Below are 57,671 nucleotides of genomic sequence, written 5' to 3' on the forward strand. Positions count from 1 at the left end.
ATATCAGCATCGGCCAAAAGGACACGTAAAGCCTGATCTACATCCAAACGTGCAAAGGCATCAAGCGCATCATGAATCATCACGCGGACTTGGTTGCCAATATGACGTGTTTCCATATAACCACGCGGTGACCCCCCCTCTTCACACAAGCTTTGTGCAATACGGGCAATTTTTGCCGCTTCATCACCAATCCGTTCTAAATCGGTGTTGGCTTTCGACATCGCAATCACCATGCGTAGATCAATCGCAGCAGGATGACGACGCGCCAAAATTAGGGTAAGCGCTTCATCAATTTCAGTTTCCATACGGTTCACCGTATTGTCTTGAAATTGAACATCAATCGCCATTGTTGCATCCGTATCCAATAAGGCATGAATGGCATTTGCAACCTGTTGCTCCACCAAACCACCCATGGTCATAAATTTGGTATGCACATCCTGCAACTCTTCATTGAATTGCGAAGAAATGTGATGATTTAAAACAGGATTATTAGGCAAAGCGAGTCTCCACTACAACGTGAATCGGCAGATTTTAGTGCCATATTAAAGCATATTGATTGTGAAACTTTTATGACCATGGATTATTTCTTTAGTAGGATCGATGGCTGATTTTTCTGATCGACCAACCATGCATTCATTTCCACTAAATCAGCTTCCGTTAATTTCCCAACGGAGGCTTTGAGTTGTAATACATGTATTAAATAATCGTACTTGGAATTTAAATAATCTTGACGGGCTGAAAAGGCATTACGCTGTGCCAGTAGCACATCAACCATAGTTTTCAGACCTTCCTGATACTGGGCTTGTGATGCTAAAGACACTTGCGCGGAAGAATCCATCGCGGCTTTACGTGCCTGTAATTTACTTTGATCCGTTTCGACTTGCATATAAGATTTTTTTACATCGGTTTGTGCTTTTCGAATTGCTGCATCCACCTGTGCTTGGCTTTTTTCAACATTGATCGCTGCTTGCTTAATGGATTTCTGTGTCCGTCCGCCATTAAACACATTCCAGTTCATTTCAATCCCCACCTGATCAAATTGACCATCTTGCGACATGATGGATTGTGGACTTTGCTTGTTATACCCATAGGTACCTACCGCTTCAATCTGAGGATATAAGGCAGCTTTTTCGACGCGTTTACCATCTTCCGCATAACGTTGTTGCATACGCGCTTGTAAAATACCTAGATTCTGCCCCTGAGCCAGTTCTTCCCACGCTTGCACATTGTTTGGAATCGGTTTTTCAAACTGAAAATCTTCACGTAACACCGCCAGATTTTCTCGATATGGCCCAATCAATTGCTGTAATTGTTCCTGCGCCAAAACCAATTGAACATTGGTCGCCATACGGTTGGCCCGCGCATTTTGATATTGAGCATTGGCTTCGCTGACGTCACTTTTTGCCACCAAGCCTTCTTTTAATTTAGCATTCATCATGCGCAGCTGTTCAGATAGCGCCTGTTCTTCTTGTAAGTTGGCAACCGTCAATGCTTGCTGACGTAGGACATTAAAATAAGCTTCAGAGACATTTAAAATATGATCTTGTTTTTGAATCCGCAGATTGATTTCACTTAAGTTAATTGAGGTCTTGACTTGCTTCAGCCCTTCCCATGCATCCCAACGAAAAATGGGCTGACGGGCAGTGAGCGCAATTTGTCTTGTTGTGGTGCTGTCTGGCATGATCAGCCCTGCTTGAGCGCCACTTTGGTTGGAATTTTGATTTTTTCGGGTCACATTTCCGGAGATTGTTACCGTCGGGAGTAAGTTCCCATTGGCAATCCCCAAATTCAATTTATCCGCTTCATATTGTAGTCTATTGGCTTGCCAATTGGGGTCTTCTTGTTTTGCACGTTCATAAGCTTGCACAAGATCTAGCGCACACGCCCATTGACTCGTGAAAAGCAAACAAAGACCCACCACAACTTTTTTGTTCATTTTTTTTGTAAATTCCTAATATTCAAATGCCCGAGATTGAATATTCAAGCCTAAAACTAAGCAGATACTAATCATATCCTTGCAAATTTCCGTATGATTTTTATTAATTTTTTATATCAAATGCGACAAAACCGGATAATTTCAGTCGTTTTCAGACACTACTCACAACGCTATAACAAAGAACTGTACAATAGTACACATATTGCACGTGTTTCATCTATAAAATAGTCGACATTCCATCGGACAATACCACTTATATAGCGCATCGAGTTCCTGTGTCAAAATTTTTTCAGCTGCCTGCAAAGTTTAGTGCAATGTTTTTATGTTTCAGTATGTTGAATGGATGCCAACAACAGCCTGAACCTCAACCTGCACCAGAGTTTCCCAACAATAAGACTGTTCAAAAAGAAGCAGTCGATTTGTCTTTGCTGTGCAAAAAACTTGAAAAAAACATGCTGGAAATAGACGATCAACGAACAACTTTCGCTTTAGAACAAATCAACCAAGATCTCAAAGTCTGCTTACCGCTATTAAAAGCGGACGAACAAAAAAAATTACTGCGTTTGTCCAATCAAATGTATCGCAACTTTTTACATGTTGAACGTACAGCTCAACAGCAAATGGCGTTCGAACAATTTGCCTTTGATATGGCTCAGCATCCCACCATTCAACAAAATCATTATGAGCAGCTCACTGCCCGAGATCAGTATTTACTGAAACATAAAGGCCAAGCTTATGTGGAGTTGTTCGATGCAGGTGAAGGACAATTACGCTATCGCCGCAGTCCTGAATATTTAGCCAAAATTTTTGCGCCTTATATGGAAGAATCCGAGCAAGTCTTTATTGAAAAACTGGCTGAACAAAATGCACAACCTGCCTTGCTGCAACAAAGTTTAGCCATTGAGCCACAAGAGATTGCGACACGTGCAATTTTTTGGGAAGACTATCTCAAACAATATCCAGATAGCCCCTACAAAAAAGATGCACAACAATTACTATATCAATATAGCCAGTTGTTATTTATTGGTTCGGCACATAGTCCAGTTTCCAATGACTTTTCAGACCGCCTCAGTATTCAAGCCAGTTCTTTAGAAGAAATTGAACGCTTGGCTCAATTAAAAAACTCCAAATTGGCAGATCAGGCGCGTTTATTTTTAAAATTATTAGATCAAAATACTGCTGCATCTAATCAGCGATCAGAAGCGCAGCTGTTGAATTTAATTGGTGTCCGCAATCCTGATCCGCATTATAAGAAAGACTGTTTTAGTGACGCCATCTGTGTAAATCAGTCCTCTACTTAGCCAATGCAAGTTCAATTGCACACGGGCCTAGCCAAAATTCTGCACTGCAAAATCGATGAAAAATAACACTGTTTTAAAACAGCCTTCATGCTAATATCCGCACAAAGCTTGACGGAGCGCAGGTAATTTCCTGCTGAGATCATCTAAATTTAGTTCGCTAAATTTAAGGATGAGTACCGTTGAACCTGATCAGGTTAATACCTGCGTAGGAATCAAGCCATCTAAAAACTTAAGCCCTTCTTATCTCTTGGTTTTACGCCTTTATTTTCAGGTGAATCCATCAGATAAACTGCCACGTTTTTGGTCGTGCTTGATTCGTTGATGTCATTCATAAGGATCATTGCAATGAACCAATTAACGAATCTCACCGCTTCAGATCGCGCTGCTCAACATGAACAAGATGCTAAAGATCTCACTCGTATTCTCCCCGCGTCAAAAAAAGTCTATATCCAAGGCTCACGTCCAGATATTCGTGTACCAATGCGTGAAATTAGCCTTACAGATACGCCTACAGGTCTGGGTGGAGAAAAAAATCTGCCGATCATGGTTTATGACACCTCTGGTGCTTATACAGACCCCAATATTCAAATTGACCTGAATCAAGGTCTACCTAATGTCCGTGAATCTTGGATCGAGTCACGTAATGATACGGAAATACTCGATACCTTGACTTCAAAATTTGGACAAGAGCGTCTTCGAGATATTCGTACTGCAGAGATTCGTTTTGCGCATATTTCAAAACCCCGTCGCGCTCGTCGTGGGCACAATGTCTCTCAAATGCACTATGCCAAACAAGGCATCATCACCCCTGAAATGGAATACATTGCGATTCGTGAAAATCAGCGTCAGCGTGAAGGTGTCGATATGCGCCAACATGCCGGTCAAAATTTTGGCGCACGTAATTTAACTGAAATCACCCCCGAATTTGTACGTCAAGAAGTGGCTGAAGGTCGTGCGATTATCCCTGCCAACATTAACCACCCTGAATGTGAACCGATGATTATTGGTCGTAACTTCTTGGTGAAAATCAATGCCAATATTGGTAACTCAGCACTTGGTTCAAGCATTGATGAAGAAGTGGCAAAAATGACGTGGGCAACTCGTTGGGGCGCTGACACCATTATGGATTTATCGACAGGTAAAAATATCCATGAAACCCGCGAATGGATTATTCGCAACTCCCCTGTACCGATTGGCACCGTGCCGATTTACCAAGCTTTAGAAAAAGTTGATGGTGTCGCAGAGGACTTAACCTGGGAAATTTTCAAAGACACACTGATTGAACAAGCCGAGCAAGGTGTCGATTACTTTACGATTCACGCAGGCGTGCTGCTTCGTTATGTTCCACTCACCGCCAAACGTTTAACTGGTATTGTGTCACGTGGCGGATCCATCATGGCGCAGTGGTGCTTAGCGCATCATGAAGAAAACTTTCTGTATACGCATTTTGATGAAATCTGCGAAATCATGAAAGCCTATGATGTGTCATTCAGTTTAGGTGATGGTTTACGTCCGGGGTGTATTCAAGATGCCAACGATGAAGCTCAATTTAGTGAATTACGCACCTTAGGTGAATTGACTCACCGTGCATGGGAACATGATGTACAAGTCATGATTGAAGGCCCAGGCCATGTCCCAATGCACATGATCAAAGAAAATATGGATCTACAACTCGAGGTTTGCAAAGAAGCACCCTTCTATACGCTTGGGCCGCTCACCACCGATATTGCCCCGGGCTATGACCACATTACCTCTGCGATTGGTGCGGCAATGATTGGTTGGTACGGCACCGCGATGCTGTGTTATGTGACCCCGAAAGAGCACCTTGGTCTACCAGATAAAAAAGACGTCAAAGATGGCATTATCACCTACAAAATTGCAGCCCATGCCGCAGACCTTGCCAAAGGTCATCCTGGTGCGCAGGCTCGTGATAATGCATTATCCAAAGCACGCTTTGAATTCCGCTGGGAAGACCAATTTAATCTGAGCTTAGACCCTGATACAGCACGCAGCATGCATGATGAAACTATGCCGAAAGAAGCACATAAATCGGCCCATTTTTGTTCCATGTGTGGACCTAAATTTTGCTCGATGAAAATCACACAAAATGTGAGAGATTATGCAAAAAATCAGCAAGATATGCAGCTTTCTTCAGAATCTAATCCTGAAATTGAGATAGGTTTACAAAGCATGAAAGCGGCCTATCATGAACATGGTCAAAAGTTGTACCACAAAGTGTAAAGCTTAAAAAAAATCTTTTGTATTCAACAAAATCTCGGTTAGGATGAAATGGAAGATTTCATCCTAATTAGCGCTTATGAATATTATTAAACAGGCCACATATAACAAAAAAGATTACAGCATTGAAGGGCGTGAACATCTTTATAAAGGCTTTATTCAAGTTGAAAAAGTTCAGCTTCGACACCGCTTATTCCATCAAGACAGCATGATTCCAACCATTCAGCGTGAATTGATTCATCGTCCTGAAGCAGCAGGTGTGCTGATTTATAGTCATCAACAACAAAAATTTGCCTTAATTGAACAATTCCGCATTGGGGCGATTGATGATGAAACTTCGCCATGGCAACTAGAGATTATTGCCGGCGTGCTCGATGGTGATGAATCTGCTGAAAGCTGCATCCGCCGTGAAAGTTTGGAAGAATCAGGCTGTGAATTAGATGCACTACAGCATTTATTTAGTTTTTATCCCTCTGCGGGTGCCTGCGCGGAATTATTCCACCTTTATAGTGCTGAAGCAGAACTGCCTGAACATGGAGGAGTCTTTGGCATGCCTGATGAAGGAGAGAATATTCAATTGCATATCTTAAACTATGCTGATATTCCTGAATTATTAACCAATGGTCGGCTAAAAAACGCACCTGTCATTATGGCCTTGCAATGGTTACAACAACAAATACATACTACAAGGAATGTCTAAGGGGAAGGACATGACTTTAAGGGATACACCACAATACGACTGGACACTGATCCAGATCTCGGACACACATTTAATGGATCAGGAAGATCTTGAATTTGTCCGCATGAATCCAGAGCAAAGTTTTCACGATGTGATTCAACAAATTCAGTTGAACCATCATCACATCGATACGCTTGTCCATACTGGCGATCTTGCACAAGTGCCGGTAGAGCGTACCTATGCGCGTTATCTCGAATATATGCAACAGCAGCCGTTTCCGTTTTATCAGATTCCGGGGAACCATGACGAAGCGTCTTGCTTCCCATTTCATCAACAGGAAGATCGTGCTCACTGCATCGCATTAGGCAATTGGTGTCTGATTTTACTGAACAGTGCGGTTAAAGGAAAAGTGGATGGTTGGGTATCACAACAGCAGTTGGAACAATTAGATCAGTTACTCACAGCACACCCACAGCAACATATCATTGTGGCATGCCACCACCACCCTTTTGCCATGCAATCGCATTGGATAGATCAGCATAAACTAAAGAACGCTGAACATCTCATAGATGTGCTTTCACGCCATGACAATGTCAAAATTGTACTATGCGGACACGTACATCAAGACTCGTCTAATCAATGGCGTAATATTCAGTTTTTATCGACGCCTTCGACCAGTGTTCAGTTCAAACCACATAGTGAAAATTTTGCCTTAGATGAGGCTTTACCAGGGTATCGTGCACTCTATCTGAATGATAATGGTGAATTTAAAACTGAAGTTGTTCGGGTCAAATTAAAGCAACCTCAAATTAATGTTGAAATTTCAGGTTATTAACTTTTCAATTTGATTTTTTTGCTTTACTTTATGGCTTCTAAAGGAAAAGTGATAGTTAGAATCCAAACATCAAAGACTATCAATAAGCAGAAAAAGTCTATATGATGACGACCCCCACAGAAGGAAACTCTGTGTTGGGTGGATAAAAAACTTGCATATCACCATATTTTTTGCGTATAGATATATGCATATGATGAGGAATGCCCTACATGGCGAATGACAACCAAAATCAAGTCTTAGACGAACAAACTGATGTAGTAGACGAAAAGTCTACCAAACGCGTGCGCAAATCAAAGCCAAAGGCGACTGAAGGTGGTTCTACTGCAAGCTTATTTGGTATTGAACCTTATCAGCCTAAAAAGAATGAAGAATACATGTCTGAAGGGCAACTTGAGCATTTCCATCACATCTTATTGGCGTGGAAAGCTGAGTTAATGTCTGAAGTAGACCGTACTTTGAATACCATGCAAGACGAAAATACTGCGCTTCCAGATGTGAACGACCGTGCAACGCAAGAAGAAGAATTTGCGATTGAACTTCGTACACGTGACCGTGAACGTAAACTGATCCGTAAAATTGAACAGTCAATTGAAGCGATCAAAAATGATGACTACGGCTTCTGTGAAACGTGTGGTATCGAAATTGGTTTACGTCGCTTAGAAGCGCGTCCAACAGCGACTTTATGTATCGACTGCAAAACACTTGCAGAGATCAAAGAGAAGCAAAATAACGGTTAATTCTGTGTTGAGTAATTCCTCTCTAGCCCTCCCTTTAGATAAGGGAGGGAAAGCTGCAGAGCATTACGTGGGTCGGTTTGCGCCATCGCCAACCGGCCCTTTGCATTTTGGCTCTTTAATTACAGCAGTCGCAAGCTACTGCGATGCCCGTGCCCATCAGGGGCAATGGGTGGTTCGTATCGAAGATACCGACATTCCACGTATATTTCCCGGCAGCGAAGAACATATCTTACGTTGTATTGATGCATTTCAATTCGAACCAGATGCCGAGATCATTTTCCAAAAAGACCGCTTAGAAATCTATGAGGAAGTCATTGCACATTTGTATTCCCAAGACTTGATCTATGCTTGTCAATGCACCCGAAAAATGCTTGGTTCGAATCATATCTATCAAGGCACATGTCGCAATCTCGGCCTTCCCCTTCAGGATCAGGCCATTCGAATCAAAGTCGATGCACAGAACATTTGTTTTACCGACCGCTTACAAGGGACGCATTGCTCCAATCTGCAACAGGATTTGGGTGACTTTGTCTTAAAACGCCGTGATGGCATTATCAATTATCAACTTGCTGTCGTGGTGGATGACTACCTACAAGGGATGACCCATGTCGTACGTGGAGCTGATCTTTTGGACAATACCGAACGTCAAATTTGGCTCGGACAGGTTTTGGGTTATCCACGCCTTGAATACATGCACTTGCCATTGGCAATGAATAATCAGGGACAAAAACTGTCAAAACAGAATATGGCTCAAGCTCTTGATTTAAAAAAAGCAGCATCTTTATTGCAACAAGCATTGCAGGCCCTACACCAACCGCCAGTCGACTTAGACACGCCGCGTATTATGCTGCAACAGGCGATTGCGCAGTGGGATATTCAACATATTCCCCATGGCACAGCATTGCCTCAAATCTATCAATAAACCCAAATATTGATCTAAGCCAATCACTCGATTTTCAATTGAATTATGCTTTAATAAAGTGATCAATCGACCATTGGAGAGCCTAATGTTTTTTATTTTTGGAGTTGGTCCGAAAACCAAAGTCATTGAAAAGAGCCAATTTACTTGCCCTGTCTGCCGAAGCAGAACTCAGTATGAGTTAAAACAGCAACGTAATTATTTTTCTTTATTTTTTATTCCATTGATTCCCCTTTCTAAAGCCAAGGCGAGCTTGGTCAAATGTCTCCATTGTGGAACGGAGATGCCAGCCAGTGTCCTCCACCATGCATCTCCCGATCCGCAACGAGATACCAATTTAGAAGCTTGATTCTTCTTTACTTGGGTTTACTTCTTTGGTCGTCGCATCGATCTTTAAGATCAGACTCACCATAACCGCACAGATAATCAAAGAAGACCCCCCATAACTAATAAACGGTAAGGTCAAACCTTTGGTAGGAAGCATGCCCATGTTCATGCCGGCATTCACCAAAATTTGCAGCAAGAAGATAATACTAATGCCATAAGCCAAGTAGCCTGCACGTAAGTATTGATGACGTAAAGCACGATGACCAATGCGAATACAGCAGACCAACATCACAAATGACAGCGTCAATACGGTCAAAATCCCAAAGAAGCCAAATTCTTCGCCCAAAACCGCCAACATGAAGTCGGTATGTGCCTCAGGTAAATACGACATTTTTTGAATACTATGACCCAAGCCGACACCAAACCATTCACCGCGACCAAAAGCCATTAATGCATTCGACAACTGATAGCCTGCGCCTAATGGATCATTCCATGGATTTGAGAAGGACATCAAACGTTCTAAACGATAAGGTTCAAATAAAATCAAGAACACAAAGGCCATGATGATCGCACCAAAGGCAATTGCGAACTGAATCAACGGTGCACCTGCGAGGAAGAATACCCCTAGCATAGTTAAGGCAATCACCACCGTCGCCCCTAAATCAGGCTCTGCCATGACTAAACCGACAGTTGCAGCCATAATCACTGCCAATCGTACCAAGCCCTTGATGTTATTGCGAACTTCTTCAGCACGTCGTACCACATAGTCCGCGGTAAATATCGCCATCATGACTTTGGCGACTTCCGAAGCCTGTAAGGTGAAACCAGCAATACGAATCCAACGTTTAGAACCATTGACCTCTGTCCCGACAGCCAATACAGCAGCCAGTAAGATAATCGTGATAATCCATAAAAAGAAGGTGTTGTTAAACCAAACATTCAACGGCACTTTATAGGCGATATAGGCGGCGGCGGCGGCAGCGGCAATCGAAATACCGTGTCGTGAAATGTAATGAAAGGCATTTTCATGCATGCGTTCTGCATAAGGCATCGATGCAGATGCCACCATGATCGAACCAATACACAACAATGCCAAAACACAGAACACCAGAACATTGCGCACGTTGACCTCGGCAGGTAACCGAGGAATCCAACGCTCTACAACTTCATTTATTCTATTTATGGTCGCCTGAGCTAACCCAGCCATACAACTTTCCTTATCATTCTTTTAAACGAGTGCATTCACACAATCAACAAATTGGTGTCCACGCTCACTGTAGCCTTTAAACATATCAAAACTTGCGCACGCTGGAGACAATAACACCACATCATTGGCTACCGCATTTTGTTGGCACAGCTCAACCGCTTGTTTCAAACTTTCAGCATGAATCAGCGTGGTTGTCCCTTCAACCGCTTTTTCAATAATTGGACGATCTTCACCAATCAATACCGCAACTTTGGCATATTTTGAAAGTGAATCACGCAGCGCAGTAAAGTCCTGCCCTTTGCCTTGACCACCTAAAATAATCGCAACTTTACCGCCTTTGGCTTCAATCGCAGCACCTAGACCATCAATCGCAGCTAAAGTCGCACCAATATTGGTGCCTTTAGAGTCATTATAATAACGAACACCATGCACTTCTTTGACAAATTCACAGCGGTGCTCTAAACCTTTAAATGTTTTCAAAGTTTCCAACATGCCTTCTAGGGGCAAACCAATCGCTTCACCCAAAGCTAAACATGCCAAGGCGTTTGCCACATTATGTGTCCCTTGGATATACATGTCTGCACTTTTCAGTAACCGCTCACGACCACGTGCCAACCAAATTGTGCCATCAGTATCACGTAAAATACCGAACTGATTCATATCTGGTGCATTTAGGCCAAAGCTTTGCATTGGAGTAATATCTGGAACCAATGGACGTGTTAATGAGTCATCACGGTTATACACCACTTTTTTCACCGCTTGGAAAATACGATGCTTCGCAGTGTGATAGCCCATCATATCGCCATGACGGTCCAAATGGTCTTCGCTCATGTTCAACACAACAGCAACCTCTGCTGCCAAGTTCGACGTGGTTTCTAATTGAAAACTTGAAAGCTCTAAAACATAAAGCTCAGGATCATCTTTGGTGAGATCCAAAGCCGGTCGACCCAGGTTGCCACCCACTGCCACTTTTTTGCCTGCATCTGCTGCCATAAGACCAAATAAAGTCGTTACGGTACTTTTCGCATTCGAACCTGTAATCGCGACAATTGGCTTATCCGTCGCACGACGTAAAATTTGAATTTCTGAAACCACAGGAATGTTGGCTGCAATGGCCGCCTGAATTTGCGGTAATTTTGGATCTAGCCCCGGGCTGATAATAATTTCTTCTGCTTGGAGTAATAAATCTTGATCCAACTGACCAAAACTGGTTTGTACATCACTTGGAATTTGATCATGACCCGGTGGGACTGCTCGTGAATCGGTGACTGCAACGCGGTAGCCATGGCTATGTAAGAAATTCACTGCGGAAACACCAGAAATCCCTAATCCGGCAACAACCTTCAATCCACCACGCTGTATTAACATTTTCGCCCCATTTTTTGGTCGGTTTTTAAATCTGACAAAATGTTAGCACTTTGCTGTTTTGAATGCTTTTTATGTTTTCACTTTCTCGCAGTTTTTTTGTGTCCGCTCGTAAAAAACCGCCCATCTCGGGCGGTTTCTTCACGCAACGGGCGGTGAGCTTATTTCCACTTCACCGCTTGTACTTCAGCTTTTTTTGCAGATGAATTATCCGAAGCTGAACATCCACAACCGCCTGCACAGCCTGCTGCCATTTTTGGCTTTAACCATTTGGCTAGACTGTTCCAACCACGGTTTGCACAGTGCTCAGATAAAGTTGTGAAGACTGAGTTCGATGTTTTTGGAAATACCTTCTTAAACACCACGACAGCACTCCAAATCACCAATACCGCAATAATTATTGATTCAAGCATGTCTCTCTCCTTTGTTCAGCTTTTGCCATTCACAATTCAGAATCCAAAATAGCGTGTTGCAAATTGATACGTGATGAATGCCATTAAATAAGCCAAACCAAATAAATAGATGGTCATGAAACTCACCGTTTTCAAGGAGCCAGTTTCACGTTTAACTGTCGCCAGTGTCGCCAAGCAATGTGGCGCATAAATAAACCACACCAATAATGATAAACCGGTTGCCAATGACCAACCCAATGACCCATCACTACTAATTAAATTTGCCAGGCCTTGAGACATGGCATCGTCATCTGTTGCAGACAAGGCATACACCGTACCCAATGCCGCCACAACGACTTCACGTGCCGCCATCGCTGGAATTAAGGCAATACAGATCTGCCAGTTAAAACCTAATGGTGCAAAAATCGGTTGTAATACATGCCCAAGCATACCTGCCAATGAATAATCAATATCCGGCAAGGTTGCGCCTTCTGGCGGTTGCGGGAAAGTACACAAGAACCATAACAAAATCGATAAAGCGAAAATGATGCCACCAACACGCTTCAAGAAGATCTTGGCACGGTCCAGTAAACCAATCCAAACACTCTTAATATCTGGGAAACGGTAGCTTGGAAGTTCCATCAATAAGGCATGCTGTGATTTATCTTTTTGGAAGAATTTCAGCACTGTTGCCACAATTAAGGCACTCACAATCCCTGCTGCATATAATGCAAATAACACCAAGCCTTGTAAGTTAAAGACGCCCCAGACCATTTGCTGTGGAATAAATGCTGAGATCAGCAAGGCATAAACCGGTAAACGTGCCGAACACGTCATCAACGGCGCAACTAAAATCGTGACCAGACGATCTCGGGGGTCTTGAATACTCCGGGTTGCCATAATGCCCGGTACAGCACAGGCAAAGCTCGACAGCAAAGGAATAAAAGCACGTCCACTCAAACCCGCTTTAAACATCAGCTTATCTAGCAAGAATGCTGCACGTGGTAAATAACCTGATTCTTCTAAAACCAAAATAAAGAAGAATAAAATTAAAATCTGCGGCAAGAACACCACTACACCGCCTGCACCAGCAATGATCCCATCAACGACCAAGCTGTTCAGTAGTGGATGTGAAATGTGTTCACCGACTAATTCACCGAACCAACCGAAGAAGGTTTCAATACCGTCCATAAACGGCGCAGCCCATGCAAACACCGCTTGGAAGATAATAAACATCATCACCGCTAAGGTAATTAAACCAAAGACTGGATGTAGAAAAATTTTATCAAGGAAGTCTGAGCGTTTATCTTCATGATCAACAAACATCACCACGTCTTTTAAAATTTGTTCAATTTTTTCGTGGTTAGTCCCAGAAAGATTGGTATCACTTAATGACGCATCTGGTTTTCTGAAACCTTCAGCATCCAAAGCACCCATTAAGTTTTCAATACCCGCATTACGTACAGCAACGGTTTCTACGACAGGCACACCCAAACGCTGAGACAGCTTTTGGGTATTGATTTGCATGCCACGACGACGTGCTTCATCCATCATGTTGAGGACAAGTAAAATTGGACGACCCAAATCGATCATTTCCATGACCAAACCGAGGTGCAATTTTAAGTTTGTCGCATCAACTACACATAAAAAGACATCTTGATGCCCTTCTTCTGCAATTTTACCTTGCACGACATCACGCGTAATGGCTTCATCAGGACTCGTCGCTTCTAAGCTATATGTCCCCGGCAAATCCAAAACTCGAACAGATTTACCCGATGGCAACGTAAATTGACCAACTTTACGCTCAACCGTTACCCCAGCATAGTTTGCAACTTTCTGACGTGTGCCCGTTAAATGATTGAATAATGAAGTTTTACCACAGTTTGGATTACCAACGAGGGCAATACGTAACGCATCACTCATGCTGATGCCCCTTCCATTGCTATTTCCACTTTTTCAGCTTCTACTTTTCGCAGTGCGAAACGAGTAAACCCAATTTGAATTAAAATCGGGTCACCACCAAAAATACCTTTGGTAATCACCTGTACTTTTGTTCCGGGAACAAAACCCAAAGTCTCTAAACGGCTAGCGACTAAATCAGCCGGAGCATTGTTGCCATTCTGGTTACGATGTACCTTATGAATGACTGCGCTTTGTTTCACTTTCAAATCAGATAATCGCACGCAACTAACCCTAAAAAATTTTGAACATTATACAAACAAATGAGAATAATTAACAAATCGGATTCGATTTCAATTCTCATTTAACAATCTAGCATCGACACGACTATTTTTTTAAATTACATTGCATTAAACCATTGTGATTTCTTGGTTTAATTTCGAAAATGAGCGGCACATGTTAAATAAAAAACCACGTATTCCTACCCCAGTCCAAATTCCAGAAACACTCAGTTTTTTACACGGATATCGTGATGATTTAATTGCTCAAACCGTCAGCCCACATACCCGAAATGCATATTTATCTGATTTAATTCAATGTAGTGAGTGTCATACGCATGTCATGACAGATTGGAGCAGTGACGACATTTCAGATGTCTTGCTCAGCCTGACTAAACAAGGAAAAAGTCCACGCTCGATCGCCCGCTCACTTTCTGCACTGCGTTCATTTTTCAAGTTCTTGCGCGAACAAAAAATACGCAATGACAATCCTGTGGCAATCCATAAAACACCCAAATTGGGTCGTGCCCTACCAAAGGACTTATCCGAAGCAGATGTCGAAGCCCTGATCAATGCCCCAGACCTCAGCACCGCTTTGGGTCTACGTGATCGTGCCATGCTCGAAGTGCTGTATGCCTGTGGTTTACGTGTCTCTGAGTTATTAAATTTAAGATTAGAACTGATCAATCTTAAACAAGGCTATTTACGAATTACCGGTAAAGGCAATAAAGAACGCTTAGTCCCTTTAGGACAAATGGCGGTGGAATGGATCGAGAAGTATTTAGCTGAAGCACGTCCCGTTTTATACAAAAGTGCAACCGATGCTTTATTTCTCACTCAACTTGGTGGAATGATGAGTCGCCAAAACTTTTGGTACGCGATTAAACGCTATGCGCTCATTGCAGGCATTCAAGCCGAATTATCACCACATACCTTACGCCACGCCTTTGCCACGCATTTGCTCAACCACGGTGCCGACTTACGTGTCGTGCAGATGCTGCTCGGCCACAGTGACTTATCCACCACACAAATTTATACCCATGTTGCGCAGGTTCGTATGCAAAAATTACATTCAGATTATCATCCGAGAGCTTAACGGCAGGAAATATCAGACCAAGAAGTTCTATTGTGCCCGATATTTTTTGCTATGCTTACTCACCTGTTTGATAAAGCTAAAAGAAAAGGGTTGTTTATGTTATTTACCCGTTCAAAAATTTTTCTCGCATCGACACTTGTTGCCAGTATGGCGTTAGTGGCTTGTTCTAATTCAAATAATGACGAAAAGAAAGATGCGACATTAACGGCAAGTACGCCTGCAACTGGTGAAGCTTCGAATTTATCTGAACGTAATGCTCAGCAGCGTTTAATTGATACTTTGCAATCCAATCTGCAAAAAGCCAATATCAATGCCAAAGTCACTGGGGTGAAAGCGACTGAAGTTCCTAATTTGTTTTGGGTAAGCTTTGAAGGCATGCCTGCGGTCTATGCTACAGCTGATGGTAAATACATTTTCCAAGGCGACGTGGTTCGTTTAGGTGAAAAACAACTCTTTAATGTAGGCGATACCCTACAAGCAGAGGCCAACAAAAAATTATTTGATCAATTAAAAACTGAAGACCTACTGATCTATAAAGCCAAAGGTAAAACCAAACACGTGGTTTATGTGTTTACCGATGTCAGCTGTCCTTATTGCCACAAATTACATGAACAAATGGATGATATTAATGCCCGTGGCATTGAAGTCCGTTATATCGCTTGGCCACGTGGTGAACAACACATGCCAATGATGGAAACTATCTGGTGTAGCAAAGACCGTCGTGCCGCATTTGATAAAGCCATTGCCGGTGAGCAAATCGAGCCTGCATCATGTCAAAACCCTGTGCGCAGCATGTATGAAATGGGTCTAAATATTGGTGTGAATGGTACGCCAGCGATCTATAACGCAGAAGGCAAACACATCGGTGCTTACATGTCGGCTTCCGAACTTGAAAGTGCGCTTAAATAACTAATTTTTATAGGCTAAATGAATGTTTTTTATGGGTAGGAATAAAGTGATTTCTACCCTAGAGTCCGAACGTTTTTTTAGCTATGATCTAAACTCACTTAAAGCAATGATGAAATAAATGGAGTGTGACGTGAAACCAGTTCGTCTGGCAATCCTCGGTCTTGGTACTGTGGGTGGTGGTGCCCTTAAACTACTAAAAGAAAATGCTGCTGAGATTAAACGTCGCACCGGTCGTGAAATTGAAATTACCCATGTGGGTACGCGTCGCCCTCGTCCTGATTTAGAACTGCCTGCTTCAGTGAAGCAAAGTGCTGATTTATTGGATATCGTCCGTCAACCCGATGTAGACGTTGTGGTTGAAGTTATGGGCGGCATTCACCCTGCGTATGAAGTGATTCGTGAAGCAATCGTTCATGGCAAACAAGTAGTCACGGCCAACAAAGCTTTATTAGCTGAACACGGGAATGAATTATTTAAATTGGCAGATGATCATCACGTTCAGATTGCTTATGAAGCAGCTGTCGCAGGTGGTATCCCAATTATTAAAGTCCTCCGTGAGGGTTTGGCAGCCAATAAAATTGACTGGCTTGCAGGTATCATTAACGGTACTGGTAACTTTATCCTGACTGAAATGCGTGAAAAAGGTCGTGCCTTTGCAGACGTTCTCAAAGAAGCGCAAGAACTCGGTTATGCCGAAGCAGATCCAACCTTCGACGTCGAAGGGATCGATGCGGCGCACAAGTTAACATTGCTGGCTTCTATTGCTTTTGGTATCCCACTCCAATTTGACAAAGTCTTCACTGAAGGCATCAGCAAAGTTACTGCGCAAGATGTCAAATATGCAGAAGACCTCGGTTTCCGTATTAAACATTTAGGTATTGCACGTCGTGCTGCAACGGGTATTGAACTTCGTGTGCATCCAACGCTGATCCCTGAAGACCAACTGATTGCCAATGTAAATGGCGTTAAAAATGCTGTGTTGGTTCAAGCCAATGCCGTTGGTCCAACGCTTTACTATGGCGCAGGCGCAGGTGCAGGCCCGACCGCATCAGCGGTGGTTGCTGATGTTGTCGATATTGTCCGTGACATCTCATATACCGAAGATGGTGCAGGTACAATTCCACAGCTTGCGTTTGAAGCCCTAACTGATTTACCAATTCTTCCACGTGAAGAAATGACCACTGGATACTACATCCGTATTAATGCCGAAGATCAAACTGGCGTTCTTGCTGATGTCACTACGATTTTAAGCCGTGCAGGAATTAGCATCGATGCGATCATGCAACAGCCGCGCTTAAAAGACCTTATTCCTATCGTGATTCTGACTGATCCAGTCAAAGAATCTAAAATGGATGAAGCACTTCAACAAATTCAAGCATTGCCTGTCATTCATGGCGAAATTGTACGAATTCGTTTAGAATCGCTTGATAATTAATCGGGTCGAGGGGAATATTTCAGTTCCTCTCGCCAAGCTCTACACACAATTGGAACATCATCATGTCTAATGCCAATCGTTATACTGGTTTAGTTGACCGCTATCGCGACCGTTTACCCGTATCTGCAACTACTCGCGCAATTTCTTTGGGCGAAGGTAATACGCCACTGATTAAGCTTGAGAATATTCCACGCATTATTGGCAAAAATGTTGAAATTTATGTGAAGTACGAGGGCTTAAACCCGACTGGTTCATTTAAAGACCGTGGTATGACCATGGCTGTAACAAAAGCAGTTGAAGAAGGCTCTAAAGCAATTATCTGTGCATCTACAGGTAATACATCTGCTGCAGCGGCTGCTTATGCTGCACGTGCAGGCATTAAAGCCTTTGTGCTCATCCCAGAAGGCAAAATTGCCATGGGTAAAATGGCACAAGCGATGATGTATGGCGCAGTAACAATGCAAATCCACGGTAACTTCGATGACGGTATGCGTCTTGTAAAAGAAGTTGCGGATCAAGCACCAGTTACGATTGTAAACTCAATCAACCCATACCGTCTGCAAGGTCAAAAAACCATTGCTTACGAAATCGTTGACGAATTAGGTCGTGCACCAGACTACCACTGCCTACCTGTAGGTAATGCGGGTAACATCACAGCACACTGGATGGGTTATACCGAAGCTGTGGCGAATCAGCCTAAAGAAGAATTTGTACAAGTGGTTTATGATCCTGAAACTGATCAATTCACAGGTCCAAAACCTGCGGGTCTACCAACAATGGTGGGTTACCAAGCTGCTGGCGCGGCACCATTCCTACGCGGTGCACCTGTAGAAAACCCTGAAACTGTAGCAACTGCGATCCGTATTGGTAACCCACAAAGCTGGAACCATGCTAAAGCAGTAGTCCGCGACTCAGAAGGCTGGTTCGATGAACTTCAAGATGCTGAAATCCTAGAAGCACAGCGTCTACTGTCTATGTACGAAGGTGTATTCGTAGAACCTGCTTCTGCAGCGTCTATCGGTGGTGCGATTCGTGACATTAAAGCAGGTAAAATTGCTGAAGGTTCTGTGATCGTATGTACTGTAACAGGTAACGGTTTAAAAGATCCTGACACTGCCATCAAGCAATGCCAAGACGCCGTGATGTTGTCGATTGATGCAACTATGGATCAAGTTCGCGATTCAATTCTGTCAAATATGTAATTCATATGCTGACTAAATAAAAAAGCCCTGCTCTTGCAGGGCTTTTTTATATCTTGCATTCACTTCAGCATTTAAACGTTGAGTAAATCCAAATACTGAAAGAATGAAAAATCTGAAATCTTATTAAATACGTTTTGGTAACTGGCTCGCCCAATTCATTAAACGTGTCGCATCATTGGTTCGTGCAACTGAAGAATCCGCACCCAATAACACCACTACCGCTGGACGGTTATTCAATGTGGTATGCATCACTACACAGCGCCCTGCTTCATTAATAAATCCAGTTTTTGAAATATTAATATTCCAACCACCATTACGCACTAAAGCATTAGTATTGTTTGATTTCAACACGCGGTAGCCCAAATTAAAGTCATAACTTGGTGTGGTTGAAAATTGGCGAATCAAACCATACTGCGAAGCGGTATTCACCAAAATCCCCAAGTCACGTGCCGAAGCAACATTGCCTGGGTGCAAGCCAGTCGATTCCATATAATGAGTCGAGTTCATCCCTAATGAGCGTGCTTTCGCATTCATCGCTGAAATAAATGCAGAACGACCACCTGGATAAGTACGTGCTAATGCCGAAGCCGCTGGGTTTTCAGATTTCATCAAAGCAAATAGCAAAGCTTCTGCGCGGTTCATACTGTCGCCAGCACGCAGCGTTGAACTTGAGCTTTTACAGCCTGAACATGAGAAATCAGACTGTTGTAAGGTAATCTTTTCAGACATGTTTAATCGGGTATCTGAAATCACTACTGCTGTCATGAGTTTGGTAATTGATGCAATCGGTAAAGCGGTATTGCTATTTTTGCTATATAGCACTTCACCAGTTTGACCATCCATAACCAGTGCTGCACGCGCATTTACAGAGGGCTGTCCTGCGTATTGATTGGTATCAATAATACGGACCGTTTTCGATGGTGCTGTCTGTACCACACCGCCTGTACTACGTACAGAAGTAGTCACTTTCGTTGACCCTTGAGGAGATGGCTCTTCAGCGCTATAAGACACGTCACCGTTGAGTAACTGGTTTGCATCTTCAGATGACCAGCTAATATTTGACTGCTGATTTGCAGCACTATTCATCACAATTTCAGCAGAACTGAAACTGCTCATACTGAATAAAATTGACATGCCCAAAACGTGCATGAAGGATTTATTTAATTTTTTCACCATTGCTCACTCAACTCAGGATACTAAACATTTGCGCAAGACCAGCAATATGCCGTACATTGGTCACAACTACGAACATTTTTTGCTCACACATTGTGTATGAAGTTTTTCATTTCATATAAGAATAGGATTGCTAATTTTGTCGTTTCATTGCAAGCTTATTTTGCTTTATGTAACAAAAAAAACAGGTTTTGATTTGAGGGAGAGTGTAGGTGATCACAGTTTTGGTGGTAGATGACCATGAATTAGTCCGTACTGGTATTTGCCGTATGCTCGAAGACCATGCAGATGTCCAAGTCATTGGACAAGCCGAATCGGGTGAAGATGCGATTACACTTGTTCGCCAACACCATCCAAATGTTGTTCTATTAGATGTCAATATGCCAGGGATCGGAGGTGTAGAAACCACACGTCGCCTACTTCAAACAGCGCCAGATACAAAAGTCCTTGCTGTCAGTGGTCTTGCTGAAGAACCCTACCCGTCTTTATTATTAAAAGCAGGTGCCAAAGGCTATATCACCAAAGGTGCACCAGTTACTGAAATGGTCCGTGCGATTAATAAAGTGATGCAAGGCGGCAAATATTTCAGTGCAGACATTGCAGAACAACTGGCCAGCTCATATTTGTCTGATACACAACAATCACCTTTTGACGCCCTGTCTGAGCGTGAAATGCAAGTTGCCATGATGGTGGTCAATTGTATTAGTGCACAAGAAATTTCTGATAAATTATTCGTTAGCGTTAAAACGGTGAATACCTACCGTTACCGCATTTTTGAAAAACTGAATATTGATAGTGATGTCAAACTAACTCACTTGGCGATTCGCTACGGGTTAATCAAACCTTAACACAACGTACATCCTGTTACTTATGACACAGCGTTCAATTCATAGTGAATTGAACCAGTATCATTTAGGCCTTTGGTACAGTGCTTATCGCTTTATCATCAGTGCCTGTCTGTTACTGGTCTTTTTACTGACCTACACTCAATTCACTTCAGATTATGAATACCCACGTTTATACCTATATGTATTGACGATTTATTTGCTGTTTACCAGCATTCAATTCATGTCGCTTGGACGCTTCAAAGTCCGTATTCCAAACCAGCTACTGCTGTTATTCATCGTAGATGTGATTTCGCTGAGCTTACTGACCTTAGCCATCGATGGACCCAATTTACATTTGAGTTTGCTGTTTGTGATTACGATTTTTGCAGCATCCCTGTTATTAGATGCCCAAAAAGCCTTGGTCATCACCCTCATCGCTGTGATCTGTGTGGTATATCAACTGTTTTTAGGTTCAATTCTTGAATTTACCTCACTTAAAAATTTAACCAACAGTGCGATTTTGGCTTTTTTATTTTGTGTAGTGTATGGCAGTGCGCAAATTGCCGTGAAACGTTTCCAGTTATTGGAAAATCTGAATTTTTCGCAATCCTTAGAGCTCCATCGGCTACAAAACATTAATCGCTATATTTTAGAGCAGATTGACACGGGCTATTTAGTATTGGATGAAAACTGTCATGTAGTGCTGAGTAATCCTGCTGCTTGCCATTTACTCGGCATGCCAAATTCTTATCATCATGACCAATATCCGCTATATACCACGCAGCCAGACTTATTTGAATTACTCAAATTTGAAGATTTAAAAAGCGGTGAAAAATTCCAATTTGAATCACAACAAAGCCAGTACCACATTCAGGTACTCGTACAAAAACTCGTTGTGCCGCATCAAATGCTGACCTTACTGATTTTACAAGATGCACAAAAACTCAATCAGCAAGTGCAACAACTAAAATTAGCCGCTTTAGGGCAACTTTCCGCCAGTATTGCCCACGAAATTCGCAATCCTTTAGCGGCAATTGTGCATGCCAATGATTTATATCCGCAAAGTGATACCGAACAACAGCACATGTTGAATCATATGATTTCACGTCAAGCGGTGCGGATTGACCGGATTATTCAAGACACCCTAAATATGGTGCGCAATAAGGAAACCCATCCGACTCGTCTGAATCTAGAAAAATTTTTACCGCTGTTCCTACAAGAAGATCTGGCAGACATTCAACAGAACATTCGACTCAATGTACAAGCCAAAACCTTTATCGATTTTGATGAGGCACAGTTCAGACAAATTTTAATCAACCTAATTCGTAATGCCATTCGCCATAACAATCCGGACATGTCGTATATCGAAGTGGTAGCGCGGACGGATCAGAAAAAAGTCCAGATCGATGTCCGAGATTTCGGTCATGGGGTTGCTTTACAAAACCGCGCACAGTTATTTCAACCATTTTTTAGTACCGAAATTACTGGAACTGGTTTAGGATTATATCTTGCTCATAGCTTCTGTGAAGCGAATCAAGCACAGCTTTCCTATGTAGAACAAAAACAGGGAGCTTGCTTTAGGATTGAGTGCTTACAAGCTGTTATTTAATTGTTTTTAGGGGAAAACTGTGGATTCACAACCACTGGTATTGTTAGTTGATGACGAAGAAGACTTATGTATGCTGATGCAAATGTCTTTATCAAGGATGGGGGTTAAAACGCATGTTACACATCGCCTCGACGAAGCTAAAAAAGCCTTGTCTACCTATAGCTACGATGCCTGCCTAACCGATCTCAACTTACCCGATGGTAATGGTCTACAGCTCTTAGATTGGATGAATGAACACTGTCCTGCCCTTCCAGTTGCTGTGCTAACAGCCTATGGCAACATGGACATTGCCATTGCCGCATTAAAGGCGGGAGCTTTCGACTTTGTCAGCAAACCGATCAATCCAAAACATCTTGAACAACTGCTACAGAAAGCCCTGAATAAGCCATTGGCCGAAGACATTACTTCGCAAGATGCTTTAGAACATAAAATGTTGATTGGTGAATCGCTTCCAATCCAGCAATTGCGTCGAACTCTAAAGAAAATTGCACGTTCACAAGCACCTGTTTTTATTACGGGTGAATCTGGTACGGGTAAAGAGGTCGTAGCCAATCTGGTTCACCGTTTAAGCAACCGTAATGAAGGGCCCTTTATTGCTATTAACTGTGGGGCAATTCCGACCGAGTTAATGGAAAGTGAACTTTTTGGCCATAAAAAAGGCAGCTTTAGTGGTGCCACCCAAGACAAACAAGGTTTGATTCAATCTGCACATGGCGGTAGCTTATTTCTGGACGAAATTGCCGAATTACCTTTAGCCATGCAAGTTAAACTGCTACGTGCGGTACAGGAAAAACGTATTCGTCCTGTAGGTTCAGACTGTGAAATTGATGTTGATTTCCGTGTGATCAGTGCCAGTCATCAGGACTTAGAAGCGCTCGTCCAACAAGGTCGATTCCGCCAAGATTTATTTTTCCGCATCCATGTGATGGATTTAGTGTTGCCTGCCTTACGTGAACGTGGCGACGATATCCTCTTATTGGCGCAACATTTTATTCAAAAAATTAGCCATGAATGGGAAATTGCCACTAAGCCTCTAACTGAACGTGCGAAGAGTTTCCTGCTCAGCCAATATTATCCGGGTAATGTGCGTGAACTCCGCAATATTATCGAACGTGCCATGACCCTCTGCGATGATGAGCAAATTGATCTTCAACATCTGCAAAGTGCGCCATTAAGACAACCGAGTGCTCAGTTCAATTCCGCTCCAACAACGAATGATTCTGCTCAGTTGGGTGCAAACAGCAACGAACAGAGTGTGGTCCCTCGCAAACTACCTGAAGAAGGCTTAGAGCTCTTTTTAGAAAATATCGAAAAAGAAGTGCTCATGAATGCGTTAAACATCACCCACTGGAACCGAACCCTTGCCGCAAAAAAATTAGGCATGTCATTCCGTTCATTGCGCTATCGTTTGAAAAAATTCGGCTTAGATACCGAAGACGAAGAGTAAAAGTTTTCCAGCGTATTGCTGTTTATTTTTGATTCAGCAATAACTCTGCAACATGATCGACATAGTGATCTTCACGTGCATCATGTTGCAGCGGATAGTTATAGTCTGGCTGCACTCCAATTCCTTCAATCATTTTGCCATTCGGTGTCAGATATTGCGACACAGTCATTTGTAAAGCCGCACCATTACTCAATGGAAATAGTTTTTGAACCACACCTTTACCATAACTTTTCTCACCCGCTACCCATGCACGTTTATGCTCTTTTAATGCTGCGGTAAAGACCTCTGCGGCAGAAGCAGAACGATTGTTGATTAAAATACCAACTTTCATATTTTGAAATTCAAAACTCGGTAAAGCCTGAAACTGTTGGTCACCCTCAGATCGACTTCGAGTCGACACAATAATGCCCTGATTCAAAAACAAATCGGCAGACTCCACTGCTGCGGACAATAACCCGCCGGGGTTATTTCTTAAATCAAACAATACGGCTTTGACACGTGAACCATGACTTTCAATTAAACGCTTAATTTCATTGGCTGTATCTTGTTGAAAAACTTTTACGTGTAAGACTAAAACCTGATTATTTAATAATTTAGATTCTATATCTGTTTCAACTTTAGTGTTTCTGACCAGATTGATCGGTTGACTTGCAGTTATCAATTGTAGATTCAGCGTCGAGCCGATACTGCCTGTGAGCAAGTGTCGCACTTGATCTTGATTGAGTTTTTTGAGTTCTTGATCATCAATTTTAAATACCGCCGCGCCATTTTTCAGACCTAGCTTTGCAGAATCTGCATCAGGCTTTAAATTGGTGATGACCCATTGCTGTAGACCTGCATCAAAGCGCAAATTGAAATCGACACTCGCAATATCCCCTTCGGTGTATTGCAAAAGCTGCTTATAGTCTTCAGGTGAAAGATATCGTGAATAGCGGTCTAAACCACTGACCATGCCTTTGATGGCTTGTTGGAATAATGCATCGTCATTTTTTTCAACGACATAATTTTCTTTGACAATGCCATAGATCTGAACAAATTGTTGGATCGATTCGACAGGTACTTCGGCATAACTTTGTTCATAGCTGCCATCAAATTCATCGAAAGCCGACTTTGCTTTGTCGGCTCCCCATGTCGAATGACTAGAACACAGCAGCAAGGCTGTAAGGCTTACAACTGACGTCCAGTGTGCTTTAGTCATTCATGCTTCCTTACATTTTAAGCTTCAAGAGTAATCAAGTTACGACCTTGCATTTCTGTTGGTACAGGAATGTGCATAAGCGTTAACATTGTCGGCGCTACGTCAGCCAAAACACCACCTTCTGCAATTGTTGCATTGGTCGGACCAACATAGATAAATGGCACAAGTTCAGTGGTATGTTGAGTATGCACCTGACCACTTTGGTAATCCTGCATTTGCTCTACGTTACCATGATCGGCAGTCACTAACATGTGACCTTTATTTGCCATCACAGCTTCATATACACGACCTAAGCACGTGTCTACGGCCTCAACTGCTTTGACTGCTGCATCAAACACACCAGTATGACCAACCATATCACCATTGGCATAGTTCACCACCAGTAAGTCGTACTCACCTGAATTAATTGCGGCAACCAACTCATCAGTGACTTCATAAGCACTCATTTCTGGTTTTAAATCATAAGTCGCAACGTTTGGTGATGGAATCAAAATACGTTTTTCACCCGGATATTCATCTTCACGACCACCACTGAAGAAGAAGGTCACGTGTGCATATTTTTCAGTTTCAGCAATACGAAGTTGTGTTTTACCCAAATTAGACAGGTATTCACCAATCGAGTTATGCAACGCTTCTGGCATATAAGCCACAGGTGCATCAATTGTTGCTTGGTAACGTGTCAACATGACAAATTTTGATAAAGCAGGAACCACTTTACGTTCAAAACCTGCAAAATCTTTTTCCACAAATGCTTTGGTAATTTCACGCGCACGGTCAGCACGGAAGTTCATAAAGACAACGCTATCACCATCTTGAATCGGTGCTAAATCACCAATACGCGTCGCTTTCACAAATTCATCTGATTCTTCAGCAGCGTAAGCCTGCTCTAGACCTTCAACAGCAGTCGCTGCAGTGCGCACTGCTTCACCTTCAGTTAATAGGCGATAGGCTTGCTCAACACGATCCCAACGGTTGTCACGATCCATCGCAAAGTAACGACCAATCATGGTAGCAATACGACCTTGACCCGGATACTGAGCAAACAGCGCATCTAATTTTTCAAGCGAAGGTTGTGCGCTTTTTGGTGGCGTATCACGACCATCAAGGAATGCATGAAGATACACTTTTGCACCGCGTTTTAATGCCAATTCAGCCATCGCCACAATGTGATCTTCATGTGAATGCACACCACCTTCAGACAACAAGCCCATGATATGTACAGCACGATCTGCAGCTTTGGCTTTTTCGACCGCATCGACTAATACGTCATGTTCAAAGAACGCACCGGTACGAATATCTTTGGTAATACGAGTAAAGTCTTGATACAGCACACGTCCTGCACCAAGGTTCATGTGGCCCACTTCAGAGTTACCCATTTGACCATCAGGTAAACCAACGTCTTCGCCAGAGCCTGAAATCAATCCATGCGGATGCTTTTCCTGCATTGCAGTCAAGTTTGGTCGTTTTGCTGCTAAAAAGGCATTGTCCTCGACCGCTTCGCGATGACCCACACCATCCATAATTACTAATACGTGTGGGATTTTGCCAGCAGTTGCATCCGTCATAATGAACACTCTTTCGTTTATAAATTAATCATACTATCTTACCGAATTTTCGGCGAAGACTCTATGTGACAACCATGGTTTATCTAGGTCATCAACATTGTTTTACTCAATCTTGCATGCACTTAACGTGCGCGGTGCAGCAGATAGCCACCCGCTACAAACATCAAAATAATCGGTATAAAGACGAACCATGCAGGCGATGGTGCATACACCAAACTTGCATAACCCAAGAAATCTTGTAAGTAGTAAAAGCCTAGTCCAGCAAATAAGGCAATCACCAAGCGAAAACCCATCGACTGTTGACGTAAAGGTCCAAAAATAAATGAACACGCAATCACCACCAAGGCAATTAAAGCAAAGGGCAAACCAAACTTTTGCCAAAACGCCAATTGGTAGGTCTTCGGGACTTGGCTATATTCATGCATATAGCTCATAAAGCTCACCAATTGACTGGGTGATAGGTCTTCAGGGTCAATGGTAACCATATGCACATATTTAGGTTGCAAGGCCAATGAAAGCGGCTGTTCAGCATTTTGCTTCGCTACAGCATCACCCGTCGCTAATAGATCCATTTGGGTTGAATTTTGTAGCGACCAAGAGCCATTTTTGACAAAATTCCCTTGCTCCGCATCCAAAGTGCCTCGCAAACGATATTTTTCATCAAAATCAATAACCTGAACATCTTTAATTTGACCTTGCGAATTGGCATAGTCAATATAAATAAAGCGCTGACCTTCACGCGACCAATAGCCTTTGACTTCACCCAACTCAGCCGCAGTGCGGTGACTTTTGACGCTTTTGGCTTGTTCATTGGTATAGGGAATGACCCATTCGCTTAATGCAAAGGATAAAACCACCAAAATGAGTGCCGAACGAATCACCCAGCCCACAATCCGCCAAAGGCTGATGCCGACCGAACGCATGACAATCAATTCACTGTTTGAAGCTAGAGTCCCTAAACCCAATACCGCGCCAATCAAGGCTGAAATCGGTAAAATTTCATATAAATAATTCGGTGAACTCCATAACACATACTGCAAAGCATTCCATGCGTTATAACCTTCTTTCAGCGAGCCCAATTCACCTAAATAAGTAAAAAGCACTTGTAAGCCAGCCAATACCGCGGTCGCACCAAGCATGGCTAAAGCAGTAGTTTTGGTCACATGTTTTGCAACTATACGACGTGCCAACATTTTAAGACCTCACTCGCTGAATTTGTTTCTTAATTTTGGGCGCTAATTTTTGTTTACGCGAGAACAATGCTGCTGCAATGCCGTAAATCACTAAGACCAGTGGATAAGCCCAGATACCCATTTCATCTTTACTGATCCGCGTTTTGATCGCCATTAAAGCCACGATTAAACTGGCAAAAATAAGTAAGGCGGGGAACAGTTTTAGGTAACGCCCTTGACGAGGACTGACCTCAGACAAAGCGGTGGCAAGCAATAACGCTACCAAAATAGCGAACGGCACAAAGATTCGCCAACCAAGTTCACTGGCAACCACAGGATCATGACGGTTATCCCATAACTTCGAGGTTGGTAAAGCTTCTACTTCAGTACTTTCAAATTTTGCTTCTTTATCATTTTCTAAACGTAAACGATAACTTTGGAATTCTGCTTGAGAATAACGCGGTTGCCCCGGATAAATTTCGTAACGGCGACCTTCAACTAGGTCAACCACATTGGCATTGTCATCGGGCACTTCAACACGCGTGGCTTCTTTCGCCAAAATAATGACATCAGGCTTACCCTCCTTTTCTGCACGCTGATAAAAGAAAATATCTTTTAAGTTTTTACGGTCTTCTGACAAGTCCCCTGCATAAATGGTATAGGGCCCAGAGGAAATAAACTCTTTTGGTCGAACCAAGTCAAAGCCTGTTCGTACCGCTTGCGAAGTCGTCAATGCTTCAAACTGACGGATGCCCCAAGGCGAAGCCCACAGCATCAAAAATGCTTGAACAGCCATAAAGACCACAGTCATCGGCACCAATAAACGTGACAATTGATTTCGACTGACACCACTACCATTGAGCACAGCCATTTCATGATCGACATACAGACGACCAAAGACCAACATCAGACCAATAAAGAAACCGAGCGGAAGAATTAAGGTTAAAAACTCAGGCAAACGGTAGCCAATGATGCTAAATAAAATACTTGCATCTAAACGACCCTGCGCCGCCACACCAAAGTACTTGATCAAACGACCACCCATCATGATCAAGGTCAATAAGGCAATCACAACCAGTGATGTCGACACCACTTGCTTGACCAGATAACGCCGAATAATCAAATTAATTCTTCCAAAAATAGGGCCAATAAAAACTAGCGTTAGTTTACCCGAATGTAGAAAATATAAAACCTATACCCTTGTTGCTCATTGAAACTCTATTCATATAAATGTTTCAATGGTTTAATGGTTTATAAATTTAAAAAGGCATAAATACCGCACATGAAACTTTCTATTAATACGTCATTCCAAGCGAATGCGTCCAGCCAATATTTGTTGATATTAGTAGATTCTGAGCACGTTACAAATGCAGCTACTTCATATCAAATCAATGATTTAGATAATTTAATTGAAGCAACTCAATTTAAAGCAGCACTCAATGAAAGCCTGCCTTTGGTGGCGAACATTGCCGCTTGTCGCAATAGCGCTCTTTTAGGCCTCGGCAAAGTTGCTGAATTACAAGTCAATAAATTTGCAAAAATTGCACAAACCATTATTAAAGCGTCACAAAAAAAATTCAAACAGATCAGTGTCGATATCTCTGCCCTACCACAAGAACAACATTATTTATTTGCACTTAGCCTGACGCAAGCGGCTTATGCATTTGATGAATACAAGTCTAAGAAAAATGAATTTGTTTTGGAGCAGATCCATTTAATCGCTGCTGAAAGTCCATTAACCACTGCACAGCTTGACTTAATTTCTGCAGTGCAATCAGGTCAAAGTTTTACTCGTGACCTAGGTAACCGTCCGGGCAATATCTGCTTCCCTGAATATTTAGCCGAACAAGCTCAAGCGCTTGCAGCTGAATTTCCGGATCAACTCAAAGTGACTGTACTCGATGAACAGCAAATGGCTGATCTCGGTATGGGTGCTTTCCTTGCTGTGAGCAAAGGTTCTGACCGTCCAGGCCGTATTATTACCATCGAATACCTTTCAAACCGTGAAGAAGCACCTGTGGTGCTTGTTGGTAAAGGCGTGACTTTTGATACTGGTGGTATCTCACTTAAACCGGGTGCTGGCATGGACGAAATGAAATTCGACATGTGCGGTTCTGCATCAGTTTTGGGTACAATCCGTGCGCTGTGTGAAGCGAAATTACCGATTCATGTTGTCGGCGCAATTGCTGCTGCAGAAAACATGCCGTCTGGTCATGCCACTCGCCCGGGTGACATCGTGACAACCATGAGCGGTCAAACCGTTGAAATTTTAAATACCGATGCCGAAGGTCGTTTGGTGCTGTGCGATACCTTGACCTATGTAAAACGATTTAACCCTGCACTGGTGATTGATATTGCAACCCTCACTGGTGCATGTGTCGTAGCACTGGGTTCAGTCCTCACCGGTATGTTCACTCCGGATGATGAACTTGCGGCTGAATTGACTGCTGCGGGTCAACACAGCTTTGACCGCGTATGGCGCATGCCAGTAATTGAAGATTATCAAGAACAACTTGATTCTCCATTTGCAGATATTGCCAACATTGGTGGTCCAAAAGCAGGGTCTGTGACCGCTGCATGTTTCCTTCAACGCTTTACGCGTGAATACCGTTGGGCGCATTTAGACATTGCGGGTACTGCATGGAACTCAGGTGCCAATAAAGGCGCAACAGGTCGTCCTGTACCATTATTAATGCAATTTTTAGCGAATCGTGCTCAAGCGAATGGCTAAAGTTAGCTTTTATTTATTTGAAAAAAGTCCTGAACGACAAGTCGAAAGCACTTGTCGTTTATGCCGTAAGATCCTGCGTCAGCCTGTACGTATTTGGCTACATTGTGCTGACCCAGACTTACAGCAACAACTTGATGAACGCCTGTGGAGTTTCGATCACACAGGTTTCATTCCCCATGGTATCGATCAAGCCGAGGCAACGGTCTGTATTTCTGCCCAATTGCCTGAGCAAGCCGACTGGATTGTGTTTAATTTTAACGATCAAGCACTTGAACAGTTCGCAAGTTTTAGTCACATTATCGAAATTATTGAAAATAACGAACCCGCTAAAATTATCGGGCGTGAAAAATATAAACAATATCGACGTTTGGGCGTTCAACCGCAGACCCATAAACTTTAACGTGATATTGGTTTTACCCTATTTGCAAGGAGGTGCACCATGGCATTGAATGTCGGTCCAGACTTTAAACAGCGCTGGTTAAAAGTACCTGAAGCTATTCGTCAGACCTTTATTGATGACCTTGGTCGCGTTTGCGATGTCCTCAATCCCAGTACAGACATTCAACAATGGCTGGTCAATGACCAACAGCAACAGCAAGTGTCTTTTGACAAAATTGAGTCTGCCTATGCAGATTTAAAAGCACAGTTGATAGAAGATGCTCGTATACGTAAACAACTGGCTTTAGAAAAAGCCTTAGAAGAAAAACGTGAAGCTGAACAAGCCTATGCAGAACAACTGAAACGTGACGAAGAGTTACGCTTTGCTGCACAAACGCAAGCGCTCACCATGATGCAGCATAATCTAGATCGCGAAGTACAACACTATGCCGCTCGCTATCATAAAAACCCTGAAACAGGTTTAGCGGGATTAAGCCAAAGCTTATCGGTCAGCGAAGGACAGATGTTGTCAGAACTTGAAAGTGTACGCGTGCGTTTGGAACTTGAGGCAGAAACGCAAATCGAGATGGCCGTCAGTGATTTCCGTGCAAAATTGAAAGCTGCTGCACAAGAAGAAATTGACTATATCTTAGAAAACTCCAATTTTTCGACAGAATCTACATCGTCCCAAGCATCTTAAGCTGTCGATCGAAATCTGGTCACTGTCATTAAACTGACATGTATTTGCAACATGATGTTCATATGGCTGAAGCATTGTCCCTCAAAACACAATGCTTCAGGCATCCTAAAAATATAATCATGCATCCAGATGGGAATTCAATATGGACATCATTCACCAGATTACCCAGAAAATATCCTCTCTATCTGCTGGAGAACAATGGGACATTCGTGCCAAAGATCTTTGGCTGAGTCATTCAGACTTTCACAGTATTTCGGTGTATCTCAGCCGAGAATCAGAAAAAGGGGGTTTTAGCATTCAGCAACCGCCCCACAGCTCGATTTTTCAAACCCTTGATGTGGTGACCGTTACAAAACACTAAGTTGTCATCGACTCCATAAAAAAAGCCCACAACTGTGGGCTTTTTTTATGTCTAAGTTTAGCTTAGACCAAATCTGCAACTGCAGAAACAGTATGTCCTAGGAAATAACCGATACCGAGTAGTAATCCAATCCAGATGAAACCACCTAGCACATTATAAAACATAAATGTACCGAGGCTCATGCGCGCAGACCCAGCGGCAAAAGGCGCAAAAGAACGTACAAAAGGTACAAAGCGTGCGACTAAAATCGTTTTACCGCCATGCTTCATAAAATATTTATTGGTTTTGACCATATATTCGGGCTTAAAGTAACGTGTGTGCTTATTAAAGTACTTAATGCCTAGCACGCTGCCCGTATAGTAATTGACGCAGTAGCCCAAGACCGATGCGACAAATAACATCAGCCCCATGGTGTGTAAATGCACCACTTCCGTCGTTGAACATAATGCGCCGATGGCAAGCAACAGGCTGTCTCCCGGCAGGAAGAACATAAATACTGAACCCGTTTCTGAAAATATCACCAGAAATAAAATGGCATAAATCCACACACCATAATTTTCCAATAACATGGGTAACCACTGTTCCAGATTCAGTAAGAAATCAATCATTATCACCTGTCTGATTATTCATCATATATGTCATTCCGCGACGCATTATCACCAAAAATAAAAAAACAGTCTAATTTTTCAATCAGACTGTTTGGTTTTCTTCGGTATCAACTTATTTCAAGAAGCCATTTTCAGCGAGAAAATCTAAGCTAATTTTAGATTGCGCTGTGGTCTCAGCGGCTTTATCTCCGAGCAATAAACGCTCAATATAACGTGCTAAAACATCCACTTCCAAGTTCACTTTAGCCCCAGCTTTCCACGTACCGATATTGGTTCGTTCAGCCGTGTGCGGAATTAAATTTAAGCTCAGCACATTGCCACGTAAATGGTTAATCGTCAGGCTAATACCATCCACGGTCACAGAGCCTTTTTCTGCTAAATAGCGTGCAATTTCTTTCGGTGCGGTCACTTCAAAATAAATTGAACGTGCATCTGAACGAACTTGAGTGATTTCACCCACTGCATCGACATGACCACTGACAATATGTCCACCAAAACGCGTGGTCGGCAACATGGCTTTTTCCACATTTACTGCCTGCCCTGCTTTCCAGTGTTCCAAAGTGGTCCGATTTAAACTTTCACGTGATACATCAGCTGCATACCAATTGCTACCAAAGTCAATCACGGTTAAGCAAATGCCATTGGTGGCAATAGAATCTCCCAAATGCACATCCGACATGTCTAAATCTGTCTGGATACGCAAGCGGACATCGCCACCCACGTTTTGAATGCTTTCAACTTTACCTAGACTTTCAATAATGCCTGTAAACATGTTCAATCCCTGAAAAATATGGGGCGATGATTTTTACCACAAATCAAGTTGCGTGCTCACGCCAGAGGTATCGACACCACCTAATTCTGCAAAATGGTGCAATTGACTCAACAACTGACGGATTGGTGGACCTGATTTGGCATGCGTATCCGTGATGACAATAAACTCTAGTACGCGTGCACGTTCAGACTGACGCTGCTTACTCACGCGGTAACGTGGTACATCTTGCGTCAATAAGCTTACTCTGCCACGTTTTAAATTGGCTTGTAACAAATCTGTGGCGCTGATATTACCATCGGTTGAATAGCTCGTCAGGATGTAACGTGCATTGATGGTTTCTAATAATTTTTCATAAGCTTCTTTCGCATGCTTCGAAGAATTATACGGACTTGGACGTTCTTTACGCCATGCACGGTCGATTCCGCTCTTAAAGCCTTTGGTGTCTGGTGTTGGTAAATCCACCTGATCCCATAACGTTAAGGCATTCAACACATGGTAGTTACTGCTATAAGCGTGCTGGTTATACGGTGGATCGAGATAAGCCACATCTACTTCAAAGCCACTCATTTGATTAGCCAAATGCTGTGCGTCGACACACCACATTTCAGCGGCGGGTTTTTTCGGATCACCAATTTCACAAAAACGACTTGGAGTCAGCCATAACAAAGAACCGATACGATCCAAGGCCGCTTGGGTTTTACCGCCCCAACCATGATGGAAGCTTTTAAATACACCGCTGGTATTACTGACAAAACTTGCTGAATACAATAACGGCGCTAATAAAGCACTCATTTCCACATCATCAATCGCGCCTTGAGCTTGCCAAGTTGCAATTTGCTGACGAATCGCATCGATACGCATACCGTTACGGCGTTTAAAGAATAAGCGGTCACGTGCAGGATCGTAGATTTCATCATTACGTGGACACAAGTTATGGGTCACCCAACCTTTCACTTCTGGCAAACGGTTCAGATAATCAATCGCTTTCTGATAGCCACCCAACTCTTTAAACGCTGGTGCTTCAACGCAAGAGAGAATCGCGCTGTTCAAGGCGTGGCTGTAGGGTTCCCAGTCATTGGCAATAACACGATAGCCGTTTTGACGTGCCAACCGTGACACTACACCCGAGCCTGCAAAAAAGTCAGCAAATATCGGCGCACGACCATCTTCGCGTTTTAAGGTTCCCGTTTGCTCAAGTGCTTCTAAAATCAGATGTAATAGACGGCGTTTGTTTCCCAAATAAGGAACCAACTGATGGAAAAGATATTCGTCTGTGGTACGAGCCGCATGACGACGTTTGTGATAAACCGTAGACTCTGAATTCATAGCGTCTCTTGAGAAGGGATTAACCTTAAGCGGATGTCATCACCCAATTGAGTGACATCTTTCAGCTTAAATCGAAGCTGCTCTGCCATGCGGTCAAATTCCGCATTAAACATCGCACGTGCTGACTGACCCAACAAGGTCGGTGCAACATAACTGATCATTTCATCGATCAAATGTTCTTGTAAGAAAGCGGTCGAAAGTGTCGCACCGGCTTCCACAAGTACATCATAAATTTGGAACTGTTGAACGCATGCTGCTAACAGATCGGCCAAAGGCTGAATTTCAAATTGTACCACGCCCAAGTCAGCAAGTTCCTGACGATATGGCCCCATGACCATCACGGTTTCAGGTTGCTGCAATATTTTTGCGCTTAATGGCAAGCGGCCTTGACGATCTAGCACGATACGTTTCGGCTGAACCACGTTACGCATGTCAACAGCGTCATCGAGCTGACGTACGTTGAGTAAGCAATCATCGGCTAATACTGTTTCAATCCCAGTAATCACAGCACCTGATATCGCACGCCAATGCTGTACATCTTGTCGCGCCATCGAACCGGTTATCCACTTAGACTCACCCGAGGCCATGGCAGTACGCCCATCCAGGCTTGATGCAACTTTGAGGCGGACATAAGGCATGCCCGTCGCCATGGCTTTTAAAAAGCCCAAGTTCAATTGATGCGCTTCTGCTTCACAAATACCCGTAATCACTTCAATACCAGCATCACGTAGGATTTGTACCCCCTTACCCGCAACCAATGGATTGGGATCGGGACAGGCCACAACGACTTGAGCAACACCTGCTTCTACCAAACCTTTGGCACAAGGTGGCGTACGTCCATAGTGCGCGCAAGGCTCTAAAGTCACATAAGCGGTTGCGCCACGTGCGGCCCCACCTGCATCACGCATTGCAAAGACTTCTGCATGCGGTTGACCCGCTTTGGGATGGAAGCCTTCACCAACCAATTGACCGTCTTTGACAATCACACAGCCCACATTGGGATTGGGACGAGTGCTGTATTGCCCCTGCTGTGCCAATGCAATTGCACGCCGCATCCACTGTTGATGCTGCTGCAAAGGCACTTGATCTAACTCAGACATGTAATCACTCATGATAAAAATGGAAGCAGATGTGCATTAGTGCTCACGCTGCTGCATTTGTTCAATTTGACGACGAAAAGCTTCTACATCTTGGAAGTCTTGATACACAGAAGCAAAACGTACATAAGCCACATGATCTAAAGCAAACAAAGACTGCATGACAATTTCACCAATGGTGCGTGATTTCACGTCACGTTCACCCAAACGGCGAATTTGCAATTGAATATCACTGAGTACCGTTTCAATTTGCTCTTGCGTTACTGGACGCTTTTGCAAGGCATGCATGAGCGAGCGGCGGAGCTTGGCTTCATCAAAAGGTTCACTCTTTGAATCAGACTTGATGACACGCGGCATCACCACTTCATAGCTTTCAAAAGTTGTAAAACGTTCACCGCAACTAATACATTCACGGCGGCGGCGTATCTGACAGCCTTCAGCAGCAAGACGTGAGTCAATCACTTTACTGTCTTCAGCGTTGCAAAATGGACAATGCATAGCGGTTAAATTGAACAAATCCGAATGGATTTAGAGTGTAGCAAAAATTTTGAAATTTGTAGAGCTTTACGCTAGATATGGAAAAAAAACAGCCCTTTCGGGCTGTTTTACACAATATATTGATTTACTGTGATCTTATTATTCTACACGTTCACCATGTTGACTTAAGTCTAGACCCATACGTTCGTCATCAGCTTCAACACGGATGCCAATCACTAGATCAATCACTTTCAAGATAATGAATGTCATCACTGCTGAGTAAGCGATGGTCGCTAGTACACCTTCGACTTGAACCCATAATTGATGCATTAAGTTACTCGGTGCATTGTCACCCATGATGAATTCGCTGGCAAAGAATGCTGTAAGGATCGCACCCACGATACCACCGACACCATGTAGACCAAACGCATCCAAAGAGTCATCCGCTTTCAACGCACGTTTCAGCGCAGTAATACCCCAGAAGCAAACCACACCACCGATCAGACCCATCGCTAAAGCACCACCAACTGTTACAAAACCAGCCGCAGGTGTAATCACCACAAGACCTGCTACCGCACCAGAAGCACCACCCAAGACAGACGCTTTACCACGAACCACTTTTTCAGTAATTAACCATGCCACTGCTGCTGCCGCTGCTGCAACTTGTGTTACCACCAATGCATAACCAGCGGAACCATTTGCACCCAGTGCAGAACCACCGTTGAAACCGAACCAACCTACCCATACAAGGCTTGCACCGATGACAGTTAGCGTTAGGTTATGTGGTGCCATAGATTCACGGCCAAGCCCCATACGTTTACCAAGCATGTACGCTGCAACGAGACCCGCAACACCTGAGTTGATGTGAACAACCGTACCACCCGCAAAATCAAGCGCACCGTCGTTACCTAACCAACCACCGCCCCATACCCAGTGGGTAATTGGTGCATAAACCACGACACTCCAAATTGCGATGAACGCAACGAAAGCACCGAATTTCATACGTTCTGCAATCGAACCGCTAATAATGGCAACGGTAATGATGGCAAATGTCATTTGGAAAATAACAAAAAGAATCTCTGGAATCGTACCGGACAAGGCTTCTGTGGTGATGCCCGACAACATAAATTTGTCTAAGCTACCGATAAAGGCATTGCCTTCACCAAATGCTAAGGTATAACCCACAATCACCCACGTTAAACTCACGACACCCGCAGCAACAAAACTGTGTGCCATGGTGCTGAGTACATTTTTCTTACGGACCATACCGCCGTAAAACAATGCTAAACCGGGAATTGTCATGAGTAAAACAAGTGCAGTGGATACTAAAATCCATGCTGTATCACCTGTATCGAGCTTAGGTTCTTCTTCTGTAGGTGCTGGTTCTGCAGGTGTTGGCGCTGCTTCAACTGGAACTGCAGCTTCTGTTGTATTTAGCGTTGTTGTATTTGCAGTATCAACTACTGTGACTTCTTCTGTAGGTGCTGTTGCGCTTTCTTCAGCCCACGCAACAGAACCACCTAAAAGTGCACTGGACAAGCCGAGTGCAATTAGCATCTTTTTCATTCGTATCCCCCGACCTGATTTTCTGAGTTATTAGCTACTCAGCAAACTTCATGCCAATTTTTTAAACGGCATCTGCACCTGTTTCACCAGTACGGATACGGATGACTTGTTCCAGATTGCTTACAAAAATTTTACCGTCGCCAATTTTTCCTGTGCTTGCAACACGAGTAATTGATTCAATTACGGTATCGACCATTTCATCACTGATTGCGATTTCGATTTTTACTTTTGGTAAGAAATCAACCACATATTCAGCACCACGATAAAGTTCAGTGTGACCTTTCTGGCGACCGAAGCCTTTAACTTCAGTGACAGTGATCCCTTGAACACCATTTTCAGAGAGTGCTTCACGCACGTCATCTAATTTAAAAGGTTTTACAATTGCAGTTACGAGCTTCATGTTTTGTTTTCCTTCGGCTTATTTCACCTGTAAGGTTTTATGTTCAATTTTCATGCCAATATGACTACAGTCGGGGGAAAATAGTCAGCCCAGCATGAGATTTCTTTATAACCTATTTTATACGGATAATCTTGCGTATGCTTATAAAAATAGACGTTTTTACTAGAAGAATTACGATTTTACTGATCGATTAAACGCATATTTAAATAAAAGCACTATGGTCATGAATGTGGCGATGTTAAACTGCTGCCACCAATTCACTGAGGATGGTCAAAACAATGATTGAAACCTTATTACAAGCGATATTAGAACAAATCGATCAGCCGAAAAAAGACGTCGAACATAACCTGCGTAGCTTACTCAATGAAGCTGTAAGCAAAATGGATCTCGTGTCGAAAGAAGAAATCGAACGCCAACGTACTGCACTGAATAATGCCAATTTACGTTTAAATGAATTACTAAAACACGTCGAAGAACTCGAACAAAAAATTCAGAACAAAAAATAAGCACCTTTTTAGTGCAACAAAAGACGCATAACGATTAAAAATAATGCACCATAACGGAACAATAATATGTCTTTTGCCAAAATCTATACTCGGGGTTTGCTCGGCTTAAATGCACCCCAAATTGAAGTTGAAGTTCATGTCAGCCAAGGCCTACCGTCATTGACCATTGTGGGCCTACCTGAGGCCGCCGTCCGTGAAAGTAAAGACCGTGTCCGCTCTGCGATTATTAATAGCGGCTTTCAGTTTCCGACCAAACGTCTGACCATTAATCTAGCACCCGCAGATTTACCCAAAGATGGTTCACGTTTAGATCTCGCCATTGCTTTAGGGATTCTGATCGCGTCGGGACAACTTCCTGAAAATGCAGCAGATGGTTTTGAATTTATTGGAGAATTGGCACTTGATGGTTATTTACGACCTGTCAGTGGCATCTTAAGTATAGCCATTGCCTGTCAACATATCGGGCATCATCTGATTCTACCGGCACTCAATGCCGATGAAGCGGCGCAACTGCCGGAGTTCCAAGTCTTTCCTGCGCAGCATCTTAAGGATGTATGTGAACATTTGAGTCGTTCAGCCTTAATCAGCAGCCACCCCTCGACATCGTCAGCCAATCAACACAGTTACCCTTTTGATTTATCTGATGTGAAAGGTCAACTGAGACCACGTCGTGCTTTAGAAATTGCGGCGGCTGGCGGTCATTCCCTGCTATTTCGTGGCCCTCCAGGCACAGGTAAAACTCTACTCGCCTCGCGTTTGGCCAGCATTCTTCCGCCCTTAGATATGCAAGAAAATTTGCAAGTCGCGAGTATTTATTCCATTGCAGGTGCAAATCATCATTTTGGGCAGCGTCCATTTCGTGCGCCGCACCATACTGCGTCTGCGATCGCCCTCGTCGGAGGCGGATCAAATCCTAAACCGGGCGAAATCACCTTGGCACATTTAGGAGTTTTATTTTTAGATGAGCTGCCTGAATTTGATCGAAAGGTGTTGGAGGTGTTACGGCAACCACTCGAATCCAAAGAAATTGTGATTTCACGGGCTTCTCGTCAAATCACCTTCCCTGCGAATTTTCAATTGATCGCAGCAATGAATCCTTGCCCATGTGGCTATGCCTTTAACCAAGACAGCCGTTGTCAATGTAGTGCTGAAAGTATTAAACGCTATCAAAACCGTATTTCAGGTCCATTATTAGATCGTATTGATTTACATATAGATGTCCCGCCACTGGCAGCGCATGAATTACAAAGTTCGCAAGAGGTTGAAAGTTCAAGTACAGTTAGGCATCGTGTCATTCAAGCTTATGAGTTACAAATAGAGCGTCAGCAAAAATCCAATATGGCGCTCACGCCGACGCAATTGGAGCAACAAGCGGTTTTGGATGCTACTGCGCAGAATATTTTACAGTTAGCACAGCAACGAATGAATTTATCTGCGCGTGCTTATCATCGCGTATTACGTGTTGCCAGAACCATTGCCGACTTAGCTCAAAGTGAACACATTCAAGCTCAGCACGTTTCTGAAGCACTGTCCTATCGAAGCCAGCTCAATACTTAAAAAAATGGCGACCCTAGGTCGCCATTTTTAATGCTTTTTAACATTAGAATTCGTATTTCAAACCAAATACGACTTTATTCTTTTGTTTTTCATCCGCACGGTCATAACCACCAACTGTGTAATTCATGCTTGCGGTAACACCTGTATCTGCTAAAGGCTTGCTTAGACCAATATCAAAGTGACGGAAACCAAAGCTTTCTGTTGTTCCTAAATTATCTTCAAAATCACCTGAATCTTGATATGCATATAAACCAAGCGCGGTATCTAGACTGAAGTCTTTAGGAAGTGCATAGCTATATGATGCTTTGATATAAGTATCACCTGCATTACCCCATGAAACATCTTCAAGCAAAGTTTGCGCTGTTAAGCCAAAATCTTTATAGCTTAGCCCAAGCATTGTTTCTAAACCGTTTGCATCACTTGTATCAATATCATAGTAATAGTAGTAAGTTAGACCTGCTGTGTAACCAAGATCATCATTAATTGAACCGTTATAGCCCGCATAAAAATCATTTTCAAAACCATTCGGTAGGTCATCACCATAGTTTAATGTTGAACCCCACCAACCTGCATAGAAGCCTGATGCATGGCTATAATCCAAACCACCTTGGATTGTCGCATCTTTATTTTCAGGCACATTGGTAATACCACGTAAATTATAGCTAGACAGTACGCCGATATTTCCAGATACAGAATGCTCTGAAGCAGGTGCTTCAGCAAATGTAAACGTCGATGCTGCTCCAAGTACAGCGATTGATAAAGCTTTAAGTGCAAATTTCATGGTTTGTTCCCCCACATCGTGCGACGACGTATTTTTTGGTTATTTCGTTGAACTCAATGAGGTATTAGCAAGCGCTGTGCCATGTTTAAAAATATACACATATTTTTTTTATAAAGGTCACGATTTTGGCTTTCATAAAACATATAAGATACTGTTTTTATTTGTTATTTTTTAATTACTCTATTTAACTATTTTTCTCTAAATTTTTTTTTAGAATGCAGATTGTCAACTATTCAGATTATTAAAATCCTTAGGTTGATAGTTGTAACAGGATTTTAAAAATGCGCTTTTTTGAGTATATTTTTTCAACACCGATCTCAAAAATGCATAAAAAAAGTGCACAATCACCATTGTGCACTTTCAAAAATATGACCGAATACGATCAACTCGTTAATGTTAGAAAGAATAGGTCAATCCAACCACAACGTTATCGTCTAATTCCTCGCCTTCACGATCTTTACCGCCCCATACATAGTCAGCAGCAATTTCAAATCCAGTATCCGCAATCGGTTTACTCAAGCCTAAACGTGCTTCAGTGAACACCACATCTTCTGTGGTTGTTAATAGGCTATCATCACGACTGTCATTAAAAACAGAAACACCAAGCGATGAATTTAATGAAACATCATAAGGTAATGCATAGCTATAAGCAGCATTCAGATATACATCTCCTGCGTTGCCATAATTAACATCAGACAACAATACAGCCATGCTTGCAGTTAAATCTTTATAACTTATGTCCTGAATAAATTCGACGCCCGTTGTGCGACGCTTTTCAGAGCGGTCATCGTTATACACTGAACCGCCACCTTGATAGACATAAGCCATCACTTGTGACTTATAGCTCCAATCTTCATTCAGTTCACGTCCATATCCAACATAGAAATCATGTTCAAAACCATGTGACTGACTGTCGTCCGTAGGGTCATAGTTGAGTGTAGACCCCCAATAGCCCGCGAACAGCCCACTGTTGTGTGCATATTCAAGTCCGGCTTGTAATGCAGCTTGATCATTTTCTTCACTCGCACGGTACACATATTTGTTTACCACGCCCAAACTTCCAGACCAATTCCCTTGTGCAGTTGTGGCTTGTTCAGTTTGTTCTGCAAATGCAGGGATTGTACCTAGGGTCACTAAAATACTTAAAATTGCTATTTTATAAAATTGAATCATGTTTAGTCCCCACATCGGATCGATCGTGGATTGGGTTGAGTAAAATTTAGCGACGATTTTAATCGATTTTACCGCACTGTATAGCCCCTTTTTTCTTATTTTGATAAATTAAATCATTTAAAAACAAAGGTAAGATTATATAAAATAGTAAAAAATAAGCTTTTGATTCATAAAATATCTTTTATCGTGTTCCAGTCTTTAACAATGATTTAATGTTTTAATTTATATGTATTTATCACGATTATTATCATCTTTTATTGAGCTAGATTTTAAGGAAAACATTTCTGACGACTTCGCTAAAAGTCATTCTCTATTTACAAAAAAACACGCCAACAGTGCTTACTTAGCCTGAACATTGATGCCATGCACCTCAGCAGTTTTTATACTTTTTGATCAAAATACCAATTTAAATTCAGCACAAATTGTCGCGAAGAGTAATGATAAATCAGCAAGTTAAATGAAAGTTTTTACTTTTTTTTATATTTTTTTATGATAAGCAATGAAGAAACTTCTCTTTAGCTTAATATATTCAATTTAAATAAACTATTTGTTAAACAACAATAACATACGAAACATTTGCTTATTACAGATTGACCGATGATCTGAATGTTTTCTAACTTTAGTGTAATAAGCGCATTAAAAATAGTGATTTTTTTAAGAAAAAATATACAATCGCACTACATATTAACCAAATTTGCATGAGGCTCTCTCCCAATGCTTAAAGCTCAACAACTAACACTTGCAGTATTAGTAAACGCTGCTCTTATTTCTACTGCTTTTGCTAGCGAACAAAGCGAATCTAAAGGCTTTGTGGAAGATGCCGAAGGCTCTGTATTATTCCGTACAGGTTACATCAACCGTGACAAAACCAATTACATTGACAATGATACTGGTGCAGTAAAACGAGTAACAGATACCAGCTCAGCTGCTCAGTCTGCGATTGTAAAACTTGAATCTGGTTTTACAAAAGGTATTATCGGTTTTGGTGCCAATGTTACTGGCGATGCTTCATTCAAATTAGGCAGCAATGATAATGCTGGCAATGGCATGATTCCGCTTCATAACGGCGGAGCTAAAGATGCAAATGGTGATGTAGACGCCTATAACCATTGGGCGCGTGGCGGAGCTAGCGTTAAAGCACGAGTATCAAATACAACTGTTGAATACGGTACCCAAGTTCTAGATCTTCCTGTACTTGCGTCTAATACAGCACGTATGGTTCCAGAATATTTCACTGGTGTTCTTGCGAAAAGCCGTGAAATTGAAAATCTAGAAGTTATTGCTGGTAAATTCACAGAGAATCAATATTCAGATCAAATCAATACTGATGGCCGTCATCTAGATAATGCAATCGTTTGGGGTGCAAAGTACAAATTTAACGATCAGCTTAATGCATCTTACTATGGCTTAGACAGTGAAGATGCGCTTGAACGTCACTACATCAATGCAAACTACACATTGCCTTTAGCTGAAAAACGCTCTTTAAATGTAGACTTCAATGGCTACCATACTGAATGGGACGAGCAAGCTGGAACTTATTCTTCAACAATTGGTAATAAAAATGTTGACGGCCGCAGCAATAGCATCTGGTCTCTTGCAGGTACATTAAACCAAGGCGCTCACTCAGTCATGCTGGCTTACCAACAAAATACAGGCAACACTGGTTATGACTATGGCGAAAATGCTGATGGCGCACAGTCAATCTATGTAGCTAACTCATACTTATCTGACTTTGTGGGGAACCATGAAAAATCGGCACAAGTTCAATATAACTTAAACTTTACTGATTATGGTGTGCCAGGCTTGAACTGGACTTCTGCATTCGTTTATGGCTGGGATATTAAAGTCAACAATTCAGCAAAAGAAGGTCAAGAGCGCGAATTCTTTAACCAAGTGAAATATACTGTTCAATCTGGTTTTGCTAAGGAAGCAAGCTTACGTGTACGTCATTCTTACTACCGCGCAAGTGATAACTACCAAGCTGGTAACTATATCGGTGATACAAACGAATGGCGTTTATTCTTAGACATCCCTGTGAAATTATTTTAATTTCGCAGCTACTCTAAGATAGCGAAAAAAAACCTGCACACTGTGCAGGTTTTTTTTATGAGCATCGTTTTCATATAAAAGCGATGCTCAGCTTAAAACAATATTATTTGTTCGCAGCTTGGTAAGCTTCAATTGAGCTCAGTACTTCTTGTTTCGCAACATCAGCACCTTCCCAACCACTTAACTTAACCCATTTACCAGGCTCTAAGTCTTTGTAGTGTTGGAAGAAATGTTCAATTTGATTGATCAATAATGCAGGAAGATCGGTATATTCTTGAACATCTTTATAAAGCGGAGTCAATTTGTCGTGTGGAACGGCAACCAGTTTTGCGTCAACACCACCGTCATCTTCCATGTTCAATTTACCAACAGGACGGCAACGAATTACAGAACCTGGCTCTACTGGATGTGGAGTAACCACAAGTACGTCTAGTGGGTCACCATCCAAAGATAATGTATTTGGAACATAACCATAGTTCGCTGGGTAGAACATTGCAGTACCCATGAAACGGTCTACAAATAACGCATCAGAATCTTTATCGATTTCGTATTTGATTGGTGCTGCATTTGCAGGAATTTCAATAATGACATAGATGTCGTTTGGTGCATCTTTACCCGCTGGGATATTGCTGTAGCTCATAGCATCACTCTTTAAACAAGTTAAATCTTTTAATCCGGCACAATTATAACGGTTTTATCGCTTTTTTTGTGATTTTAGCGATCATGCTGATAATTTAATCATCAAGCTGAACATTTAGCTTAATTTAATGACCAATAACATCAGGCAAATTGGGCATAACATCGACAAGGTCCAAATGATTGAACGTAAAGTTGCCCAATTCGCTAAATAACATAGCCCATAAATAACGCGTAAAACGAGATAGGCAATCCCAAAGGTCATGATGTATTGTTGATGAATCACCATGTATTCAGCCATTAGAATAGCCGCAATAAATAAAGGTAAACTTTCAAAACTATTTTGCTGCACTGCATGTGCGCGGCTCGCCAATCCTGTAGAGCGCGCTAAAACTTCACGTGGATTTTGATTATCACTCGACTTAAAGCCTGCAGCTCGTTTCGCAATAAATGTAAATACATATGGCAATAAACAAGCGGCCAAAATGAGATAGATGATCCCACTGATGCTGTGCATGTGTTTTTTCTCAGGAAGATTTTTATGGCTGCTATAATACCATGGCATTTCGTGAATAATTTTTGTTAAATATAGTGTTTTTATAATCGGCAGATGAAAGGATCCTCTATGAGCACTTCTGATCGAGATCAATTATTTGAAGTTCTTGAAGAGCAAAAACGCCATCAGCTTCGCGTCGATCGTGTCTTAAAAATCGTCATTCCTGTGACTGCATTTTTACTAGCTGTGATCTGCGCCAACTTAAATGTCTGGTCGACTGTTTTCAGCTTTGTCATCATGTGGATTGCATTCTATGCAGTTTCCATCAAGCAACTTCCCCTTTGGCATTGGGTCATTGTCATTGCACTATATTGTTTAGTCGACAATATTTTAACCTATGGCAGCTATAACCAATCTGGCTTTAGTCGTCAGTTCGGCGCGATGTTTATTTTCTTAGGTGTTTTTGGTGTAGGACGTCGCTACTTTGATCGCTGGTCGATGAATAAAGGCAAGCTTTAATGAACTAAATTTAAAGCGATAAAAAAAGCGCCCGAAGGCGCTTTTTTATGCATCGTATTATGCTGTTTTACGCAAATCTTTACGTAGAATTTTACCGACGTTCGATTTTGGTAATTCATCCATAAATTCAACATAACGTGGACGCTTATAGCCAGTTAAGTTTTCTTTTGCGAATGCCAAAACTTCTTCAGTTGTTAAAGATGGATCTTTTTTCACAACGAATAATTTAGGTACTTCACCTGATTTTTCATCAGGAACACCAATCGCAGCAACTTCTAGTACTTTTGGATGTTTTGCAACAACTTCTTCAATTTCAGAAGGATAAACGTTGAAGCCAGACACCAAAATCATGTCTTTTTTACGGTCTACAATCTTCACATAACCGCGTGGATCCATGACACCAATGTCACCTGTACGGAAGAAACCGTCCGCCGTCATTACTTTGGCAGTTTCATCTGGACGGTTCCAATAGCCTTTCATGACTTGAGGACCACGAATCGAAATTTCACCTTGCTCACCTTGAGCAACTTCATTGCCATCATCATCTAAAATAGCAACTTCAGTCAGTGGCAATGGAATACCAATCGTACCGCTGAATTCCATTGATGCTGGAGGGTTTGCGGTTGCAACAGGTGAGGTTTCTGATAAACCATAACCTTCGATAATATTGGTACCTGTAACTTTCTTCCACGCTTCTGCAGTCGAAGGAAGCACTGCCATACCACCACCCATCGCCATTTTTAGCTTACTGTGGTCAAGTTGCTTGAACTCTTCATTGTTCACCAAAGCATTGAACAATGTGTTCACTGCTGGGAAGAATGAAGGTTGGTATTTACGTAATTCTTTCATTACCGCAGGTAGGTCACGCGGGTTGGGAATCAATACGTTTGCCTGACCTTTGTACATACCGTAAAGTGCACACACCATAAATGCAAAGATGTGATACAGCGGTAATGCACAGAAGATACGATCATCTGGCTGACCATCTTGCTGACCAAATTTACTTTGGAAAATACCATCACACTGCAACATGTTTGACACAAGGTTACGATGGGTCAATTCTGCGCCTTTAGATACGCCAGTTGTACCACCGGTATACTGAAGTACAGCAGTATCACTTAAAGTTAAGTTTGGACGTTTGTAATTGTTTGCACTCACTTTAGACATTGCTGCATTAAAGCGAATATGACCTGGAATGTTCCAAGCTGGAATTTGTTTACGTACTGAACGTAATACAAAGTTAACCAATGTACCTTTCAGCGTACCAAGCATGTCACCCACAGATGCCACGATCACGTGTTTTACTGGGGTTTTACCAATAATCGCTTGGTAAACAGATGCAAAGTTTTCAATAATAACAAGAGCTTCTGTTCCAGAGTCATTCAATTGATGCTCAAGTTCACGAGAGGTATACAGTGGATTCACGTTGACCAATACCAGGCCAGCACGGAATACACCCAATGCGACAACAGGATATTGAAGAACGTTCGGCATCATGACTGCAACGCGTGAACCTTTGGCCAAACCTAAACTTTGCAAATAAGTTGCAAATTTACGGCTAGCTTCATCAAGTTCTTTAAAAGTTAAGACTTTATCCATAAAGATAAAGGCATCTCTTGAGCCAAACTTCTGGAAATTACGCTCAAAAATATCGACCAATGAGGTATTTTCTGCGGGTAATTCTACAGTTTCTGGAATCCCTGTCTTTTGGTATTCAGCGAACCAAATCTTTTCCATAACGCCCAATTCTCCTGTCGTAATCCTTAGTAATCCAACTGTTTTTTTTCAATATTAAGCGGTCATTATTTAACTTGTTTGTGCTTAATATTGCATCCATTTCACGAATAACAGCATATATAACGTATTTCGTTCCATGGATGCTAGTATTATCTTTGAATGAACAGTTTATTTGCTTTTTGATATCCACGTGGTAACAACACGCCTTTCGATGCACGTTTACCCACATATTTTTGCAGATCGTCGCCTTTAAGCTTTAATTGTTGATTTCCTGCAAGCACTTGAATTATTTCATCTAAATTCAAAGTTGTCATGGATACAATTTGATCTTTTGCCTCAAGTTGTATCAATTTATTACCTTTACCCTTATTCAATACTGGTAATTCATCAAGTTCAACCAACAGCAAACGACCCGCAGAACTGAGGAGTGCAAGATGTGTTGCATTCTCAATCGCTGTTAAATTCATGACCGCCGCGCCTTCAGATAAACTAAGGAAGGCTTTACCCGCTTTTGCATTGGTATCGAGGTTTTTGGCTTGGGTTTTAAAGCCATAGCCTTTACTACTCATCGCCAAGACTTCTGTTTCATCTTCAGCAATAAACACTTGTTTAAAGCCGACACCACTTGCAGGTGCAAGTTTAGAACTCAGAGGCTCACCTAAACCACGTGCGGATGGCAAGGTATTGATGCCCAAAGCATAGCTTCGACCGGCATCATCTAATACATACACACGTTGATTCGATTTACCTTGCGCATGGCTGAGATATTGGTCACCTGCACGGAAATTTAAGTTCTCAGCATCGACTTCATGACCTTTCGCCGAGCGAATCCAACCCGCTTCAGACAACACCACAGTCACAGGATCTGCAGGAAGCATATCTTGTTCATTAATCGCATGGGCTTCTGCACGTTTCACAATTGGAGAACGGCGGTCATCACCAAATTTCTTCGCATCTTCTTTCAGTTCATTAATGATCAAGGCTTTTAATGATTCAGGATTCGCCAATTGTTCACGAATAATGGCAGCTTTGGCTTCCAATTCTTCTTGTTCACGGCGCATTTCCATTTCTTCAAGTTTTGCCAAATGACGTAACTTGAGTTCTAAAATGGCTTCGGCTTGAATTTCATCGATATTAAAATGCGTCATTAACACAGGTTTAGGCTGATCTTCTTCTCGAATAATTCGAATCACTTCATCAATATTCAGATAGGCAATGATCAAGCCTGCAAGTATATGTAACCGTTTTTCAATTTTATTCAGATGATAAGTCAAACGACGTGTTACGGTATTTTTACGGATTTCAATCCATTCCAACAAAATACGGCGGATCGATTTCACTTGCGGACGACCATCGGCGCCAATCATGTTCATATTGACACGATAGCTCGACTCTAGATCGGTGGTTGCAAATAGATGACTCATCACCGATTCAGCATCAATACGGTTTGAGCGCAGGACAATCACTAAACGTGTTGGGTTTTTATGATCTGACTCATCACGTAAGTCCGTGACCAATGGCAACTTCTTCGCCTGCATTTGATCTGCAATCTGCGTGATCACTTTCGAACCTGAAACCTGATACGGCAGCTCCGTAATCACGATTTCATTTTTCTCAATACTGTACACCGCACGAGTTCGATAACTACCGCGACCCGTGGTTTGAATTTTGAGTAATTCTTCTGGAGAAGTAATAATTTCCGCACGTGTCGGCAAATCAGGTGCAGGAATATATTCTGCGACTTTTTCATCGGTTAAATTAGGATTGCGAATTAAGGCGATGGTACCCTTCACCACTTCACGTAAGTTGTGCGGTGGAATATCGGTTGCCATACCCACTGCAATACCCGTTGTGCCGTTGAGTAAAATATTTGGAACACGTGCCGGTAAATTCACGGGCTCTTTCATCGAACCATCAAAGTTATCCTGCCAATCACAGGTTCCTTGTCCTAACTCAGACAATAATAAATCACTATACGCAGACAGTTTTGCTTCGGTATATCGCATCGCTGCGAAGGATTTCGGATCATCTGGTGAGCCCCAGTTTCCCTGACCTTCAATAAATGGATAGCGATAACTAAACGGCTGCGCCATGAGGACCATGGCTTCATAACAAGCTAAGTCACCGTGAGGATGGTATTTACCCAGTACATCACCAACCGTACGTGCAGATTTTTTTGGCTTACCCGTTGGCTTTAGCCCGAGTTCGCTCATCGCATAGACGATACGACGCTGAACGGGTTTTAAACCATCACTGATATGTGGCAATGCACGATCCATAATCACGTACATGGCGTAGTTGAGATATGCTTGTTCGGTAAATTCTGCTACGGAACGGTTTTCTGTCGCATGATGCGCAAGGCTTGTCATAACAACCTGTAATCCTAAATTGTTCGTTCTTTATTGGGTTCTTATGCTATGTCGCAGGTGTCCCCTATACAAGGGGATGATCTAACACTCTGCGACAAATTGTGTCTTATGGCGTAAAAATATCCATTTTATTCACCATGATCAACTAAAAATTTAACAGTCTTTATAGACCGATGGATTCTAAAGTTTTGCCCTTAGTTTCTTCACCTAAAACCAAAATCACCACGGCAACTGCAATTAAGACTGCTGTAAACATCATAAAGACATAGCTAAAACCATGATCCATATCCATCATATGTGTCACGGCAAAAGGTGCTGCAATGCCCCCAATCCGACCAATGGCACCCGCCCAGCCCGAACCAAAGGCACGAATATTGGCCGGATATTGTTCTGGTGTATAGGTATAAAGTACGCCCCAAGCACCGAGATTAAAGAAAGACATTAAACAGCCCCAAATCACAATCTCTGTCACACTGCCAGACTGACCGAAGAAATATGCCGAAATGGCACACATCCCAATGAAGCCCGCCAAAGTAGCTTTACGACCCAATTTTTCGACCAACCATGCCGCTGCAATATAACCCGGCAATTGTGCCAAAATCATGACCAAGACATATTCAAAGGATTGAACAATGGTGTAGCCTTCTTTGACCAATAAACTTGGTAACCACGTAAAAATACCGTAGTAAGAAAAGACGATACCGAACCAAATGAGCCAAAGCATTAAAGTACGACGTGCAAAAATGCCTGACCAAAGCTGTGAAAAACTGATGTTGTGCTTTTCTGCAACCGGTTTGACCTCAAAAATTTCAACAACTTGCACACCACATTTGGCTTCAATCTTTTTCACCAATGCGTGTGCTTCATCAAAACGTCCACGGTTAATCAAATAAGGCACCGATTCGGGCACCATTTTCCAAATCACGATCGCATATAACGCAGGAATACCGCCAATCAAGAACGCTGCATGCCAGCCAAAATCAGGAATAATAAAGCGTGAGACCAATGCAGCAACCAACCAGCCCAGTCCCCAAAAACTTTCTAGTAAGACAATAAAACGGCCACGCACATGCGCTGGAATATATTCACTGACCAAAGTCACCGCGACTGGGAGTTGTCCACCTAAACCTAAGCCGACAATAAAACGAAATACCAACAACCAAGTTAGATTAGGTGCAAACGCACATGCAGCGGTGGCTAAGCTATAAATCACCAATGTCCATGCAAAGACTGTTTTTCGGCCGAAGCGATCTGCCAGTCCTCCAGAAAACACCGCGCCGATCGCCATCCCAACAAAACCAATCGAAACCACCCAACTTTTATCATTTGGCGTCATGGCCCAATCTTCAGCCATTTTCGCTAAGATAAAGGAAATGAGTCCCGTATCCATGGCATCAAACATCCAGCCAAGGCCAATAACCCAAAGTAAAGTGTAGTGAAACTTACCGATGGGTAAGCGTTGTATACGTGAGACTAAGTCCATAACAAGATCTCTGAACTGGTGGAAGGATGAACACTGCTTTCCCAACAGGATGTATGATTTTGCGTTTTTTAGTATAGATCCATGCAAAAGACCGACCATTGATCCGTCTTTTTAGCATTTTAATGTGATGTTATAGCAACGCGGCTACGACAAATCTTTTGAAGATACTGACTGATCATCATCATCTTTATAAATAAATTTAGGCATTTCTAAGCCAAAGTAAATGGCGATCAGACGTAAGGTGAAACCGAAAATGAGCGTCGCAATGACGGTCAATTCTAGCGATAAGCCAATCTCAATACAGAGCCAATAACAAATCACGGACACAAAAGAAATACTGGCATAAAGTTCACGACGGAACACCAGCGGGACATCGTTACATAGAATGTCTCGTAAAATACCGCCAGAGACGCCCGTTAGTACCCCTGCTACCGCAGAAACGACAAAACCATGTCCCATTTCTAAAGCGATTTGACAGCCAATAATGGTAAAACCAATGAGACCCAAGGCATCGAGAACCAAGAAGATATTACGCAGATGACGCATCCACTTTGCAATCAGGATGGTGACAAATGCAGCAAAGCAGGTCAGCATGAGATATTCAGGATGCTTAACCCACGTCAGTGGATAGTGCCCAAGTAGCACATCACGAACCGAACCGCCCCCCAGTGCCGTGACACAGGCAATCAATGTTACCCCAAACCAGTCCATACTCCGCCGACCCGCAGACAATGCACCTGTCATTGCTTCTGCCGTGATTGCGATAATATAAATAACGGTAAGTAACATCGCCCTTCTTCCACTGAGGGTTGAGATGCGCGCTATTCTAAGCTAAATCTGCTCAAATGTTATAAAAATTGCGCACAACATTGTTTAAATTTTCGTCCAGAACCACAAATACAGGGTTGCTTCATGGTGATTTTCATCTCTGTGGTCGGATCAAGGAAATACCAGCGCTGCTCGAACTTCACAAAGTGTGAAATTTCATGATGTACCTGCGCTTGCTGCCCATCGTGATAATGGGCTTTAAATTCAACTTGAGCATGATTTTTATCGAGCTTTTCTTGAGCCTGTACCACCTCAAGTTTTAACCATTGATTGACCTGACTCCACGCTGCAATGGCACTGACATCTAAGGCTTGCTGCTGTCCAAGCGCAGTTGTTTGTACAATATAATCAATCTCATGCTGTGCAAAAGCACTATAACGTGAACGCATCAACTGCTCTGCGCTCTGTGCATTTTCACGCCCCGCATGTAAGGGCTGACAACAGTTGGCATACTCACCTTTGCCACATGGACATTGGACTTGTGACATGTTTGTTTCCATAAAAAAATAGCCTGACAATGCAGGCTATTTTAACGGATCTTTCCACACAATTTTCATCAGTAGATCCGTATCGATTCAAATAAAAGAATGATACACGGTAAGGTCATCCGCAAGTGTTTGAGACAGGACCACTTCTAATCAAAAATGTTTTTGCAATGCTTTGAATAATTTGACGGTAGTGAACGAGTTTTGCGGATGACAATGGTTTTGGGTACTTTTGCCGAAACAAAAGTACCTCCAGCCGAAGGCTAATCCCTTTATTTAAACCCTAGATGTAAGACTCCGTCGAATAGACTTAAAAATCATTTTAAAAATGCGTAATTACTTTTACGTGCGTAACATCAGTGATCTATATAGATTACCCCCGATACGCAACTTAATCTTCAGTTGGCATGGGAATGACATGCACTTTTTCGATCTTATGACCATCCATTGTGACCACTTCAAAGATGTGTTCATCCGCTTTGAATTTTTCACCATTGGCTGGTAAACGGCCCAAATGAAATAAGATATATCCGGACAATGTCGAATACTGTTCAGCATCATCCACCAAGTCACGACCCAACAATAAAGACACATGACGAATGTCGGTTGAGCCATCGAGTAACAATGAACCATCATCGAGACTTTCTGCTGCCGTCTCTGGTTCATCTTCATCAGGGAACTCACCAGCAATCGCTTCTAAGACATCAATCGGTGTTGCAATCCCTTCAATTGAACCGTATTCGTTCAACACCAAAGCCATTTGTAACGGCGCTTGACGCAATTGTTCCATCACCATCAAAACTTGAGCATTTTCATGCACCACCACTGGCTCACGGAGATGTTTTTCGAAATCGAGTACGCCCGTTTCAATATAGTCATTCATGACTTTATGAGTCAGTACCGCACCCGCAATATTGTCAAGCTCACCATGTGCCACAATTAAACGTGAATGCGTGGTACTGAGTAATTGAGCACGAATCGCCTCAGGTTCTTCATCTAAATCAATCCATTCCAGTTCAGGACGAGGTGTCATCACGGACTTTACTGGACGCTCAGATAAACCCAGTACCCCTTGTACCATGACACTGTGGTAAACCCCGTTGTCTTCATCAAAGACTTCATCAGCAAAAGCACGTGTTGCAAGCACATCTTCATTTTCATTTTGATTGTCTGCAACATTTTTCCCACCGAGCATACGCATCACCGCTGAGGCTGTGCGATAACGTAAGTCTGTGGTTGTCACCATTTTTTCCTGATTATGACGCATGGTTTGGTTCAAGAACTCAATCATGACAGAGAAACCAATGGCCGCGTATAAGTAACCTTTTGGAATATGGAAACCAAAGCCTTCGACTAAGAGCGAGAAACCGATCATCATTAAGAAGCACAGGCACAGAATCACCACCGTTGGGTGACGGTTCACGAAGTTCATCAGTGGTTTAGATGCCCACAGCATGATGCCGACAGCAATAATGACCGCAATCATCATGACTGACAGGTGTTTCACCATCCCGACAGCGGTAATCACGCTGTCGAGCGAGAACACAGCATCGAGCACCACAATCTGCACAATCACCATCCAAAACGTCGCATGCACAGGATTTTCTTCCTTTAGCATAGGCTTGTTTTCAAGACGTTCACGCAGTTCCATGGTGCCTTTAAATAGCAAGAACACCCCACCAAACAGTAAAATTAGATCTCGACCGGAAAATGGATGGTCGAAAATATGGAACAGTGGGTTGGTTAGAGTCACCACCCATGCAATCGAGGCCAGTAAGATCAATCGCATACACAGTGCAAGCAATAAGCCGACAATCCGTGCAGTATTACGCTGTTCTGGCGGTAATTTTTCCGCAAGAATCGCAATAAATACCAGGTTATCGATACCTAAAACAATCTCAAGCACCACCAGTGTCAATAAACCCACCCATGCAGATGGGTCGGACATCCATTCAAAGATCATAATTGTATCTCCTGAATGTTATTCACACGTGGATCATGCTGAATTGAAGATGATATGCATTGGACATGCGCAAACGCTTTTAATGGCGTTCTTTCTAATATTTTGATGTGTGCTGAGTGACAACAACCACTACCCATGACGGTTCTTTAGCTTAAAATGAAGTTTTAAGTATAGCAAGTTAAGGTAAAAATTCACCCTTTTTTACCAAAGTACAATCTCAGTATGGAAGAATTTAAACCCAATGATGACATTAAATTGTCATATTTAGCTGCCAATGTAGTGTCATAAAAAATAACATGCTAAGGTAAAATTAAAACGTAATGAATAGCGGATTAAAAATGACAGAAAAACGTGGTAATCCTTCTCCTGCTACAACACAACCTTTAATCGCACTGTATTGCGGCTCCCGCTCTGGTAACAATCCAATTTATCAAGAAAAAGCCATCGCATTAGCGCAAGGCTTGGCTGAACATGGTTTTGGTCTGGTCTATGGTGGCGCCAGTATTGGCCTGATGGGTCAAGTCGCTGACGCTGTGGTCGAACATGGCGGCGAAGCCGTTGGTGTGATTCCTGAGTTTATGTTGGATTATGAAATTGCACATAATCATTTGACTGAATTACACGTCGTGCGCAGTATGCATGAGCGTAAAGCCATGATGGCAGAACGTGCAAGTGCCTTTGTTGCCCTGCCCGGTGGTCTCGGTACATTCGAAGAAATTCTAGAAATCGCCACTTGGGGACAGTTGAATCAACACCAAAAACCGATGATGCTTTATAACGTCAATGGCTTCTATGATGCACTAATTGCACAATTAGACCATGCGGTCGCTGAAGGTTTCTTGCCGCCGCAGCATCGTGCCAAACTGATCGTATGTAATTCTTCGAAGCAGATCTTTAGCGCACTGAAAAATTTAGATTGCCCGAAAAATTTCGTGGTCTAACTGTATTTTAGATGTCAAAAAGGGGAATAAAGTATTCCCCTTTTTTTATTGCTCGATGTTACTTCAAATCAAGATCGTGTCGACTTAACCTGACACCACACGATAGAACCATGGCAAGGTTGTCGCTAAGAAAATACTCATCAACAAACCAAGCATCAATTTCATCGCATCTTTGCTGACATTTCGTGAAGTTCGATATTTATTCACTTCATGTAAATGCATGGACATGGCAAATTCACGTCCTGCGAGTAAGCCCAAGAACACCCAAGTGGTACTCATTGGAATATTACTCCACTCTTTGAACACCAATAAAATCAAGGCATACATAAAGTCGATAATGGTTGCCGAGCGGATATCAGCCACACCTGTTTTGGTGTCGATAATGCCCTGAATCGCCCCACCACGTTGGTACAAAATGATCCCAAGCAGTACGATAAACACCACAATTGCAAAAATCAGGAACTCCAGCGGCACCTGACGAGGGACGTAGACAAAAATATTGGCCAAATCCTGAATCAGCCACTGACTCCATAAAAATGCCGTCGAAACCCACTGTAGTCCCACCCAAATATTCGAGGGGGTTTCATCACGTGTTTTACTGAAATAAACCGAGATGCCTTTAATTACAAAACGATAAACAATAATTGCGACAACAAAAGCTACCGCATAACCCATCATGGACTTGGTTAACATCGAGCCAAGACTACTCGGAGAGAAAATCGTTAACACTAAGAATGTGGTGCTGACCGGGATTCCGTAGCGAGTCAAAATGATCAGTAAGATCGGTGGCACAATATAGAGCCACGTGACCCCTTCTGCGGGAAATGGAATCGTTTCTAAACGACCATAAGATGCATCCCCCACGCCAGAACTGTACCAACCATAAACCAATACAATGGCTAGAATACTGCTGACATAGATCCACAACAGCCACCAAGGGCGATGCGCATTGGATGAAATAAAGGTTCCCAATGTCTGTGGCACATCATTACCGACAATAGAATAGGCCGCGAGACAGAAGCCTATGACCATCAGAATTTCGATTGTCATGAAAACAAAACACCTTTGCCATAAAGAAAAAGCCCTCCAATAAATGAAGGACTTGAACGCATTATGACAGTTTATCTGGCGTTCATACAATTTCGTGCCATGCTTTTCTCGACACTAAAATAAAAACCTCAAATAAAACAAATGCTTTAAACTTTAATTATTTCAATTTAATCTGATAAACCGCCGTGCTACCGCTCACTTCATTTCCAACCACCAACAAAGGTTGAGCATTGGGCGAATCTTTGGCGGCAATAAAAATCAGATCTTCAGGTCCCACATCGCCTTGTTTAATCACATCAGTGCCGAAACTTGTAGTTTCATGTTTTCATTCGTCTTTTATTTAAATATGACCAAGTTATAAACATTAGTTTGCATAGAGATTAAACTTTCATTGCATTTTTCTTGCAATTTTTTGGCTCAATTATGCAAAGCTTTTACTACATCCAAATGGCAATATTCATTTAAACTGTTTAAAAATCTCAGCTTTATTGACTTATGAATAGCACGCCAACGCATCAGGCTTTACAACCCGAATTTAGACTTCTAGTGCTTTTGGTCTCTATTGGCTTTTTTATGCAAGGCCTGGATACGACCATCGTCAATACAGCAATCCCAGCGATGGCAAGAAGTTTGGGCGAAGACCCGCTACAAATGCATAGTGTGGTCGTGGCCTATGTCTTGTCCGTTGCGGCGTGTATTCCCTTAAGTGGTTGGTTGGCCGATCGCTTTGGTGTACGAAATACGTATTTCACAGCCATTATTATTTTTACGTTAGCATCGCTAGGCTGCGGCATGGCCAATAGCCTGAATGAGCTGCTGGTTTATCGGGTAATTCAAGGCATAGGTGGCGCATTACTGCTACCTGTTGGGCGTTTGGCAATGCTCAAAGTGATTCCTCGGACACAGTTTTTATCGGCTATGAGTCTGATGAGCCTT

General features: G+C 42.5%; 55 protein-coding genes and 1 riboswitch (2 of these 56 running past the window's edge). Of the genes, 24 read left to right on the plus strand and 31 right to left on the minus strand.

Translation table 11 applies throughout. From position 1 onward, the window contains the following. Together phoU and FTU06_RS06080 are read right to left on the minus strand one after the other, a co-directional pair. Positions 1–497, minus strand: the 5' portion of a protein-coding gene (phoU, locus tag FTU06_RS06075) for a phosphate signaling complex protein PhoU (RefSeq protein WP_078189433.1). It extends 220 nt beyond the left edge of the window; 497 of the gene's 717 nt are visible here — the first part of the coding sequence; it begins with the start codon at positions 495–497; the stop codon falls past the left edge of the window. A gap of 83 nt (positions 498–580) precedes the next feature. Next, positions 581–1,936: a TolC family outer membrane protein gene (locus FTU06_RS06080; protein WP_180145516.1), complete on the minus strand. Its 1,356-nt coding sequence runs from the start codon at positions 1,934–1,936 to the stop codon at positions 581–583. 314 nt (positions 1,937–2,250) lie between these two features. Here FTU06_RS06080 and FTU06_RS06085 point away from each other — a divergent pair, with 314 nt between their 5' ends. The 7 genes from FTU06_RS06085 to FTU06_RS06115 all read left to right on the plus strand — a co-directional run bounded on the left by FTU06_RS06085 (position 2,251) and on the right by FTU06_RS06115 (position 8,994). Further along, the gene (locus FTU06_RS06085) at positions 2,251–3,237 is read left to right on the plus strand and encodes a hypothetical protein (protein WP_180004716.1); all 987 of its coding nucleotides are present in this window, start codon (positions 2,251–2,253) and stop codon (positions 3,235–3,237) included. Positions 3,238–3,339: 102 nt separating this feature from the next. Then, positions 3,340–3,466, plus strand: a riboswitch (TPP riboswitch). A 116-nt stretch (positions 3,467–3,582) separates the two neighbouring features. Continuing rightward, complete coding sequence (thiC, locus tag FTU06_RS06090) at positions 3,583–5,478, plus strand: phosphomethylpyrimidine synthase ThiC (RefSeq protein ID WP_180145519.1); 1,896 nt, start codon at positions 3,583–3,585, stop codon at positions 5,476–5,478. A gap of 76 nt (positions 5,479–5,554) precedes the next feature. Beyond that, complete coding sequence (locus FTU06_RS06095; protein WP_111884865.1) at positions 5,555–6,175, plus strand: NUDIX domain-containing protein; 621 nt, start codon at positions 5,555–5,557, stop codon at positions 6,173–6,175. A gap of 10 nt (positions 6,176–6,185) precedes the next feature. Further along, positions 6,186–6,989: a 3',5'-cyclic-AMP phosphodiesterase gene (cpdA, locus tag FTU06_RS06100; protein WP_078192576.1), complete on the plus strand. Its 804-nt coding sequence runs from the start codon at positions 6,186–6,188 to the stop codon at positions 6,987–6,989. A 209-nt stretch (positions 6,990–7,198) separates the two neighbouring features. Then, on the plus strand, positions 7,199–7,726 hold the full coding sequence (gene dksA, locus FTU06_RS06105) for an RNA polymerase-binding protein DksA (RefSeq protein WP_180145522.1): 528 nt from the start codon (positions 7,199–7,201) through the stop codon (positions 7,724–7,726). A gap of 4 nt (positions 7,727–7,730) precedes the next feature. Continuing rightward, positions 7,731–8,648: a tRNA glutamyl-Q(34) synthetase GluQRS gene (gluQRS, locus tag FTU06_RS06110; protein ID WP_373684694.1), complete on the plus strand. Its 918-nt coding sequence runs from the start codon at positions 7,731–7,733 to the stop codon at positions 8,646–8,648. Positions 8,649–8,733: 85 nt separating this feature from the next. Next, positions 8,734–8,994: a zinc-ribbon domain-containing protein gene (locus FTU06_RS06115; protein ID WP_078189439.1), complete on the plus strand. Its 261-nt coding sequence runs from the start codon at positions 8,734–8,736 to the stop codon at positions 8,992–8,994. Here the strand turns inward: FTU06_RS06115 and ftsW are convergent. The 5 genes from ftsW to FTU06_RS06140 form a co-directional block, all read right to left on the minus strand. After that, on the minus strand, positions 8,983–10,179 hold the full coding sequence (ftsW, locus tag FTU06_RS06120; protein WP_180088855.1) for a putative lipid II flippase FtsW: 1,197 nt from the start codon (positions 10,177–10,179) through the stop codon (positions 8,983–8,985). The two genes, FTU06_RS06115 and ftsW, sit on opposite strands and share 12 nt — an antisense overlap. 21 nt (positions 10,180–10,200) lie before the next feature. Then, positions 10,201–11,547, minus strand: coding sequence for a UDP-N-acetylmuramoyl-L-alanine--D-glutamate ligase (gene murD / locus FTU06_RS06125; protein WP_180039946.1), 1,347 nt, complete (start codon positions 11,545–11,547; stop codon positions 10,201–10,203). A 158-nt stretch (positions 11,548–11,705) separates the two neighbouring features. After that, on the minus strand, positions 11,706–11,957 hold the full coding sequence (locus tag FTU06_RS06130) for a DUF6587 family protein (protein ID WP_180008057.1): 252 nt from the start codon (positions 11,955–11,957) through the stop codon (positions 11,706–11,708). A 36-nt stretch (positions 11,958–11,993) separates the two neighbouring features. After that, positions 11,994–13,859, minus strand: a complete 1,866-nt coding sequence (feoB, locus tag FTU06_RS06135; protein ID WP_180145525.1) for a ferrous iron transport protein B — start codon at positions 13,857–13,859, stop codon at positions 11,994–11,996. After that, entirely contained in the window at positions 13,856–14,119 is a 264-nt protein-coding gene (locus FTU06_RS06140) for a FeoA family protein (protein ID WP_180088853.1), read from the minus strand. The genes feoB and FTU06_RS06140 overlap by 4 nt, the downstream gene beginning before the upstream one ends. 172 nt (positions 14,120–14,291) lie before the next feature. On the opposite strand from FTU06_RS06140, the gene xerD reads away from it, so the two are divergent. From xerD to thrC, 4 genes are all read left to right on the plus strand, one after another. Then, positions 14,292–15,209 (plus strand): site-specific tyrosine recombinase XerD, encoded by a 918-nt coding sequence (gene xerD, locus FTU06_RS06145; protein ID WP_180088852.1) that lies wholly within the window; start codon positions 14,292–14,294, stop codon positions 15,207–15,209. 96 nt (positions 15,210–15,305) lie between these two features. After that, entirely contained in the window at positions 15,306–16,118 is an 813-nt protein-coding gene (locus tag FTU06_RS06150) for a DsbC family protein (RefSeq protein ID WP_180024244.1), read from the plus strand. A gap of 130 nt (positions 16,119–16,248) precedes the next feature. Further along, positions 16,249–17,553, plus strand: coding sequence for a homoserine dehydrogenase (locus FTU06_RS06155; protein WP_078192857.1), 1,305 nt, complete (start codon positions 16,249–16,251; stop codon positions 17,551–17,553). Between the two features lie 62 nt (positions 17,554–17,615). After that, a complete protein-coding gene (gene thrC, locus FTU06_RS06160; protein WP_078192584.1) occupies positions 17,616–18,755 on the plus strand; it encodes a threonine synthase in 1,140 nt (379 codons plus the stop codon). 123 nt (positions 18,756–18,878) lie between these two features. On the opposite strand, the gene FTU06_RS06165 is transcribed toward thrC, so the two are convergent. Next, on the minus strand, positions 18,879–19,928 hold the full coding sequence (locus tag FTU06_RS06165) for a serine hydrolase (RefSeq protein ID WP_180145584.1): 1,050 nt from the start codon (positions 19,926–19,928) through the stop codon (positions 18,879–18,881). Between the two features lie 212 nt (positions 19,929–20,140). Here FTU06_RS06165 and FTU06_RS06170 point away from each other — a divergent pair, with 212 nt between their 5' ends. From FTU06_RS06170 to FTU06_RS06180, 3 genes are read left to right on the plus strand one after another with little or no spacing between them, the layout of a single operon-like run. Next, positions 20,141–20,776 carry a response regulator gene (locus FTU06_RS06170; RefSeq protein ID WP_078189449.1) on the plus strand — a complete coding sequence of 212 codons (636 nt, stop codon included), beginning with the start codon at positions 20,141–20,143 and terminating at the stop codon, positions 20,774–20,776. A gap of 22 nt (positions 20,777–20,798) precedes the next feature. After that, positions 20,799–22,364 carry a PAS domain-containing sensor histidine kinase gene (locus tag FTU06_RS06175; protein WP_180145527.1) on the plus strand — a complete coding sequence of 522 codons (1,566 nt, stop codon included), beginning with the start codon at positions 20,799–20,801 and terminating at the stop codon, positions 22,362–22,364. A 19-nt stretch (positions 22,365–22,383) separates the two neighbouring features. Beyond that, the gene (locus FTU06_RS06180) at positions 22,384–23,811 is read left to right on the plus strand and encodes a sigma-54 dependent transcriptional regulator (protein ID WP_180145529.1); all 1,428 of its coding nucleotides are present in this window, start codon (positions 22,384–22,386) and stop codon (positions 23,809–23,811) included. A 22-nt stretch (positions 23,812–23,833) separates the two neighbouring features. On the opposite strand, the gene FTU06_RS06185 is transcribed toward FTU06_RS06180, so the two are convergent. The 4 genes from FTU06_RS06185 to lptF all read right to left on the minus strand — a co-directional run bounded on the left by FTU06_RS06185 (position 23,834) and on the right by lptF (position 28,869). After that, positions 23,834–25,009 carry a S41 family peptidase gene (locus FTU06_RS06185; protein ID WP_180145531.1) on the minus strand — a complete coding sequence of 392 codons (1,176 nt, stop codon included), beginning with the start codon at positions 25,007–25,009 and terminating at the stop codon, positions 23,834–23,836. A 17-nt stretch (positions 25,010–25,026) separates the two neighbouring features. Next, entirely contained in the window at positions 25,027–26,574 is a 1,548-nt protein-coding gene (gpmI, locus tag FTU06_RS06190) for a 2,3-bisphosphoglycerate-independent phosphoglycerate mutase (protein WP_180145534.1), read from the minus strand. 122 nt (positions 26,575–26,696) lie between these two features. Next, the gene (gene lptG / locus FTU06_RS06195) at positions 26,697–27,767 is read right to left on the minus strand and encodes an LPS export ABC transporter permease LptG (protein ID WP_180145542.1); all 1,071 of its coding nucleotides are present in this window, start codon (positions 27,765–27,767) and stop codon (positions 26,697–26,699) included. Between the two features lies 1 nt (position 27,768). After that, complete coding sequence (lptF, locus tag FTU06_RS06200; protein WP_180022073.1) at positions 27,769–28,869, minus strand: LPS export ABC transporter permease LptF; 1,101 nt, start codon at positions 28,867–28,869, stop codon at positions 27,769–27,771. A gap of 159 nt (positions 28,870–29,028) precedes the next feature. On the opposite strand from lptF, the gene FTU06_RS06205 reads away from it, so the two are divergent. From FTU06_RS06205 to FTU06_RS06220, 4 genes are all read left to right on the plus strand, one after another. Further along, positions 29,029–30,477, plus strand: a complete 1,449-nt coding sequence (locus FTU06_RS06205) for a leucyl aminopeptidase (RefSeq protein ID WP_078189456.1) — start codon at positions 29,029–29,031, stop codon at positions 30,475–30,477. Further along, positions 30,470–30,877 carry a DNA polymerase III subunit chi gene (locus FTU06_RS06210; protein WP_078189457.1) on the plus strand — a complete coding sequence of 136 codons (408 nt, stop codon included), beginning with the start codon at positions 30,470–30,472 and terminating at the stop codon, positions 30,875–30,877. The genes FTU06_RS06205 and FTU06_RS06210 overlap by 8 nt, the downstream gene beginning before the upstream one ends. Before the next feature lie 39 nt (positions 30,878–30,916). Next, positions 30,917–31,555 (plus strand): hypothetical protein, encoded by a 639-nt coding sequence (locus FTU06_RS06215; RefSeq protein ID WP_078189458.1) that lies wholly within the window; start codon positions 30,917–30,919, stop codon positions 31,553–31,555. 142 nt (positions 31,556–31,697) lie between these two features. Further along, positions 31,698–31,916 (plus strand): hypothetical protein, encoded by a 219-nt coding sequence (locus FTU06_RS06220; RefSeq protein WP_078192596.1) that lies wholly within the window; start codon positions 31,698–31,700, stop codon positions 31,914–31,916. A 62-nt stretch (positions 31,917–31,978) separates the two neighbouring features. Here FTU06_RS06220 and FTU06_RS06225 read toward each other — a convergent pair whose 3' ends face one another. The 7 genes from FTU06_RS06225 to glnK all read right to left on the minus strand — a co-directional run bounded on the left by FTU06_RS06225 (position 31,979) and on the right by glnK (position 38,162). Then, positions 31,979–32,524, minus strand: coding sequence for a VTT domain-containing protein (locus FTU06_RS06225; protein WP_078189460.1), 546 nt, complete (start codon positions 32,522–32,524; stop codon positions 31,979–31,981). Positions 32,525–32,636: 112 nt separating this feature from the next. Continuing rightward, entirely contained in the window at positions 32,637–33,296 is a 660-nt protein-coding gene (locus FTU06_RS06230; RefSeq protein ID WP_078192598.1) for a riboflavin synthase, read from the minus strand. Between the two features lie 33 nt (positions 33,297–33,329). Next, positions 33,330–34,622, minus strand: a complete 1,293-nt coding sequence (locus tag FTU06_RS06235) for a DNA adenine methylase (protein WP_078189462.1) — start codon at positions 34,620–34,622, stop codon at positions 33,330–33,332. Further along, positions 34,619–35,722, minus strand: a complete 1,104-nt coding sequence (gene ribD / locus FTU06_RS06240) for a bifunctional diaminohydroxyphosphoribosylaminopyrimidine deaminase/5-amino-6-(5-phosphoribosylamino)uracil reductase RibD (protein ID WP_180145544.1) — start codon at positions 35,720–35,722, stop codon at positions 34,619–34,621. The genes FTU06_RS06235 and ribD overlap by 4 nt, the downstream gene beginning before the upstream one ends. A gap of 36 nt (positions 35,723–35,758) precedes the next feature. Next, positions 35,759–36,217 (minus strand): transcriptional regulator NrdR, encoded by a 459-nt coding sequence (nrdR, locus tag FTU06_RS06245; RefSeq protein WP_067763170.1) that lies wholly within the window; start codon positions 36,215–36,217, stop codon positions 35,759–35,761. Positions 36,218–36,355: 138 nt separating this feature from the next. Next, positions 36,356–37,762: an ammonium transporter gene (locus FTU06_RS06250; protein ID WP_180145547.1), complete on the minus strand. Its 1,407-nt coding sequence runs from the start codon at positions 37,760–37,762 to the stop codon at positions 36,356–36,358. 61 nt (positions 37,763–37,823) lie between these two features. Further along, positions 37,824–38,162: a P-II family nitrogen regulator gene (glnK, locus tag FTU06_RS06255; RefSeq protein ID WP_067763174.1), complete on the minus strand. Its 339-nt coding sequence runs from the start codon at positions 38,160–38,162 to the stop codon at positions 37,824–37,826. Between the two features lie 278 nt (positions 38,163–38,440). Here glnK and FTU06_RS06260 point away from each other — a divergent pair, with 278 nt between their 5' ends. Together FTU06_RS06260 and FTU06_RS06265 are read left to right on the plus strand one after the other, a co-directional pair. Beyond that, positions 38,441–38,668 carry an accessory factor UbiK family protein gene (locus FTU06_RS06260; protein ID WP_078189551.1) on the plus strand — a complete coding sequence of 76 codons (228 nt, stop codon included), beginning with the start codon at positions 38,441–38,443 and terminating at the stop codon, positions 38,666–38,668. Positions 38,669–38,734: 66 nt separating this feature from the next. Continuing rightward, positions 38,735–40,225: a YifB family Mg chelatase-like AAA ATPase gene (locus FTU06_RS06265; RefSeq protein ID WP_180039915.1), complete on the plus strand. Its 1,491-nt coding sequence runs from the start codon at positions 38,735–38,737 to the stop codon at positions 40,223–40,225. A gap of 43 nt (positions 40,226–40,268) precedes the next feature. Here FTU06_RS06265 and FTU06_RS06270 read toward each other — a convergent pair whose 3' ends face one another. Together FTU06_RS06270 and FTU06_RS06275 are read right to left on the minus strand one after the other, a co-directional pair. After that, on the minus strand, positions 40,269–41,006 hold the full coding sequence (locus tag FTU06_RS06270; protein WP_180008086.1) for a TorF family putative porin: 738 nt from the start codon (positions 41,004–41,006) through the stop codon (positions 40,269–40,271). Between the two features lie 396 nt (positions 41,007–41,402). Next, positions 41,403–42,179 (minus strand): TorF family putative porin, encoded by a 777-nt coding sequence (locus FTU06_RS06275; RefSeq protein ID WP_180088841.1) that lies wholly within the window; start codon positions 42,177–42,179, stop codon positions 41,403–41,405. Positions 42,180–42,893: 714 nt separating this feature from the next. Between FTU06_RS06275 and FTU06_RS06280 the strand changes: the two genes are divergently transcribed. Continuing rightward, the gene (locus FTU06_RS06280) at positions 42,894–44,228 is read left to right on the plus strand and encodes an OprD family outer membrane porin (protein WP_180088839.1); all 1,335 of its coding nucleotides are present in this window, start codon (positions 42,894–42,896) and stop codon (positions 44,226–44,228) included. A gap of 103 nt (positions 44,229–44,331) precedes the next feature. On the opposite strand, the gene ppa is transcribed toward FTU06_RS06280, so the two are convergent. Together ppa and FTU06_RS06290 are read right to left on the minus strand one after the other, a co-directional pair. Beyond that, the gene (ppa, locus tag FTU06_RS06285) at positions 44,332–44,868 is read right to left on the minus strand and encodes an inorganic diphosphatase (RefSeq protein WP_168378239.1); all 537 of its coding nucleotides are present in this window, start codon (positions 44,866–44,868) and stop codon (positions 44,332–44,334) included. 114 nt (positions 44,869–44,982) lie between these two features. Further along, entirely contained in the window at positions 44,983–45,381 is a 399-nt protein-coding gene (locus tag FTU06_RS06290; RefSeq protein WP_078189470.1) for an MAPEG family protein, read from the minus strand. Between the two features lie 108 nt (positions 45,382–45,489). Here FTU06_RS06290 and FTU06_RS06295 point away from each other — a divergent pair, with 108 nt between their 5' ends. Beyond that, the gene (locus tag FTU06_RS06295; RefSeq protein ID WP_180088837.1) at positions 45,490–45,879 is read left to right on the plus strand and encodes a hypothetical protein; all 390 of its coding nucleotides are present in this window, start codon (positions 45,490–45,492) and stop codon (positions 45,877–45,879) included. A gap of 57 nt (positions 45,880–45,936) precedes the next feature. Here FTU06_RS06295 and FTU06_RS06300 read toward each other — a convergent pair whose 3' ends face one another. The 6 genes from FTU06_RS06300 to FTU06_RS06325 form a co-directional block, all read right to left on the minus strand. After that, entirely contained in the window at positions 45,937–47,616 is a 1,680-nt protein-coding gene (locus FTU06_RS06300; RefSeq protein ID WP_180008091.1) for a long-chain-fatty-acid--CoA ligase, read from the minus strand. A gap of 149 nt (positions 47,617–47,765) precedes the next feature. Further along, the gene (gene parC, locus FTU06_RS06305) at positions 47,766–49,985 is read right to left on the minus strand and encodes a DNA topoisomerase IV subunit A (RefSeq protein ID WP_180005204.1); all 2,220 of its coding nucleotides are present in this window, start codon (positions 49,983–49,985) and stop codon (positions 47,766–47,768) included. 163 nt (positions 49,986–50,148) lie between these two features. Beyond that, positions 50,149–51,468: an MFS transporter gene (locus FTU06_RS06310; RefSeq protein ID WP_168378243.1), complete on the minus strand. Its 1,320-nt coding sequence runs from the start codon at positions 51,466–51,468 to the stop codon at positions 50,149–50,151. Between the two features lie 144 nt (positions 51,469–51,612). Next, positions 51,613–52,257 carry a trimeric intracellular cation channel family protein gene (locus FTU06_RS06315; protein ID WP_078189475.1) on the minus strand — a complete coding sequence of 215 codons (645 nt, stop codon included), beginning with the start codon at positions 52,255–52,257 and terminating at the stop codon, positions 51,613–51,615. 59 nt (positions 52,258–52,316) lie between these two features. Beyond that, positions 52,317–52,784, minus strand: a complete 468-nt coding sequence (locus FTU06_RS06320) for a YchJ family protein (RefSeq protein WP_180010708.1) — start codon at positions 52,782–52,784, stop codon at positions 52,317–52,319. Positions 52,785–53,172: 388 nt separating this feature from the next. Continuing rightward, positions 53,173–54,744: a TerC family protein gene (locus FTU06_RS06325; RefSeq protein ID WP_078192606.1), complete on the minus strand. Its 1,572-nt coding sequence runs from the start codon at positions 54,742–54,744 to the stop codon at positions 53,173–53,175. 320 nt (positions 54,745–55,064) lie between these two features. Between FTU06_RS06325 and FTU06_RS06330 the strand changes: the two genes are divergently transcribed. Continuing rightward, a complete protein-coding gene (locus FTU06_RS06330; protein WP_078189478.1) occupies positions 55,065–55,685 on the plus strand; it encodes a TIGR00730 family Rossman fold protein in 621 nt (206 codons plus the stop codon). 84 nt (positions 55,686–55,769) lie between these two features. On the opposite strand, the gene FTU06_RS06335 is transcribed toward FTU06_RS06330, so the two are convergent. Together FTU06_RS06335 and FTU06_RS06340 are read right to left on the minus strand one after the other, a co-directional pair. Then, a complete protein-coding gene (locus FTU06_RS06335) occupies positions 55,770–56,735 on the minus strand; it encodes a hypothetical protein (protein ID WP_078189479.1) in 966 nt (321 codons plus the stop codon). Between the two features lie 157 nt (positions 56,736–56,892). Continuing rightward, positions 56,893–57,030, minus strand: a complete 138-nt coding sequence (locus tag FTU06_RS06340; protein ID WP_180145551.1) for a hypothetical protein — start codon at positions 57,028–57,030, stop codon at positions 56,893–56,895. Between the two features lie 200 nt (positions 57,031–57,230). Here FTU06_RS06340 and mdtD point away from each other — a divergent pair, with 200 nt between their 5' ends. Then, positions 57,231–57,671, plus strand: partial view of a multidrug transporter subunit MdtD gene (gene mdtD, locus FTU06_RS06345; RefSeq protein ID WP_180145553.1) — the beginning only. 951 nt of this gene lie beyond the right edge of the window; 441 of the gene's 1,392 nt are visible here — the first part of the coding sequence; the start codon lies at positions 57,231–57,233; the stop codon falls past the right edge of the window.

Source organism: Acinetobacter sp. YH12052 (assembly GCF_013419835.1).
GTDB lineage: Bacteria > Pseudomonadota > Gammaproteobacteria > Pseudomonadales > Moraxellaceae > Acinetobacter > Acinetobacter amyesii.

Excerpts from the sequence above, each read along its gene's own strand:
- FTU06_RS06080 (WP_180145516.1), bottom strand. The coding sequence starts at position 1,936 with ATGAACAAAAAAGTTGTGGTGGGTCTTTGTTTGCTTTTCACGAGTCAA.
- FTU06_RS06085 (WP_180004716.1), top strand. The coding sequence starts at position 2,251 with ATGTTTTTATGTTTCAGTATGTTGAATGGATGCCAACAACAGCCTGAA.
- thiC (WP_180145519.1), top strand. The coding sequence starts at position 3,583 with ATGAACCAATTAACGAATCTCACCGCTTCAGATCGCGCTGCTCAACAT.
- FTU06_RS06095 (WP_111884865.1), top strand. The coding sequence starts at position 5,555 with ATGAATATTATTAAACAGGCCACATATAACAAAAAAGATTACAGCATT.
- cpdA (WP_078192576.1), top strand. The coding sequence starts at position 6,186 with ATGACTTTAAGGGATACACCACAATACGACTGGACACTGATCCAGATC.
- dksA (WP_180145522.1), top strand. The coding sequence starts at position 7,199 with ATGGCGAATGACAACCAAAATCAAGTCTTAGACGAACAAACTGATGTA.
- FTU06_RS06115 (WP_078189439.1), top strand. The coding sequence starts at position 8,734 with ATGTTTTTTATTTTTGGAGTTGGTCCGAAAACCAAAGTCATTGAAAAG.
- ftsW (WP_180088855.1), bottom strand. The coding sequence starts at position 10,179 with ATGGCTGGGTTAGCTCAGGCGACCATAAATAGAATAAATGAAGTTGTA.
- murD (WP_180039946.1), bottom strand. The coding sequence starts at position 11,547 with ATGTTAATACAGCGTGGTGGATTGAAGGTTGTTGCCGGATTAGGGATT.
- FTU06_RS06130 (WP_180008057.1), bottom strand. The coding sequence starts at position 11,957 with ATGCTTGAATCAATAATTATTGCGGTATTGGTGATTTGGAGTGCTGTC.
- feoB (WP_180145525.1), bottom strand. The coding sequence starts at position 13,859 with ATGAGTGATGCGTTACGTATTGCCCTCGTTGGTAATCCAAACTGTGGT.
- xerD (WP_180088852.1), top strand. The coding sequence starts at position 14,292 with ATGTTAAATAAAAAACCACGTATTCCTACCCCAGTCCAAATTCCAGAA.
- FTU06_RS06150 (WP_180024244.1), top strand. The coding sequence starts at position 15,306 with ATGTTATTTACCCGTTCAAAAATTTTTCTCGCATCGACACTTGTTGCC.
- thrC (WP_078192584.1), top strand. The coding sequence starts at position 17,616 with ATGTCTAATGCCAATCGTTATACTGGTTTAGTTGACCGCTATCGCGAC.
- FTU06_RS06175 (WP_180145527.1), top strand. The coding sequence starts at position 20,799 with ATGACACAGCGTTCAATTCATAGTGAATTGAACCAGTATCATTTAGGC.
- FTU06_RS06185 (WP_180145531.1), bottom strand. The coding sequence starts at position 25,009 with ATGACTAAAGCACACTGGACGTCAGTTGTAAGCCTTACAGCCTTGCTG.
- gpmI (WP_180145534.1), bottom strand. The coding sequence starts at position 26,574 with ATGACGGATGCAACTGCTGGCAAAATCCCACACGTATTAGTAATTATG.
- lptG (WP_180145542.1), bottom strand. The coding sequence starts at position 27,767 with ATGTTGGCACGTCGTATAGTTGCAAAACATGTGACCAAAACTACTGCT.
- FTU06_RS06205 (WP_078189456.1), top strand. The coding sequence starts at position 29,029 with ATGAAACTTTCTATTAATACGTCATTCCAAGCGAATGCGTCCAGCCAA.
- FTU06_RS06210 (WP_078189457.1), top strand. The coding sequence starts at position 30,470 with ATGGCTAAAGTTAGCTTTTATTTATTTGAAAAAAGTCCTGAACGACAA.
- FTU06_RS06215 (WP_078189458.1), top strand. The coding sequence starts at position 30,917 with ATGGCATTGAATGTCGGTCCAGACTTTAAACAGCGCTGGTTAAAAGTA.
- FTU06_RS06220 (WP_078192596.1), top strand. The coding sequence starts at position 31,698 with ATGGACATCATTCACCAGATTACCCAGAAAATATCCTCTCTATCTGCT.
- FTU06_RS06225 (WP_078189460.1), bottom strand. The coding sequence starts at position 32,524 with ATGATTGATTTCTTACTGAATCTGGAACAGTGGTTACCCATGTTATTG.
- FTU06_RS06230 (WP_078192598.1), bottom strand. The coding sequence starts at position 33,296 with ATGTTTACAGGCATTATTGAAAGTCTAGGTAAAGTTGAAAGCATTCAA.
- FTU06_RS06235 (WP_078189462.1), bottom strand. The coding sequence starts at position 34,622 with ATGAATTCAGAGTCTACGGTTTATCACAAACGTCGTCATGCGGCTCGT.
- ribD (WP_180145544.1), bottom strand. The coding sequence starts at position 35,722 with ATGTCTGAGTTAGATCAAGTGCCTTTGCAGCAGCATCAACAGTGGATG.
- nrdR (WP_067763170.1), bottom strand. The coding sequence starts at position 36,217 with ATGCATTGTCCATTTTGCAACGCTGAAGACAGTAAAGTGATTGACTCA.
- FTU06_RS06250 (WP_180145547.1), bottom strand. The coding sequence starts at position 37,762 with ATGAAAAAGATGCTAATTGCACTCGGCTTGTCCAGTGCACTTTTAGGT.
- glnK (WP_067763174.1), bottom strand. The coding sequence starts at position 38,162 with ATGAAGCTCGTAACTGCAATTGTAAAACCTTTTAAATTAGATGACGTG.
- FTU06_RS06260 (WP_078189551.1), top strand. The coding sequence starts at position 38,441 with ATGATTGAAACCTTATTACAAGCGATATTAGAACAAATCGATCAGCCG.
- FTU06_RS06265 (WP_180039915.1), top strand. The coding sequence starts at position 38,735 with ATGTCTTTTGCCAAAATCTATACTCGGGGTTTGCTCGGCTTAAATGCA.
- FTU06_RS06270 (WP_180008086.1), bottom strand. The coding sequence starts at position 41,006 with ATGAAATTTGCACTTAAAGCTTTATCAATCGCTGTACTTGGAGCAGCA.
- FTU06_RS06275 (WP_180088841.1), bottom strand. The coding sequence starts at position 42,179 with ATGATTCAATTTTATAAAATAGCAATTTTAAGTATTTTAGTGACCCTA.
- FTU06_RS06280 (WP_180088839.1), top strand. The coding sequence starts at position 42,894 with ATGCTTAAAGCTCAACAACTAACACTTGCAGTATTAGTAAACGCTGCT.
- ppa (WP_168378239.1), bottom strand. The coding sequence starts at position 44,868 with ATGAGCTACAGCAATATCCCAGCGGGTAAAGATGCACCAAACGACATC.
- FTU06_RS06290 (WP_078189470.1), bottom strand. The coding sequence starts at position 45,381 with ATGCACAGCATCAGTGGGATCATCTATCTCATTTTGGCCGCTTGTTTA.
- FTU06_RS06295 (WP_180088837.1), top strand. The coding sequence starts at position 45,490 with ATGAGCACTTCTGATCGAGATCAATTATTTGAAGTTCTTGAAGAGCAA.
- FTU06_RS06300 (WP_180008091.1), bottom strand. The coding sequence starts at position 47,616 with ATGGAAAAGATTTGGTTCGCTGAATACCAAAAGACAGGGATTCCAGAA.
- parC (WP_180005204.1), bottom strand. The coding sequence starts at position 49,985 with ATGACAAGCCTTGCGCATCATGCGACAGAAAACCGTTCCGTAGCAGAA.
- FTU06_RS06310 (WP_168378243.1), bottom strand. The coding sequence starts at position 51,468 with ATGGACTTAGTCTCACGTATACAACGCTTACCCATCGGTAAGTTTCAC.
- FTU06_RS06315 (WP_078189475.1), bottom strand. The coding sequence starts at position 52,257 with ATGTTACTTACCGTTATTTATATTATCGCAATCACGGCAGAAGCAATG.
- FTU06_RS06320 (WP_180010708.1), bottom strand. The coding sequence starts at position 52,784 with ATGTCACAAGTCCAATGTCCATGTGGCAAAGGTGAGTATGCCAACTGT.
- FTU06_RS06325 (WP_078192606.1), bottom strand. The coding sequence starts at position 54,744 with ATGATCTTTGAATGGATGTCCGACCCATCTGCATGGGTGGGTTTATTG.
- FTU06_RS06330 (WP_078189478.1), top strand. The coding sequence starts at position 55,065 with ATGAATAGCGGATTAAAAATGACAGAAAAACGTGGTAATCCTTCTCCT.
- FTU06_RS06335 (WP_078189479.1), bottom strand. The coding sequence starts at position 56,735 with ATGACAATCGAAATTCTGATGGTCATAGGCTTCTGTCTCGCGGCCTAT.